Annotated in this window: 39 protein-coding genes (1 of these 39 running past the window's edge); 12 read left to right on the top strand and 27 right to left on the bottom strand. The window is 65.5% G+C overall.

The window, feature by feature from the left end; translation table 11 throughout:
* Nucleotides 1–87 precede the first annotated feature (87 nt).
* The gene (locus GNZ21_RS06035; RefSeq protein ID WP_188503365.1) at nucleotides 88–636 is read right to left on the bottom strand and encodes a hypothetical protein; all 549 of its coding nucleotides are present in this window, start codon (nucleotides 634–636) and stop codon (nucleotides 88–90) included.
* A gap of 71 nt (nucleotides 637–707) precedes the next feature.
* Between GNZ21_RS06035 and GNZ21_RS06030 the strand changes: the two genes are divergently transcribed.
* A complete protein-coding gene (locus GNZ21_RS06030; protein WP_157322353.1) occupies nucleotides 708–1,043 on the top strand; it encodes a hypothetical protein in 336 nt (111 codons plus the stop codon).
* Nucleotides 1,044–1,124: 81 nt separating this feature from the next.
* Here the strand turns inward: GNZ21_RS06030 and GNZ21_RS06025 are convergent, their stop codons facing one another.
* The 4 genes from GNZ21_RS06025 to GNZ21_RS06010 all read right to left on the bottom strand — a co-directional run bounded on the left by GNZ21_RS06025 (nucleotide 1,125) and on the right by GNZ21_RS06010 (nucleotide 5,511).
* Nucleotides 1,125–2,627, bottom strand: coding sequence for an MFS transporter (locus tag GNZ21_RS06025; protein ID WP_157322351.1), 1,503 nt, complete (start codon nucleotides 2,625–2,627; stop codon nucleotides 1,125–1,127).
* A gap of 71 nt (nucleotides 2,628–2,698) precedes the next feature.
* Nucleotides 2,699–3,334, bottom strand: a complete 636-nt coding sequence (locus GNZ21_RS06020; protein WP_157322349.1) for a hypothetical protein — start codon at nucleotides 3,332–3,334, stop codon at nucleotides 2,699–2,701.
* Between the two features lie 93 nt (nucleotides 3,335–3,427).
* Nucleotides 3,428–4,711 carry an ABC transporter permease gene (locus GNZ21_RS06015; RefSeq protein WP_157322346.1) on the bottom strand — a complete coding sequence of 428 codons (1,284 nt, stop codon included), beginning with the start codon at nucleotides 4,709–4,711 and terminating at the stop codon, nucleotides 3,428–3,430.
* Nucleotides 4,708–5,511: an ABC transporter ATP-binding protein gene (locus tag GNZ21_RS06010; protein ID WP_157322344.1), complete on the bottom strand. Its 804-nt coding sequence runs from the start codon at nucleotides 5,509–5,511 to the stop codon at nucleotides 4,708–4,710. The genes GNZ21_RS06015 and GNZ21_RS06010 overlap by 4 nt, the downstream gene beginning before the upstream one ends.
* Nucleotides 5,512–5,684: 173 nt before the next feature.
* Here GNZ21_RS06010 and GNZ21_RS06005 point away from each other — a divergent pair, with 173 nt between their 5' ends.
* On the top strand, nucleotides 5,685–6,752 hold the full coding sequence (locus GNZ21_RS06005; protein WP_157322339.1) for an ABC transporter ATP-binding protein: 1,068 nt from the start codon (nucleotides 5,685–5,687) through the stop codon (nucleotides 6,750–6,752).
* A complete protein-coding gene (locus tag GNZ21_RS06000; protein ID WP_157322329.1) occupies nucleotides 6,745–8,526 on the top strand; it encodes an ABC transporter permease in 1,782 nt (593 codons plus the stop codon). Before GNZ21_RS06005 ends, GNZ21_RS06000 begins: the two co-directional genes overlap by 8 nt.
* Nucleotides 8,527–8,597: 71 nt before the next feature.
* On the opposite strand, the gene GNZ21_RS05995 is transcribed toward GNZ21_RS06000, so the two are convergent.
* The gene (locus GNZ21_RS05995; protein ID WP_157322321.1) at nucleotides 8,598–9,731 is read right to left on the bottom strand and encodes a serine hydrolase; all 1,134 of its coding nucleotides are present in this window, start codon (nucleotides 9,729–9,731) and stop codon (nucleotides 8,598–8,600) included.
* Nucleotides 9,732–9,864: 133 nt separating this feature from the next.
* On the opposite strand from GNZ21_RS05995, the gene glyA reads away from it, so the two are divergent.
* The 5 genes from glyA (at nucleotide 9,865) to GNZ21_RS05970 (ending at nucleotide 15,593) form a co-directional block, all read left to right on the top strand.
* A complete protein-coding gene (gene glyA, locus GNZ21_RS05990; protein WP_157322319.1) occupies nucleotides 9,865–11,136 on the top strand; it encodes a serine hydroxymethyltransferase in 1,272 nt (423 codons plus the stop codon).
* A gap of 11 nt (nucleotides 11,137–11,147) precedes the next feature.
* Nucleotides 11,148–12,080, top strand: coding sequence for a bifunctional methylenetetrahydrofolate dehydrogenase/methenyltetrahydrofolate cyclohydrolase (locus tag GNZ21_RS05985; RefSeq protein WP_157322317.1), 933 nt, complete (start codon nucleotides 11,148–11,150; stop codon nucleotides 12,078–12,080).
* Nucleotides 12,081–12,159: 79 nt separating this feature from the next.
* Nucleotides 12,160–13,218: an LLM class flavin-dependent oxidoreductase gene (locus GNZ21_RS05980; RefSeq protein ID WP_157322314.1), complete on the top strand. Its 1,059-nt coding sequence runs from the start codon at nucleotides 12,160–12,162 to the stop codon at nucleotides 13,216–13,218.
* A gap of 21 nt (nucleotides 13,219–13,239) precedes the next feature.
* Entirely contained in the window at nucleotides 13,240–14,157 is a 918-nt protein-coding gene (locus tag GNZ21_RS05975) for a hypothetical protein (RefSeq protein ID WP_157322312.1), read from the top strand.
* Nucleotides 14,158–14,180: 23 nt separating this feature from the next.
* On the top strand, nucleotides 14,181–15,593 hold the full coding sequence (locus GNZ21_RS05970) for a serine hydrolase (protein WP_157322310.1): 1,413 nt from the start codon (nucleotides 14,181–14,183) through the stop codon (nucleotides 15,591–15,593).
* A 75-nt stretch (nucleotides 15,594–15,668) separates the two neighbouring features.
* Here GNZ21_RS05970 and GNZ21_RS05965 read toward each other — a convergent pair whose 3' ends face one another.
* The 14 genes from GNZ21_RS05965 to GNZ21_RS05900 form a co-directional block, all read right to left on the bottom strand.
* Nucleotides 15,669–16,013: a hypothetical protein gene (locus GNZ21_RS05965; protein WP_157322308.1), complete on the bottom strand. Its 345-nt coding sequence runs from the start codon at nucleotides 16,011–16,013 to the stop codon at nucleotides 15,669–15,671.
* A gap of 155 nt (nucleotides 16,014–16,168) precedes the next feature.
* A complete protein-coding gene (locus GNZ21_RS05960) occupies nucleotides 16,169–16,369 on the bottom strand; it encodes a hypothetical protein (RefSeq protein ID WP_157322305.1) in 201 nt (66 codons plus the stop codon).
* Nucleotides 16,370–16,703: 334 nt separating this feature from the next.
* The gene (gene katG / locus GNZ21_RS05955; protein ID WP_157322303.1) at nucleotides 16,704–18,971 is read right to left on the bottom strand and encodes a catalase/peroxidase HPI; all 2,268 of its coding nucleotides are present in this window, start codon (nucleotides 18,969–18,971) and stop codon (nucleotides 16,704–16,706) included.
* Nucleotides 18,972–19,026: 55 nt separating this feature from the next.
* Nucleotides 19,027–19,500 (bottom strand): Fur family transcriptional regulator, encoded by a 474-nt coding sequence (locus GNZ21_RS05950; protein WP_157322300.1) that lies wholly within the window; start codon nucleotides 19,498–19,500, stop codon nucleotides 19,027–19,029.
* Nucleotides 19,501–19,588: 88 nt separating this feature from the next.
* Entirely contained in the window at nucleotides 19,589–20,626 is a 1,038-nt protein-coding gene (locus tag GNZ21_RS05945; RefSeq protein ID WP_157322299.1) for a hypothetical protein, read from the bottom strand.
* Nucleotides 20,619–21,485 carry a hypothetical protein gene (locus GNZ21_RS05940; protein ID WP_157322298.1) on the bottom strand — a complete coding sequence of 289 codons (867 nt, stop codon included), beginning with the start codon at nucleotides 21,483–21,485 and terminating at the stop codon, nucleotides 20,619–20,621. Before GNZ21_RS05940 ends, GNZ21_RS05945 begins: the two co-directional genes overlap by 8 nt.
* An 80-nt stretch (nucleotides 21,486–21,565) precedes the next feature.
* Entirely contained in the window at nucleotides 21,566–23,254 is a 1,689-nt protein-coding gene (locus GNZ21_RS05935; protein WP_157322297.1) for an alpha-amylase family protein, read from the bottom strand.
* On the bottom strand, nucleotides 23,254–24,237 hold the full coding sequence (locus tag GNZ21_RS05930; protein WP_157322296.1) for a TIGR03885 family FMN-dependent LLM class oxidoreductase: 984 nt from the start codon (nucleotides 24,235–24,237) through the stop codon (nucleotides 23,254–23,256). Before GNZ21_RS05930 ends, GNZ21_RS05935 begins: the two co-directional genes overlap by 1 nt.
* 93 nt (nucleotides 24,238–24,330) lie before the next feature.
* On the bottom strand, nucleotides 24,331–26,547 hold the full coding sequence (locus GNZ21_RS05925; RefSeq protein ID WP_157322295.1) for an NADP-dependent isocitrate dehydrogenase: 2,217 nt from the start codon (nucleotides 26,545–26,547) through the stop codon (nucleotides 24,331–24,333).
* Nucleotides 26,548–26,639: 92 nt separating this feature from the next.
* Nucleotides 26,640–27,974: a magnesium transporter gene (gene mgtE, locus GNZ21_RS05920; protein WP_157322293.1), complete on the bottom strand. Its 1,335-nt coding sequence runs from the start codon at nucleotides 27,972–27,974 to the stop codon at nucleotides 26,640–26,642.
* A 2-nt stretch (nucleotides 27,975–27,976) separates the two neighbouring features.
* Complete coding sequence (purH, locus tag GNZ21_RS05915) at nucleotides 27,977–29,611, bottom strand: bifunctional phosphoribosylaminoimidazolecarboxamide formyltransferase/IMP cyclohydrolase (RefSeq protein WP_157322291.1); 1,635 nt, start codon at nucleotides 29,609–29,611, stop codon at nucleotides 27,977–27,979.
* Between the two features lie 92 nt (nucleotides 29,612–29,703).
* A complete protein-coding gene (locus GNZ21_RS05910; RefSeq protein ID WP_157322289.1) occupies nucleotides 29,704–30,528 on the bottom strand; it encodes an aldo/keto reductase in 825 nt (274 codons plus the stop codon).
* Nucleotides 30,529–30,579: 51 nt separating this feature from the next.
* Complete coding sequence (locus tag GNZ21_RS05905) at nucleotides 30,580–31,260, bottom strand: response regulator transcription factor (RefSeq protein ID WP_157322287.1); 681 nt, start codon at nucleotides 31,258–31,260, stop codon at nucleotides 30,580–30,582.
* Between the two features lie 24 nt (nucleotides 31,261–31,284).
* Nucleotides 31,285–32,547, bottom strand: a complete 1,263-nt coding sequence (locus GNZ21_RS05900) for a sensor histidine kinase (protein ID WP_373868350.1) — start codon at nucleotides 32,545–32,547, stop codon at nucleotides 31,285–31,287.
* A 167-nt stretch (nucleotides 32,548–32,714) separates the two neighbouring features.
* Between GNZ21_RS05900 and phoU the strand changes: the two genes are divergently transcribed.
* The gene (gene phoU, locus GNZ21_RS05895; RefSeq protein ID WP_157322285.1) at nucleotides 32,715–33,371 is read left to right on the top strand and encodes a phosphate signaling complex protein PhoU; all 657 of its coding nucleotides are present in this window, start codon (nucleotides 32,715–32,717) and stop codon (nucleotides 33,369–33,371) included.
* Between the two features lie 101 nt (nucleotides 33,372–33,472).
* Here the strand turns inward: phoU and GNZ21_RS05890 are convergent, their stop codons facing one another.
* From GNZ21_RS05890 to GNZ21_RS05880, 3 genes are all read right to left on the bottom strand, one after another.
* Nucleotides 33,473–34,435 (bottom strand): PDDEXK family nuclease, encoded by a 963-nt coding sequence (locus tag GNZ21_RS05890; RefSeq protein WP_157322283.1) that lies wholly within the window; start codon nucleotides 34,433–34,435, stop codon nucleotides 33,473–33,475.
* 215 nt (nucleotides 34,436–34,650) lie between these two features.
* Nucleotides 34,651–35,397: a phosphoglyceromutase gene (locus GNZ21_RS05885; protein WP_157322379.1), complete on the bottom strand. Its 747-nt coding sequence runs from the start codon at nucleotides 35,395–35,397 to the stop codon at nucleotides 34,651–34,653.
* A gap of 114 nt (nucleotides 35,398–35,511) precedes the next feature.
* Complete coding sequence (locus GNZ21_RS05880; RefSeq protein ID WP_157322281.1) at nucleotides 35,512–35,826, bottom strand: DUF2516 family protein; 315 nt, start codon at nucleotides 35,824–35,826, stop codon at nucleotides 35,512–35,514.
* A gap of 54 nt (nucleotides 35,827–35,880) precedes the next feature.
* On the opposite strand from GNZ21_RS05880, the gene tmk reads away from it, so the two are divergent.
* On the top strand, nucleotides 35,881–36,525 hold the full coding sequence (tmk, locus tag GNZ21_RS05875; protein ID WP_188503366.1) for a dTMP kinase: 645 nt from the start codon (nucleotides 35,881–35,883) through the stop codon (nucleotides 36,523–36,525).
* Here the strand turns inward: tmk and GNZ21_RS05870 are convergent.
* Genes GNZ21_RS05870 through GNZ21_RS05860 form a run of 3 tightly spaced genes read right to left on the bottom strand, consistent with a single transcriptional unit; the run spans nucleotide 36,515 to nucleotide 39,987 of the window.
* Nucleotides 36,515–37,453 (bottom strand): DUF368 domain-containing protein, encoded by a 939-nt coding sequence (locus GNZ21_RS05870; RefSeq protein WP_188503367.1) that lies wholly within the window; start codon nucleotides 37,451–37,453, stop codon nucleotides 36,515–36,517. The genes tmk and GNZ21_RS05870 overlap by 11 nt on opposite strands.
* Before the next feature lie 9 nt (nucleotides 37,454–37,462).
* On the bottom strand, nucleotides 37,463–39,193 hold the full coding sequence (locus tag GNZ21_RS05865; RefSeq protein ID WP_157322277.1) for a 5-oxoprolinase subunit B/C family protein: 1,731 nt from the start codon (nucleotides 39,191–39,193) through the stop codon (nucleotides 37,463–37,465).
* Entirely contained in the window at nucleotides 39,193–39,987 is a 795-nt protein-coding gene (locus GNZ21_RS05860; RefSeq protein ID WP_157322276.1) for a LamB/YcsF family protein, read from the bottom strand. Before GNZ21_RS05860 ends, GNZ21_RS05865 begins: the two co-directional genes overlap by 1 nt.
* Nucleotides 39,988–40,001: 14 nt before the next feature.
* On the opposite strand from GNZ21_RS05860, the gene GNZ21_RS05855 reads away from it, so the two are divergent.
* The gene (locus tag GNZ21_RS05855) at nucleotides 40,002–41,264 is read left to right on the top strand and encodes an MFS transporter (protein WP_157322275.1); all 1,263 of its coding nucleotides are present in this window, start codon (nucleotides 40,002–40,004) and stop codon (nucleotides 41,262–41,264) included.
* On the opposite strand, the gene GNZ21_RS05850 is transcribed toward GNZ21_RS05855, so the two are convergent.
* A complete protein-coding gene (locus GNZ21_RS05850) occupies nucleotides 41,261–42,718 on the bottom strand; it encodes a helix-turn-helix domain-containing protein (protein WP_157322274.1) in 1,458 nt (485 codons plus the stop codon). The two genes, GNZ21_RS05855 and GNZ21_RS05850, sit on opposite strands and share 4 nt — an antisense overlap.
* 165 nt (nucleotides 42,719–42,883) lie before the next feature.
* Between GNZ21_RS05850 and GNZ21_RS05845 the strand changes: the two genes are divergently transcribed.
* On the top strand, nucleotides 42,884–43,882 hold the 5' portion of the coding sequence (locus GNZ21_RS05845) for a quaternary amine ABC transporter ATP-binding protein (protein WP_373868351.1). Its footprint extends 189 nt past the window's final position; the window shows 999 of its 1,188 coding nt (coding positions 1–999); the start codon lies at nucleotides 42,884–42,886; its stop codon lies off the right edge, out of view.

Here is a 43,882-nt window from a genome sequence, read left to right as displayed (position 1 = left end):
GGGGGCACTTACATCCCGATCAGCCTACCCGGTCCCGTTGGCACTCAAATGGATACCCCTTTTGTGCAAAGCCCTACACATACTTACTCAACGGACCACGTCACCCTTGATTGTGCCGCCCTCGCCTTCGCCGTCGTCCTTCTTCTTCCGGCCAACGTGCTCGGCGAGCATATCCCGGCCGTTGTGGACGGTGATCTCAATGGTCTCCAGGGCTCGTTCGACCATCTCGGTATCAGCCTCGGCGCCTTTTGCCAGCTCCTGAGTAACCACCCGGGTCTGGACCTGGACGATCTTGAACGAGTGGTCCAGCTTGAGGTTGCGGGTATGGGTGTCCTCGTCCACCACGGCGGTGCCGCCCGAGGCGGTGGAACGCTGAGCTGCGGCATCAGCCCGGGCGGAGTCCACCGCGGCGCCGAGCTTGCGAGCGCCACGGCGGAAGGTGAGGACCAGGACCGCGGCCAGCAGCAGCCAGCCGCCGGCGATCACCACCAGGATCCAGCCGATGATCTCGTTCTGGTTGGCGGCGAAGATCAGTGCAACCAGCAGCACCGTGATCATCACCGCGAAGGCGATCCCGGTGCCGCGGCGGCCGGCGTTCTGCAGGGCCTGCTGCGGAGAAGGAAGGGATTGAGTCACAGTTGACCATTCTTTCAGACCCTGCGCATAGGATCGAACCGTCCACCGCACCGCACCAGAAGGAGCCAGTAGTGACCGACCTGCCGCAGACCACCGCCCCCGCCGCCCAGCGCACCACCTGGATGCGCCGCTACACGCTGGATCCGGCACTGGCCGATGGGTTCGTGGAGTTCCTCACCAAACAGGTGATCCCCGCCCGGGAGGGGCGCGGGTTCACTGTGGAGTCGATCTGGCTTGATGAGGATAAGTCCCAGCTGACCTGGTTTGTCTCCCGGGCTGGAACTGCTGAGGAGTTCGCCGCCGCCGAGCGGGAATGGGAGGAGTCCCAGGAGCGGGCCGAGATCTTCGCCGGCACTCCCAAGTACGTCACCGCCAAGGATCTGCGGGAAGTCACCCAGCTCCGCTGAGCCACCGCACACGAGCTTGAGCACCGCTGTTTTCGGGGCAAACGGGTCCGGCACTGCCTGATACGCCGAAATCCGCGCAGCTCACCGAGTGCGCTTGGCGGCGCGGGCGGCGCCCACGGCTGCGAGCACACTGGTGGACATGGCAGCGGCAATCAGCAGCGCGGAGATCACCATCGCCTGCTGGTGGCCATGGTCCTGAGCCACCAGGAAGTAGACGCCGGTGGCCACCGCCATGCCCATGGCGGTGAAGATCCGCTGCACCGTCTGCTGGACCCCGCCGGAGGCCCCGGCCATCTGTTCGGGCACGTCCTGCATGGACAGGGTCTGCGCAGATGGGATCAGCAGCGCCTGGGAGAACCCGCTGACCCCGATGGCCACCGCAATCCACCACAGCGAACCGTAGTCGGATCCCATCAAGTGCACGGCGCCAGCCAGCATCAGTACTGCAAGCACCGCCGTGCATGAACCCAGTACCAGCATCCGGGTCCCCCACCGTGGTACCCGTTTGCCTACTCCAGAGGCCAGCAGAAGCACCATCAGCCCGCTGGGCAGGCTGACGATTCCGGCAGTAAGCGCGCTGTGCCCCAGTCCGTCCTGCAAGTAGATGGGAATCACCGCCCACATAGCCGGCATACCCAGGAAATAGAGCACCAGGATTGCTGAGTTCCAGGTGTAGCTGGGCAATGTGAAGAGCCTGAGGTCCACCATGGGGTCCTCGGGACGACGCCGCCCCAATCGCCGCTCCCAGAGCACCCACCCAGCGGCCAGCAGCACCCCGGCAGCGGCTGCCACGACGCCCCATCCGCCGCGCAGCTGGATGAACGGCAGCATGATCAGCACGATGGCTGCGGTCAGCAGCAGCACACCAATCGGGTCCAGCTGCCGTAGGTTTCCGGAGGCGCGGGCGCGGGGTGCCCTCCGACGCGGCAGCCAGAGCACCCCGAGCACCACCCCGAGCAGACCGATGGGCACATTGATGCCGAAGACCAGTCGCCAGGAATACTCCTCCGGGGCCAGCTCCACCAGCAGGCCGCCCACCAAGGGCCCTAGGGCCACCCCGAGCCCGATCACCGTGGCCATCAGCCCGTAGGCCTGTCCGCGTGCCGCACCGGTGAACAGCTGCTGGATGACACCGATGATCCGCGGCAGCAGCATAGAAGAGGCCAGGCCCATCAGCACCCGGGCCACTATCAGCAGCTCAGGGCTGGGGGCCAGGGCCGCGGCCGCGGAGGTCAGGCCGAAGAACCCAGTACCGGCCAGGAACATGCCGCGGCGGCCCCATAGGTCTCCGGCCCGTCCGGCGGGGACCAGGCCCATGCCGAAGGCCAGGGCGTAGCCGGTCAGGATCCACTGCAGGTCGGACTCGGAGGCACCGATGCCCGCCACGATCACCGGGGCGGCCACGATCACCGAGGAGATGCTCAGCAGGGCGGCGAAGAGCGGCAGCAGCAGCGCGAACATCACCCGGCGTGTTGGTTGCCCCGGCGCGCGCATTCCGGGCTCGGCTTCTGGCTGAGTTCCGTCCACCGTCCCGCCTGAACTCGGCTCGGCCGCTTCGCTGCGGGCCGCATCGCTGCTGGTCACTTAAGGCACTCTATACCGAAAAGGGGGGTCCGTTGCCTGATGCAACGAACCCCCCTTTTACCAGTTCAGGATCAGGCGCTCCGGTTGAACTGCTGCAGGTACTGCACGTTCTCGTCGTTGAAGGCCAGCACCAGCCAGTACACGGTGACGGCCAGCCAGGCCACGGTGACCACCAGAGTGACCAGACCGAACACGGTGGCCAAGGCTCCGAGGTTGAAGAGCAGGGTCCCAGCGGTGAGCAGGATGCCGATGATGGCCATCACGATGCCCAGCACACGGGCCCAGTTCTTATTGTTCTTAAGCCCGAAGTAGACCAGCAGGTAGAGCCCGATGGCGATCACCAGCGGCACCAGGATGATAGCCCAGGCGACAGCCATGCTGACGGAGAGCACCTCATCGACGCTCATCCCGCCGAGGTCCTGGTTGGCCAGCTGCTCGCGGGCAACCTCCTCGGCCTCGCCGGTGAACATCGGCACCAGGGAAATGATCGCGCTGAGCACGTAGAGCCCAAAGGAGAGCAGGGTGAACTGCTTGAGCTTGCCGTACTTCGCCGGCTCCTGCACAGGGCCGCCGTAGGCGTTGGGGTTATAGGCATCGGTGCCGTATTTGCCGCCCGGGGTGGCGGGATAGGGGTTGGCCGCGGCGTCGTTGTGTCCCTCTGCGGGGCTGCCCCACTGGGGGCTGCCGTCATTCGGTGGGGTGCTCATGGTGCTCCTTCGTCCTCTCTCTTCTGGGTTCGGGTGCTCGTCACTAGATTCCCAGCGAAGGCTGGACGTTCGCTGTGCGCTGCCCTGAGCATCTTATTCATAGCGGAGAGCCTCGATCGGATCCTTCTTCGCCGCCCGGGCGGCCGGCAGCGTGCCGGCCAGGAAGGCGATGAGCACGATCAGCAGGAAGATCCCTCCGATGGCCAGGGGGTTCAGCCCGAAGAGGCTGAGCTCAGCGAAGCCGCCCAGCGGCCCGTCCTCCGCGGTGAGGAATGCGTCGGCTACGAATCCCGTGGCCAGGCCCAGGCCGATGCCCAGCAGGGAGCCCATCACCCCGATCAGCACTGCCTCCATGGAGAAGAGTCCGAACACTTTGCCGCTGGACATGCCCAGGGCCTTCATCAGCCCGATCTCTCGAGTGCGCTCCTGCACGCTCATCAGCAGGGTGTTGACGATGCCGAAGCTGGCCGCCAGCAGGGCGATCAGGGCGAACCCGGAGAGGATCCAGGTGATCGCATCGATCAGCGTCTCGAACATGCCGATCTGGTCCTCCAAGGTCATCGGCCAGAAGCCCTCATCGGTCAGCGCAGCCTTGACGGCCTCCTCGTTCTCCTCAAGGTTCTCCACCTCTGCAGCAGCCATGATGTAGCCCTCGGAGACCTGACCCTCGTAACCCTCAAGGTTGATCTCGGCCACTTCCTCGGCCAATGCTACGGAGGGGATGGGCTGGAAGCCCACACCGGCCAGCGTCCCGTGCAGCACACCGCTGATCTCCACCTCGATCTCGGTGAGCTGACCCACGGCATTCGGCGCGGCGATGGTCAGGCTCTCCCCAACCAGATCCTCGGGATCATCAGTGTCGTAGATGCTTGCCCAGTCCTCGGGCACTGCGATCTCCATGGCACCGCGGTCGGGGGTGGCACCGGCGGCCACCTCGGCCAGGGCATCGTTGAGCGCAAAGTCGAACTGTGCCTGGTACTGCCCGCCCTCGGCGGTCTCCACGTACTCGATCTGGGCGGCCACCTCGGCACTGACGCTGGTGATGTGCTCAGTGTTCTCGATGGTCTCAATGTCCTCGGCAGTAAGCATGCCAGTGCCGAAGCCGGAGTCCATATTCGCGGCTGCATCCGGATCGTACTCCGGTGGGCCGTCCTGGTCAGTGGCGTCGGCCTCTATCTGGGGTACCACGTAGATGACGTCATCCTCACCGAACCCGCCGAAGATCCGGTCCACGGTCTGGTTGATCCCGGCACCCAACCCGGAGGTCAGGGTCAGGGCGAAGGCGCCGATGAATATCGCAATGACGGTGAGGAAAGTGCGCATCTTGGAGCGCAGAGTGTTGCTGAAAGCTGTTTTGGTGACATCGAGTGACCTCATCGGGCACCGCCCTTTCCGAACTTCATAAGACGACGACGAGTGGCTGGCTTCGGCTGCGACGGCTCACCGGAGGCGGCAGGAGCCTGGGCAGCCGTGGGAGGGGCCGTGCTTGCTCCGGTCTGCTCCTCCACGATCTGGCCGTCCTGCATGATCAGGCGGCGCTGGCACTTGGCTGCCAGGTCCTCATCATGGGTGACCACCACCAGGGTGATCCCGTGGTCGCGGTGCAGCCCGAAGAGGATGTCCTCCACCGTCTCGGAGGTGGCGGTGTCCAGGTTACCGGTGGGCTCATCGGCAAAGAGCACCTCGGGATTGTTGATCAGGGCCCGGGCGATGCACACCCGCTGCTTCTGTCCCCCGGAGAGGTCGGTGGCCTTGTTCTTGGCCTTATCGGCCATCTCCAGCTGCTCCAGGGCGGCCATGCCGCGCTCATTGCGCTCGGATTTGGAGACCCCGGCGATCTTCAGCGGCAGGGTGACATTCTCCAGCACCGTCTGGTTGGGGTTGAGGAAGAACTGCTGGAACACAAACCCGAAAGTGGCGTTGCGCAGTCCGGAGACCACCTTGGGCTTGAGTTTGGTGACCGGCTTGCCGTCTAGGGCCACCACACCGGAGGTGGGTTCATCCAGCAGCGCCAGCAGATGCATCAGGGTGGACTTTCCGGAGCCGGACTTACCCACGATCGCCACGGATTCACCGCGGTTTATCTCAAAGGTCAGCCCCTTGAGCGCGTGGAAGGCCGCGGGACCGCGGCCGTAGACCTTGACCAGGTTCTCCGTCTCTAAAACGGGGGTGCTCATATCTCCCTCTTTCGTGGAATCGGATGATGTTCTCAGTCTTACGGATGATGGGCGCAGGCACATCGCTCCTAAGGATGAATCCGGAGAGGTTCAGGGATGAACCAGGGTCACCCTTAGGGTGATTTCATTAGTTTGCTAGCAACATAGCTAGTTGTAGGTGTAAACTGTTCGGCATGCCCATTACGACTGCACTGGCCTCCAGTGCGCCCTCCGAGACTGTCTCAGCCGCAGCTATCCATGCCCAGGATCTGGTCAAGAAGTACGGCGACTTCACCGCGGTGGACGGCATCAGCTTCAGTGTGACCCGTGGCGAGTCTTTCGGCCTGCTGGGCCCCAACGGGGCCGGCAAATCCACCACTATGCGGATGATTGCCGCAGTAGCCTCGCGGACCTCCGGGCAGATGCTGGTGGCCGGCCTGGACCCTGAGCAGCAGGGACCGGAGGTCCGGGCCAGACTCGGCGTGATCCCGCAGCAGGACAACTTGGACGAGGAACTCACCGTCCGGGAGAACATCATTATGTACGGCCGCTACTTCGGCCTGCCGCGGCGCTACCTGCTGGCCAAGGCTGATGAGCTGCTGACCTTCGCCCAGCTGGAGCATAAGGCCAACTCCAGGGTGGAGGACCTCTCCGGGGGCATGAAGCGGCGGCTGACCATCGCCCGCGCACTGGTCAATGAGCCGGAGGTACTGCTGCTGGACGAACCCACCACTGGGCTGGACCCGCAGGCCCGGCACGTGCTCTGGGACCGGTTGTTCCGGCTCAAGGAGTCCGGCACCACGCTAGTGCTGACCACCCACCATATGGACGAGGCCGAGCAGCTCTGCGACCGGCTGGTGGTGGTCGACCACGGCACCATCATGGCCGAGGGCTCCCCGGCCGGGCTGATCCGCGAGCACTCCACCCGCGAGGTGCTGGAGCTGCGCTTCGGCATGGACCGCAACGCGGAGCAGGCCAAAACCCTCGAGGAGCTGCTGACCAACACCGGCCGTGACATGGCCCGCACGGACCCTTACGGCTCCGCACGGGTCCCTGATGTCGCGGTTCCCACCGGCACTGGGGAAGTGGGCTTCAGCCATATTGAGGTACTGCCTGACCGGCTGCTGGTCTACGCCGAGCAGGCCGAAGCAGCCATGGAGAAGATCCATGCCGCCGGCCACCGGCCGATGACCTCGCTGGTCCGCCGCTCCTCCCTGGAGGATGTCTTCCTGAGACTGACAGGACGATCCCTCATTGACTAGTACACAGACGACGACGCCGCGGCCCTCCCCGGCCGCCGATAAAGGGGCGCTGGTGGCGCGCACCAAACGGTGGGGCGCGTTCTACCAAGCAGAGGCCACACTGCGCTCGATGCGCGCCTACGGCGGGGTGATCCTGTTCTCCTCCACCTTCCAGCCGATCATGTACGTCCTGGCCATGGGGCTGGGACTGGGCGTGCTGGTGGGCGCGGAGACCGACTTCTCCGCCTACGGTGCCGAGAGCTACCTGATGTACATCGCCCCGGCCATCCTGGCCTCCACAGTGGCGATGACCGCCGGCATTGAGTTCACCTTCCCGGTCATGGAGGGCTTCAAGTGGCGGCGCAAATACTACGGAGCTCAAGCCACCTCGCTGACTCCGCAGCAGATTGCACTGGGCCATATCCTCGGGGTGAGCTGCCGGTTCGCGGTGCATGCCCTGATCTTTACCGCAGTGCTCTTTGCCTTCGGAGCATTGAGCTCGCCAACAGCGGTGCTGATGCTCTTTGCCGCCGTGCTGGGCGGACTGGCCATTGGTCTGCCGATCATGGCCTATATCTCCACTCTGCGCGATGAGAAGGGTCATGCTGCCATCATCCAGCGGTTCGTGATCATGCCGCTGTTCCTGTTCTCCGGGACCTTCTACCCGCTGACCAACCTCCCGCAGTTCCTGCAGGTCATCGGCTGGATCTCACCGATCTGGCATGCCAACGAGCTGGGCCGGGTAGTCGCGTTCGGCCAGCCCACCCCGCTGTGGCTGCTGCTGGTGCATATCGGCTACCTGTGCACTGTGGTGGTCATCGCCTGGCTTGCGGTGCGGCGGGTCTTCATCCGCAGGCTGGGCTATGACGAGTGGCGGGGCCGCGTCCCGGGGCTGAAGGCTGATAAGCGCAGGCAAAGCAAACAGGACGCACGGGAGTCAGCAGCCGGCAGCTACCAGCGCAGCGAGGGTGTGCCCCTGGTGAACTTCCGCCGCGGGCTGGGCGCCAACTACTACTCCGGCAATATCCGCGCGGTGTTCACCCGCGGACTCTCCGCGATTCGGAACAACCGGGGCATCATCTTCATCTCTGGTTTCCTGGAGCCGGTGCTGTTCCTGACCAGCTTCGGGCTCGGAGTCTCCCCCATGATCTCAGGGATCGAGGCTGAGCAGGCGGGTCTGGCCGGTCAGGACACGATCAGCTACGCGGCGTTCATCGCCCCGGCCCTGCTGGCGGTCTCGGCGATGAACGGCGCGGTGTTCGACTCCACCTGGAACGTATTCTTCAAGCTGAAGATCACCAAGCTGTACCAGACCATGATGCAGACTTCGTTGGGACCGGTGGATGTGGCCATCGGCGAGATCTGCTTGGCCCTGTTCCGCGGCGGTATTTATGCACTCGGGTTCCTGGGTGTGCTGATGGCGGCAGGACTGGTCAGCCCGCTCTCGGCGGTGCTGATGTGGATCACTGCGATGTTCATCGCTCTTGGCTTCGCCTGCATAGGAATGGCCCTCACCAGCTTCATGAAGCGATTCCAGCAGATGGACTGGATGATGATGGTACTGGTCCCGATGTTCCTGTTCTCCGCCACGCTGTTCCCCATCGATGTCTACCCCACCGGGGTCCAGTGGGTGATTCAGGCGCTGCCGCTGTGGCACGGGGTGGAGCTGATGCGCGATATTGCGTTCTGGAACTTCAGCAGCCTGACCCTGGTGCACATCAGCTACTTCCTGGTGATGGTGATCGCCGGCGGCACTCTGGCCGCTTATCGCATGAAAGCCCTCTTCCTGCGCTGAGCTGGTCCCGACCGGCTGCAGCGGCGCCGGCTTTCGCGCCTGAAGTCGGCCGGATCACCAAGCTCCCGACCTCACCCACTGTCCTCGTTCTCCTGGCGTTGGGTGTCGGTGCCGGTGATCAGGGCGTCCAGGCCCAGGGAGCGCAGCTCGGCGCGGTGCTCGGCGATGTTCTCCGTGTCCTCGGTGCGCAGCAGCAGGACCACCGTCCGCTCGGCACCCTCGGGTCCCATAGCGTGCCAGGTAGCGGTTGCCACCCCGGGGAGTCCGCCGCCCTTGAAGGAGAGCCAGTCCCACCAGGGATCCTCCACCGGCTCAGGCAGGCCCGGACTCGTTGTCAGCACCGCGCGCAGCTCGGGGTGGTCCTGCTCGCGGGCTGCCAGCGCCTGGTGCAGCTGGGCAATGTCCTGCGCGGAGGCGTACCAGTCGATGCCGAAGTCCAGATCCTCTCCGGTGGGATCCAGTGGATCCAGCTCCAGCGGCCGCTCAGCCACCTCCTCCAGGACCTCGCGGCGCTCCGCCTCCTGGAGCTGCTCCCAGCCCGCACCGAGCTCGGGATAGCCCCAGCGCAGCTGAAACATCTCCCGGGTGCTGAGGAACGGCTGCAGCAGCTGAGGCTCGTGGTGCCCGTAGTCGGCCGCCGCCTGCTCCACCCTCGCGCGTCCCAGCAGGTCCAGGAGCATATCGGTGCCAGTATTGTCACTGATTGAGATGGTGCGGATCGCCACATCGTGCACACTGGTGGTGTAGCCCTCAGCCTGGTCCTGCAGCGTCCCAGCAGGCAGACTGCGGTGCTCCTCGGCAAGGGTCATGGTGTCCTGCCATCCCACCTCGCCGGAGTCCACGGCATCCACCAGGGCAGCCAGCACATAGAGCTTGGCCACTGAGGCCAGCGGCGCAGCCTCCTGACGTCCCAGCTGCAGCAGCGCCTGCTCATCCTCCAACACCAGTGCCTCCACCTCTCCGGGCAGGGCTTCCAGCCGCTGGGCGATCTCCTCGAAGCCCGCTGCCGGTTCCAGGATGTCCTCCTCGGCACCCTCTGCCGCGGCGTCGTCGTTCTGGGTTCCCCCGTCCAGCGGACCGGAGTCTGCCGAATCCCCCTCCAGGGGCAGGAACTGGTTCCCTCGCTGGGGGCCGTCCTCTGCACAGGAGGTCAGGACAAGCAGAGTCAGCGCAGCAGCGGCAGGAAGCCGGCGGGAGTCGGTCACAACCGATGAGACTAACGCCTCTGGACGCCGCTGTGCCAGGGTGCCCGGCATGGCCACTGACGACCGCCTACTGGGGGATAGACTGCACTGAGGCATATCTGATGACATCAGCACCGCACCACAGGAGGCTCTCTTGACCGATATCAATGCTCTTCCGCTGTCCGAGGTGGATCCAGAGATCGCCCAGGCGGTGGCTGATGAACTTGGCCGCCAGCGGGGCACCCTGGAGATGATCGCCAGTGAGAACTTTGTGCCGCGGGCAGTGCTTGAGGCCCAAGGCTCGGTGCTGACCAACAAGTACGCTGAGGGCTACCCCGGCCGGCGCTACTACGGCGGCTGCGAGTTTGTGGATGTCGCCGAGAACCTGGCCATCGAGCGGGCCAAAGCGCTCTTCGGCGCAGACCACGCAAACGTGCAGCCCCATGCCGGGGCGCAGGCGAATGTGGCGGTGATGACCGCTTTCCTCAAGCCCGGGGACAAGCTGATGGGCCTCTCGCTGGCCCACGGCGGTCACCTGACCCACGGCATGAAGCTGAACCACTCGGGCAAGTTCTATGAGATCGCCGCCTACGGGGTGGACCCGGAGACCGGGGTGATCGATATGGACCAGGTCCGCGAGCAGGCTCTCGCGGAGAAGCCGCAGATGATTGTGGCCGGGTGGTCCGCCTATCCCCGGCAGCTGGACTTCGCCGCCTTCCGGGAGATTGCCGATGAGGTCGGAGCTATCTTCTGGGTGGATATGGCACACTTCGCCGGGCTGGTGGCGGCGGGCCTGCACCCCAACCCGGTGCCCTACGCCGATGTGGTGACCTCCACTGTGCACAAGACCTTGGCCGGTCCGCGCTCAGGGATCATCCTGTGCAAGGAGGAGCATAAGAAGAAGATCAATTCTGCGGTCTTCCCCGGCCAGCAGGGCGGCCCCCTGATGCATGTGATTGCGGCCAAGGCGGTGGCGTTCAAGATCGCCGCCGGTGAGGACTTCAGGCTCAAGCAGCAGCGCACAGTGGAGGGCGCCAAGATTCTGGCAGAGCGCCTGGTGGCCGCCGACGTCGCCGAGGCCGGAGTCTCGGTGCTGACCGGGGGCACAGATGTGCACCTGGTGCTGGTGGATCTGCGCAACTCCGAACTGGACGGCAAACAGGCCGAGGACCTGCTGCACGAGGTGGGCATCACGGTCAACCGCAATGCGGTCCCCGATGATCCGCGCCCGCCCATGGTCACCTCGGGGCTGCGCATCGGCACCCCTGCCCTGGCCTCCCGAGGCTTCGGTGAGGCCGAGTTCCGCGAGGTGGCCGACATCATCGCGGAGGCGCTCAAGCCCGGTGCCGATACCGAGTCGCTGAAGACCCGGGTGGCCACCCTGGCTGAAGGCTTCCCGCTGTACGAGGGTCTCGAGAGCTGGTGAGCCGGAGCCTCATGCCTGCACAGAACGATACTGCTCAGCACAGCACCACACAGCACAGCACCGCACAGATCCTTGACGGCCGGGCCACGGCCAAGGCCATCAAAACCGATCTCGCCGAACGAGTGGCAGCCCTGCGCTCCCGGGGAATCACGCCTGGCCTGGGCACTGTGCTGGTGGGCTCGGATCCGGCCAGCCAGTCCTATGTGGCCGGCAAGCACCGGGACTGCAAGCAGGTGGGTATCGAGTCCATCCAGGTGGAGCTGCCCGAGGACGTCTCAGAGGAAGAGCTGCTGGCTGAGCTGCAGCGGCTCAACAACGACGACGCCTGCACCGGCTATATCGTCCAGCTCCCGCTGCCTGCCCACCTGGACCAGCAGAAGGTGTTGGAGGCCATCGACCCGGACAAGGATGCCGACGGTCTGCACCCGATGAACCTGGGGCGGCTGGTGGCAGGGGTCAATGAGGAGCTGACCTCTCCCCTACCCTGCACCCCCAAAGGCTGCGTGGACCTGCTGGCCCACTACGGGATCGATCTGAAGGGCAAGCATGTGGTGGTGGTGGGCCGCGGAGTGACCATCGGCCGCCCCATCGGCCTGCTGCTGACCCGGCGTGCGGTCAACGCCACAGTGACTCTCTGCCATACCGGCACTGAGGATCTGGCCCGGCACCTGGGTGAGGCAGACGTCGTCGTGGGTGCAGCCGGTGTCAAGCACATGATCGACCCGGCGGATCTGAAGGACGGAGTGATCGCCCTCGATGTGGGAGTGACCCGGGAGCCGAACCCGGAACGGCCCGGCAAGTTCATCACCTATGGGGACTTCGGCCCCGGTATCGAGGCCAAGGCCAGCTGGTACTCCCCGAACCCGGGAGGGGTGGGCCCGATGACCCGGGTCGAGCTGCTGCAGAATGTTGTGCTCAGCGCCGAGCGGGCAGCCGCGGACTGAGACACCCCGTGGACCAGGGCACCCAGCCGGACAGGTCACAGGGCGGAATGCCGTGGCCAGCGCACAGGTTGTGGTGAGCATGAGCGAGAAGAAGATCGGATTCCTCAGCTTCGGCCACTGGACTCCCTCCCCGCACTCCCGGACCCGGTCGGCCAGGGACACACTGCTCCAGAGCATCGAATTGGCAGTGGCTGCTGAAGAGCTGGGGGTGGACGGGGCCTACTTCCGGGTGCACCATTTTGCCCGGCAGCTGGCCAGCCCCTTCCCGCTGCTGGCTGCCATCGGCGCTAAGACGCAGCGGATTGAGATCGGTACCGGAGTCATTGATATGCGGTACGAGAACCCCGGCTATTTCACCGAGGACGCCGGGGCGGCCGACCTGATTGCCGGGGGGCGACTGCAGCTGGGCATCTCCCGGGGTTCCCCAGAGCAGGTGATCGAGGGCTACCGGTACTTCGGCTACCACCCTGCTGAAGGTGAGAGCGATGCGGAGATGGGCCGCAGACATGCTGAGGTCGCCCTGCAGATGCTCCAGGGGCAGGGCTTCGCCGAACCGAATCCACGGCCGATGTTCCCCAATCCGCCAGGGTTGCTGCGGCTGGAGCCGTATGCGGAGGGACTGCGCCAGCGGATCTGGTGGGGTGCTGGCTCAAATGCCACGGCCCGCTGGGCTGCGCAGAAGGGCATGAACCTGATGAGCTCCACCCTGAAGGATGATGAGTCGGGCCAGCCGCTGCATATCCAGCAGGCCGAGCAGATCCGGATCTTCAGGGAGGAGTGGGCCCGTCAGAACGAGGCAGGGCACGGCCACGGGTTCGAACCCAGGGTTTCAGTGTCCCGCTCCATCATTCCGGTGGTCTCCGACCAGGACCGTGCCTACTTCCTGGGACAGCGGGACTCCTCGGACACCTTCGGCATGATTGATGAGAAAACCCGTGCCGTCTTCGGCCGTTCCTACACCGCCGAGCCCGATGAGCTGGTTGAGGAGCTGGCCAAGGACACCGCGATTCAGGAGGCTGACACCGTACTGGTGACCGTGCCCAACCAGCTCGGGGTCGACTACAACGCCCATCTCCTAGAATCCATTGTGGAGCATGTGGCAAAGCCCCTGGGCTGGAAGACACCTGAAGCCGCCTGAACCTACGAGAGGACTCTCATCATGACCATCACAGCCGGCTCTCTGGCCAAGGCAACCGGCCTTAGTCTGGCTGCCCTGCTGGCACTGACTGCCTGCGGCAGCGATAGCGGCGATCCGGCCCCGCCTGCTGAGGGTCTCGGTGAGGTCTCCGAGCCCGAGGAGGACGCCGCCCAGGAAGAGGACGGAGCTCAGGAAGACGACCAGGGCCAGGACCCTGAGCCGTCCGAGGAGGATGACCAGCCCGAGGCCTCCGGGGAGGTTCCCGCCATGGAGGACATCTACCAGGACATGATGGGCGCAATGCGCGCCCAGGACAGCGTCACGATGCAGGGCACTGGCTCCGGGATGGGCATGGCAGATGCCCTGGGCCCGGGGTTCGAGGATATGGAGGATGAGGCCACCTTCATCCTGGAGGGCGCCCTCGGCGCGCAGCGAACTCTGTGGACCATGGACTTGGGTGGCCACAACGTCCAGATGCTGATCCTCGAGGACGCCGGATTCGTCTCCGGCGACTTCTTCAGCCGCGTCTTTGAGGCCCAGGCGGAGTCCATGGGGATGAGCTTTGACACGTCCCGGTATGACGCCGACTATGGCGATGCGTGGATCGAATCGGATGACTTTATGGACCCAGGGTTGCATATCGATTCCCTGCTCGACGAGATCGACGTGGATCTGACCACCGGCCCGCCGCTCCCCGAGGGGGAGCTCACCGAGTACGAGGGCCAGGAGGTGTGGATCTATGCAGAGGACGGTATCGAGATTGCCGTTCTGGCCGATGAGACCGAGCCGCTGTTGGCCTATCTGATCGGTGAGGAGGGTGGTGAACGCTTCGAGATGCAGTTCACCGACTGGTCAGGCACTGATGTGCCTGAAGGGCCGGAGGGCGAGGTCATCTCCGATTCCGAGATGGAACAGATCCTCGCCGAGTATCTCAGCTGAGGCGCTGGGACATCATCCTGGACATGAGTGATTCAGCAGCCCGCAGTCTCAGCATTGCCGCACTGACCTCTGCCACCGCGCTCTCGCTCCTGCTTTCTGCCTGCGCTGGGCAGGATCAGGAGGAGTCCGGGGAGCCGGAGACCGTGGAGACCTCCGCCGAGGACCCGGATGAGGAGGCAGCTGAGGACGCCGCCGAGGAGCCGGTGCCGGCAGAGCTTCCTGACACTGCGGCAGGGCAGACCGCCGAGTATGTGCTTGAGGTGATCAACGCGGAGCAGGATTCCACCGCCGAGGACTGGCAGGGCCGGCTCAGCGACTCTTTCCGGCAAGAGCTGGATGAGGCGGACGTGGCTGAGTTCATCAACCAACAGCTTCGACCCGGCTCCCCCTGGACAGCCACCGGCCACCAGGGCTCGGAGACACTCTCCAGCACCCGCATCGAGGGGGCGCAGGGTGCCCTTGACCTGCAGCTGGAGGTCAACTCGGAGCAGGAGCTGCTCCAGCTGTTGTTCCTGCCCGCACAGGAGCCGCCGGAGCCGGCAGACTCCCTTGAGGAGATTGAGGAGCGTCTTCCGGAACTTCCAGGTGAGGCTCGGCTGCTGGTGCTCGAGGACGGTGAGCAGCTGTTGCGGGTGGGGGATGCTGAGCCCGCCGCCATGGGCTCAGTCTTCAAACTCTGGGTGCTGGCAGCAGTGGTGGAGGCCGTGCAGGAGGGTGAGGTCACCTGGGATGAGACCCTGACCCTGGAGGAGGAGCATCTGGTGCCCTCCTCCCTGCGGCTGGCAGATGCTCAGCCCGGTGATGAGATCACCGTGGAGCAGGCCGCCCAGGGGATGATTGAGGTCAGCGACAATACCGCCACTGATCTGCTCATCGACCTGGTGGGCAGGCAGGCGGTAGAGGAGATCGTTGTTGCCGCCGAGCACCATGACCCGAGCCTGATGTCTCCATTCCTGACCACCCGCGAACTGTTCTATCTGCGTTGGGCCGATCCTGAACTCGGCGCAGAGTTCTCGGCCGCTAATCCGCAGCAGCGCGCACTGCTTTTGGAGGACATCCCTGGCGGGGAGTTGGAGCTCTCAGAGACAGATCTGGTGCCTGATGACGGCGCGGAGCGCGGCCTGGAGTGGTTCGGCACCGGGGAGGACATCGCAGCGGTGCACGAGCTGCTGGAGGCCCAGGCAGCTGAGCACCCGCAGCTGCGCCAGATCCTCGGGGCCAATCCCGGGATCCAGCCGGAACGTCAGTGGTGGGATGAGCTGGCCTTCAAGGGCGGGGCATCCCCCGGGGTGCTGGCCGGATCCTGGCGGGCAGCTGATGAAGCCGGGACCGCCCGCACTGTGGTGCTGCAGATCATGGGTGACCCGGAGCAGATAGCGCTGCACGAGGCGGAATACTGGGTTCTGGCCCAGAGCGCGCTCGAGTTGACGCACTGAGCCTACACAGGGGAAATCCCCGGCAGGACTTCTTCTCCTGCCGGGGATTCCGCGTGCTTTCAGGCCTGCCTCAGCTCAGAGGTCGCCCTCCTGGTCCTCATCCTCTTCGACGCCGCCGTTGCCGGCATCCTCGCCATCCTGGTCGTCCATGCCATCGTCGAGGTTGAGGTCATCATCCTCATCCTCACCGACCCCGGGGGCACTGTCATCGGCTTCACCGTTGTCCTCGGGTTCGGTGCCGGCATCATCCTCCGGACCACCGTTCTCCTCCGGAGTGTTGTCATCAACAACATCGCCGTTGCCGTTGTCCTCCGGCTCAGCGTTGTCATCGCAGGCAGTGGCGCCGAAGAGCGCCAGGCTGCCCACGCCGAGGATTCCGGCTGCGGTGCGGAGCTTGCTGGTGGTGGTGATGTCTGTCATCGGAAGTGACCTCCTAATGTGGTCAGTTCTGAGATAGGTGATGTTCAGTCTGTATGGAGTTCTGCTGCTTCATTGGGGAACCCCCTCCCGGCGGTGCCGAAAGGGGGTTCGTAAAAGCTGAGCGCCTGAGGCGCTCCGGCTTGGGGGCTGAGGGATCAGCCTTCGCCCTCAGTGTCCTCCTCCATCGGATCCTCCTCAGCGGGATCCTCCTCGGGGGCCGGCTCTTCGACGCCGCCGTTGTCGGCCGGGTCCTCAGTGTCGCCACCGTCATCGCAGGCGGTGATGCCCACGAGAGCAATGGATCCGATGCCGAGAATCCCTGCGATGGAGCGAAGCTTGTTATCGGTAGCAGCCATAGCTAGTTACCTCCGTAAACACTGCATCTGGTCTGATGCTGGGCGGGCTTTCCGCCATGCACCTGGTCTGTGAAGCACATCCCGAGGTGAACTGTCTCCATCATGACCACAACGCTGCAGCGAAGAAAAGCCCAAACAGGAGGTTTTGGGAGAACTATGGGAGGACTCTAAGGCACCGCCCAGGTAACCCGCATCACAGGCTCGATTCGCTCAGCCTCTTTCCAGGTCTAGAAGGTGATGCAGAGAGGCTGAGGCCCCCAGCGGGAACTCCGCTGGGGGCCTCAGGTCGCGGTGTGAACGCCGTGGCGGTATGCCGGGAGACGCTCAGCTCCGATCAGGCATTTGCGGTCTTTCCGGCCGGCTTGCGCAGGTCGAAGCGGTCCAGCTCGGTGACCTTGTACCAGGCGGCGACGAAGTCCTTGACGAACTTCTCCTGGGCGTCGTCGGAGGCGTAGACCTCAGCGAGCGCCCGCAGCTCGGAGTTTGAGCCGAAGACCAGGTCCACCCGGGTGCCGCGTCCGAAGGTCTCCCCAGTGGCGTCCAGGGTGGCCTCGAAGGCGTGCTGACCCTTGTCGAGGGCCTTCCAGGTCTTGCCGAGATCGAGCAGGTTGACGAAGAAGTCGTTGCTCAGCACACCTACCCGGTCGGTGAAGACCCCGTACTGAGAGCCGTCCCAGTTGGTGCCCAGCACCCTCATGCCGCCCAGCAGCACGGTCATCTCCGGAGCGGAGAGGGAGAGCAGGTTGGCCTTGTCGATCAGGGCGTGCTCGGCGGGCAGGGAGTTGTCCGGCCCCACGTAGTTGCGGAAGCCATCGGTGACCGGCTCCAGGTAGGCGAAGGAGTTCTCATCGGTCTGTTCCTGGGTGGCATCGGTGCGGCCCGGGTGGAAGGGCACCTCGATGCTCACCCCGGCATCGGCGGCTGCCTTCTCCACCGCGGCGTTTCCGGCCAGCACGATCAGGTCAGCCAGGCTGACCTTCTTGCCGACGTTGGAGGAGTCGAAGCGCTCCTTGATGGTCTCCAGGACGCCGAGTACCTTGGCCAGCTGCTCAGGGTTGTTGACCTCCCAGTCCTTCTGCGGGGCCAGCCGGATGCGGGCGCCGTTGGCGCCGCCGCGCTTATCCGGATGCCGGAAGGTGGAGGCCGAGGCCCAGGCAGTGGAGACCAGCTCCGAGACGCTGAGCCCCGAGTCGAGCACCTGCTGCTTCAGGGCGGCAACATCGGCGGCGTCGATCAGCTCGTGGTCCACCGCAGGAAGTGGATCCTGCCAGATGAGGTCCTCTTCGGGGACCTCTGGGCCCAGGTAGCGGGCCTTGGGGCCCATATCACGGTGGGTGAGCTTGAACCATGCCCGGGAGAAGGCCTCCTGGAAAGCCTCCGGGTTCTGGTGGAAGCGCCGGGAGATCTTGTCATACTCCGGGTCGAAGCGCAGCGAGAGGTCGGTGGTGAGCATACGCGGTTCGCGCTTGCCCTCGCCGTGGGCCTCCGGGACCAGGCCGTCTCCCTCCCCATTGGTGGGCCGCCACTGCCAGGCCCCGCCGGGGCCCTTGTAGACCTCCCACTCGTAGGCGTAGAGGATGTGGAAGAACTCGTTGTCCCAGCGGGTGGGGTGGTAGGTCCAGGTGACCTCCAAGCCGGAGGTGATCTGGTCGTCGCCCTTTCCGGTGCCGTTGGAGTTGCGCCAGCCCAGGCCCTGCTCCTCCAGTCCGGCGCCCTCGGGGTCGGGGCCCACATGGTCGTCCGTGTTGGCTCCGTGTGCCTTGCCGAAGGTATGACCGCCGGCAATCAGGGCCACTGTCTCCTCATCGTTCATGCCCATCCGCGCGAAGGTCACTCGAATATCGTGGGCAGCCTTGACCGGGTCAGGTTCGCCCTCGGGGCCCTCCGGGTTGACGTAGATCAGGCCCAGGTGGGTAGCACCCAGCGGCTTGTTGAGATCCCGCTCGTCACCCTCTGCGAAGCGCTTCTCGCTGCCCAGCCACTCTTCCTCTGCACCCCAGTACACATCGTCCTCGGGCTCCCAGACATCGGCGCGGCCACCGGCGAAGCCGAAGGTCTTGAAGCCCATGGACTCCAGAGCCACGTTGCCGGAGAGGATCATCAGGTCGGCCCAGGAGAGCTGGCGGCCGTACTTCTTCTTGATCGGCCACAGAATGCGCCGGGCTTTGTCCAGACCGACGTTGTCGGGCCAGGAGTTCAGGGGGGCGAAGCGCTGCTGGCAGGTACCGCCGCCGCCGCGGCCGTCCACTGCGCGGTAGGTGCCGGCGGAGTGCCAGGCCATCCGGATGATCAGCGGGCCGTAGTGCCCGAAGTCAGCCGGCCACCAGTCCTGGGAGGTGGTAAGGGTCTCCTCGATGTCCTTCTTCACCTGGGCCAGGTCCAACTTGAGGAACTCTGCGGCGTAGTCGAAGTCATCGTTGCTGTAGGGATCGATGGTGGGGGTGTTCTTGGCCAGAATCTTCAGGTTGAGCTGATGCGGCCACCAGTACCGGTTGCCGCCGCCCATGGTGGGGTGCGGAGGGCCGGCCGGCTTCTCAGCGGTGGGCGCGGTCCCGGTGCCTTCATTGTGCACCACGGGGCAGCCGTTGGGATTCTCGGTCATCAGGTTCCTCTCTTGGGTGGATCAGGACTCATCAGGTGGACAGGGTCAGGAGTGCTCAGGAGTCTGGCAGCGGCTGGGGCGCAGCTGAGGCGGGTTCAGCGCCGGCTTGGGCCGCGCAATCGCGGCAGATGCCACGGAAGACCACGTCTGCCACCTCCACCTCCATGCCCAGACCGGCAGGGGCTTCCAGGCAGGGGGCGGCCCCGTGCACGCAGTCAACATCCTCGATCCGGCCGCAGCGGGTGCAGATGGCATGGTGGTGGTTGTCCTGGGTGCGCGTCTCGTAGCGGGCCGCGGAACCGGGCGGGTCAAAGCGGCGCAGCAGCTGGTGCGCCGTGAGATCGTGCAGCACGGTGTAGACCGACTGCACGGTGATCTCAGGGAGCCGGCGGGCTACCTCGGCGTGGATAGCCTCAGCAGGCTGGTGCGGGCGCTCCGCCACAGCATCGAGCACGGCCAGGCGCTGCCGGGTCACGCGCAGTCCGCAGTCCCGGAGCGTCTCGGGCCAGGGGTGCTGCGCAGTGGTCATGACAACTATCTTGCCGCAAATTATGAGTAATTCACAATTACCCTGCGTCGCGGCGGCAGACCACCGTCAGCGGCTGTCCGGCCCCGTCCTACATAAGGGACTCACCGATGGAGTTCAGCTCCTCATCAGTGATGGTCTCATCTTCTTCGGGCTCCTCTTCGGCCAGGTCCTCGGACTCGTTCCAGTCGGTGAAGCTGATCTCCATCTGGACCTCGTCAACATCCATGCTGATGCTGTGCAGCAGGGGCTGGTCCGCATCGGCAAGGATCACAAACTCCACAAACTCCTCGCCGTCCTGCTGCAGGTAGACCCAGACCTCCTGGCCATCGCGGTTCTCAGCCTCGCCCTGGATTCCCAGCTCTCCCAAGGAGTTCAACCCGGCAGTGCCCAGCATCTCGGAACGGAGGTCCTCCACGAACTGCTGCGGTGTCTCGATCTCTCCACCCCGGGTGAGGGTCATATCGATCCAGGTGCCCTCGTCCTGCAGGGCGGTCTCCAGCTCATCAGCATCGGGCCCGGCTGCATCATCAGGCTGCAGGGCGCGGTACTCGGCAATGAAGGAGGCCACCGACTGGTAGACGGTCTCTCCGTTGTCGTAGAGCAGATACTCCGAGAGGCCCTCGAGCTCCCAGACCGAACCGTCGCCCGCCATGTCTCCACCCACTGTGATCTGGATCGGCTCCCCGACAGGCTGTTCTGCCTCCGGGTCCGATTCCTCGGTCTCCTCTGCGGTGAGATCCTCCTCCTCGGCGTTCTCCAGGTCCTCCAGACCGAAGAGCTCGGCGGGCACATCTGCGGTGATGGTCACCGAATCCTGGCTGGCGGAGTTCTCCCAGAGCTCCTCCTCAATATCTGCCAGCTCGGGGGCATCTCCGGCGGCGGCGTCGTCGTCCGCTTCATCCGGGTCCGGCTCCTCATCGTCCTCATCAGCGATCTCCCCCGGGGTATCGCCCTGGTCCTCAGCGCCGTCGGGGTCCACATTCTCCTGTGCGGTGTCATCAGGATTCTCATCGCCAACAGTGGTCTGCTCCGGATCGTCCCCGCAGGCGGTCAGCGCCAGCACTGCGACGCCGAAGATCCCGGTGCTCCGCCAGAGCCTGGCCTTTGCGGCAGTGGTCCTAGTCATCGGTGTCATCCTCCGTGTCCTCGTCATTGTCCAAGTCCAGATCCTCAGGGTTCCAGCCCTGCTCTGCCGCGATGGCCAGAACGATCTCGTCCAAGGTGATCACGTTCTCCGGCACCTCCGGAGCCGGGGAAGCATTCCACTCGGTGAACTCGAAGTGTGAATCCTCATCAGTGATGGACAACAGATAGGGTTCACCCTCGGCCGCCACGATAAATTCGCTGGCTCCGCCGTCGGCAGTGTAGATCCATACCTCCTGGCCGTCGCGCTGCCCAGACTCGGCCTGCATGGCATCTACATCTTCCCCGGTCAGCTCGTTCTGCCAGGTGGTGATGAACTCTTCGGCAGAGAACACCGCCCCTTCGGCGTCTTCAAACAGCACCCAGGAGTCACCGATGGTCTCCTCCATGAACTCTTGATCCACCAACTCGGCGACCTCATCATCGAGCTCGCTGACCAGCAGCGCGGCAAAGTCCTCCCCGTGGAAGTACTCCTGCCCGTCCACGGCACGCTGGGTGAAGCTGGAGCCGCCGGAGGAGAAGCTCATCTCCGAGTCGGTGCCGTCCAGGGCTCCGGAGATGGCCAGCCGGCCGGTGGTGTCATCGTCAAGGCCCTCGAACTGCTCGTCCAGCTCGGCGTCCCCAGCTTCTACATCGCCGGTGATCGTCACGGACTCGGCGGCCAGCATCGAGGTGAAGACCTCCTCACGGATCTCGCCGAAGGCCGGGATCTCCTCGGCCTGCGGCGAATCGCGGTCGGGGTCCGGTTGGGCCGGGGTTTCTCCGGTGTAGTCAAAGGGATTGCCGCAGGCGGCCAGACTGAGAGCCGCAGCGGCGGCGATGGGGAAGGTTACTCGCCTCACTGTGTGCCTCCTAAGGAACATTCTCCCGAAATATAGTGGCCTAAACTGAACGCGCCCTTGAGCCACGCCGGATAGGCAGTTCACACCAGTCGGTGGTCACCCTCCCGCACTAGGCGCAGCCAGCGGTAGCCGTAGCCGTCCAGGGGCATCCGGGCGTCCCGGTCGGCACCGAGTTTGCAGGACTCCTCGCTGAGCAGGTCCATCAGCACAGTGCCCGGCTCCTGATCCTCCAGGACGAACTCGACCACCGCAGGTTCGGAGCCCAGGTTGTGCAGCAGCACCATTGTCTTGCCCTCCCAGCTGAGCTGGTGGGCCAGCACCTCCGGCACGCCGGTCTCGATGATCTGGCACTGTCCCCAGCCCAGCTCCGGGGACTCCCGGTAGCGCTTGGCCAGCCGGGTGATGTGGTGCAGCAGCGAGTCCTGGTCCCGGCGGGCATCCGCGGCATTGACGTGCTCCGGGCCGAATGCTCCTTGGGTCACCGCCCGGCCCAGGGCAGAGGGCTTGGCAGTGGAGAACCCGGCGTTCTTCCCGGAGGTCCACTGCATGGGGGTGCGTACCGCCTCCCGGCCGGGGACCTCCAGGTTCTCCCCCATACCGATCTCCTCCCCGTAGAACAGCACGGGGGTGCCGGGCAGGGCGAACAGCAGGGAGTAGGCCATCTTCAGCCGGCGGGGGTCCCCGGCGAACATCCCGGGCAGTCTGCGGCGCAGGCCTCGCCCGGCGAAGCGCATCTCCTCCTCCGGGGCGAAGGCATCGAGCACCTCATTGCGCTCCTGGTCGCTCAGCAGGTCCAGGGTCAGCTCATCGTGGTTGCGCAGGAAGTTCGCGTATTGGGGCTCTGCGCCCAGGGTGGGCCGGGAGCGCAGTGCCTCTGCCAGCGGCGCGGCCTGCTGCCGAGCCATGGCCAGGAAGAGTCGCTGGTTGGTGAAGAAGTCGAACTGCATGGTCAGCTGGTCGCCGTCCTCACCGCCGAAGAAGGCCAGCTGCTCCTCATGGGGGAGGTTGACCTCGCCGAGCATAATGGCTGAGCCCTGTCCGGAGGCCCGGCGCTGCAGGAAGCTGCGCAGCGTGCGCAGGTAGTCATGGGGCTCGGCGAACTCGTGCTCATCATGGCCCACCAGGGTCTCCTGGTTGATGGCGAAGGGCACGGCATCCACCCGGAACCCGTCTACGCCCAGCTGAAGCCAGAATCCCATCATCTTGGCGATCTCATCGCGCACCTGCCGGTTGGCCGTGTTGAGGTCCGGCTGGGTATGCAGGAAATGGTGCAGATACCACTCCTCGGTACGCTCGTCATACGTCCAGATCCCGTCCTCGACGTCGGGAAACATCGTCTGGTCAGAGGTGTCGCCGGGATCATCGGCACGCCACACGTAGTAGTCCCGGTAGGGGCTGTTCTTGGACCGGCGGGCCGCCTTGAACCAGGGATGCTGATCACTGGTGTGGTTGATCACCAGATCGGCGATCACCCGGATGCCGCGGTCATGGGCCACCCGGATCAGCTCCACCAGGTCGCCGTGGTCCCCGTAGCGGGAGTCCACTCCGTACATATCGGCGATATCGTAGCCGTTGTCCCTTCGCGGGGAGGGATAGAACGGCATCAGCCAGAGGCAGTTGACGCCGATCTCGGCCAGATAGTCGATCCGCTGGGTGATTCCGTGCAGATCCCCGGTGCCGTCGCCGTTGGAGTCCAGATAGGTCTCCACATCGATGCAGTAGATGATCGCGTTCTTGTACCAGAGGTCTGCAGTCTCAGTGATGCGCATCAGGCATCTCCTTTCAGTGCGGGCAGCACGTGTTCCCCGAATGCGTCCAGGAAGGGGGCCTGCTCCTGGCCCACGTGGTGCAGATAGATCGCTTCGAACTTCTCGCCGGCCTGAGCAGCCCACTCGGCATGGGCATCAAGGGACGACGACGTCCATACCGCCTCGGTCACCGTCTCGAAGCTCACCTCTGCCGCCGCGGCGTCAAAATGAGCCGGGGTGGGCAGGTCCTGGTCCAGCGGCGGGCCGAACACATTGGTGCGCCACTGGTCGTGGGCGATCTCGGCGGCTTTCTGGTCGGTCTCGGCCCAGCTGAGGTGGATCTGCAGCATAACCGTTCCCTTGCCGCCGGCCTCACGGTAGGCCTCAAGCACCTGATCCTGGGCGCCGCCGGGCTGGTTGAGGGTGATAAGGCCCTCGGCCCAGCGGGCTGCCCGCTGGGCGGACTCCGGGGTGACACAGGCCGCGTAGAGCGGAACTGTGTTCTCCGGGTGCTCATCGGTCTCCGGCCGGTCGTAGAGGTAGGCGTCCTCAACCGTCACCAGACCGTGGTGGTTGCTGACCCATTCACCACGGTGCAGCCGCCGGATGAGCTCTGCCGACTCCTCTAAGCGCGCCCTGCGGGATTCCTGGTCCAGCCATTTTTCACCGGTGACATGCTCATTCATCGCCTGGCCCGCCCCCAGGGCTACCCAGTAGCGGCCCGGGAACATCTGACCCAGGGTGGCAGTGGCCTGGGCGGCCAGCGCGGGGTGGTAGCGCTGCCCGGGCGCGCAGACTGAGCCGATGGGGAAGCTGGTGCTGGCCAGGGCCGCGCCGAGCCAGGAGAAGGTGAACCCGGAGTGGCCCTGCCGCTGGGACCAGGGGAAGAAGTGGTCCGAGCTCATCGCAGCATCGAAGCCGGCGGCCTCAGCCTGCTGGACATCCCGCAGCAGCTGGGCCGGTGAGATCTGTTCCTGCGATGCGTGGAATCCGTAGATAGTCATAAACAATCACCCAGATAAGTAGTCAGTACATACTCCCTTGTCAGAGAGCTTACCGACACTTACCTGGGTGATCGCTGAGTGCAGCTTATCGGCTTACTTGAGCCCGTCGATGATCTCGTTGAGAGTTGCGGAGGGCCGCATCACTTTGAAGGCCTTGGCCTCATCAGGACGGTAGTAGCCGCCGATATCGGCCGGGCTTCCCTGTACGCTGCTGAGCTCGGAGAGGATCTGCTCCTCCTTCTCGACCAGGGCATCTGCCACCGGCTTGAAGGTGTCAGCCAGGGCGGCGTCGTCGTTCTGTGCTGCCAACTCCTGGGCCCAGTACTGGGCCAGGTAGAAGTGGCTGCCGCGGTTGTCGATGGTGCCCAGTTTGCGGCCGGGGCTGCGGTTCTCCATCAGGAAGGTGGTGGTGGCCTTGTCCAGGGCGGCGGCCAGCACCTTGGCCTTGGGGGCATCAGCCTGCTCGGCGTACTTCTGCAGGGAGGGCACCAGGGCGAAGAACTCGCCCAGGGAGTCCCAGCGCAGGTAGTTCTCCTCGGTGAGCTGCTGGACGTGCTTGGGCGCGGAGCCCCCGGCGCCGGTCTCGAACAGGCCGCCGCCGGCCATCAGGGGCACGATGGAGAGCATCTTTGCGGAGGTGCCCAGTTCCAGAATGGGGAAGAGATCGGTGAGATAGTCGCGCAACACATTGCCGGTGACGCTGATGGTGTTCTCGCCGCGGCGGATCCGCTCCAGGGAGTACTTGGTGGCGGCCACCGGATCCAGGATCTCGATGGTCAGGCCTTCAGTGTCATGCTCAGCCAGGTAGGTCTTGACCTTAGAGATCAGGTTGGCATCGTGGGCGCGGTTCACGTCCAGCCAGAACACGGCCGGCCAGCCGGTCTCCCGGGCCCGGTTGACTGCTAGCTTGACCCAGTCGGCGATGGGAGCGTCCTTGGTCTGGCAGGCCCGCCAGATATCGCCGGGCTCCACCTGGTGTTCGATGAGCACATCACCGGCAGCGTTGACCACCTGGACGGTGCCGGCAGTCTCGATCTCGAAGGTCTTGTCATGGGAGCCGTACTCCTCGGCTTTCTGCGCCATCAGCCCCACATTGGGCACAGTGCCCATCGTGGTGGGATCGTAGGCGCCGTTGGCCTTGCAGTCCTCGATGACGGCCTGGTAGACCCCGGCGTAGCTGGAGTCCGGGATAACGGCCAGAGTGTCATCGGTCTCGCCGGTGGGGCCCCAGACCTTGCCGCCGTTGCGGATCATGGCCGGCATGGAGGCGTCCACGATCACATCGGAGGGCACATGCAGGTTGGTGATGCCCTTGCGGTCGTCGACCATGGAGATCCGGGGGCCAGCCTCCAGGGCTTTCTGGTATTCGGCCTTGATGGCGGCACCGGTCTCGCCGAGCTTCTCGGCACCGCTGAGGATGGAGGCCAGTCCGTCATTGGCGGAAAGCCCCGCGGCGGCCAACTCATCACCGTACTTCTCGAAGATGCTGGGCACGAAAGCCTTGACGATATGGCCGAAGATGATCGGGTCGGAGACCTTCATCATGGTGGCCTTCAGGTGAGCGGAGAAGAGCACGTCCTGCTCTTTGGCTTTGGCCACCTGCTCTGCGAGAAATGCATCCAGGGCCTTGGCGGAGATGAAGGTGCCGTCTACCACTTCACCGGCCTGCACGGCCAGGCCCTCCTTTAGCGGAGTCGCGGTGCCGTCTGCGCCGACGTGCTGGATGGTGAGGGTGTCGGCGGAGTCGATGACCACTGACTGCTCATTGGAGGCAAAGTCCTTCTCGCCCATCGTGGCGACCTCGGTCTTGGAGTCAGCGCTCCACTGGCCCATGCGGTGCGGGTTGGAGCGCACATACTCCTTGATGGAGGCCGGGGCCCGGCGGTCGGAGTTGCCCTCGCGCAGCACCGGGTTGACGGCGGAGCCCTTGACCTTGTCGTAGCGGGCCCGGATGTCCTTCTCCTCGTCGGTCTGGGGGGACTCCGGGTAGTCAGGGAGCCGATAGCCGGCGGCCTGCAGCTCGGCCACGGCGGCTTTGAGCTGGGGGACGGAGGCAGAGATATTGGGCAGCTTGATGATATTGGCCTCAGGGGTCTTGGCCAGCTCGCCCAGCTCAGCCAACGCGTCAGCCTCGGCCTTGTCCTCGCCGACATAGTCGGGGAACTGGGAGATGATGCGCCCGGCCAGCGAGATGTCTCGAGTCTCGATCTCCACACCGGCGGTGGAGGCGAAGGCTTCCACGATCGGCTTCAGCGAGTAGGTGGCCAGCATGGGTGCTTCGTCGGTGTTGGTGTAGATGATCTTTGCCATAGAGCGGCAGCTCCCTCGAGGTCGGAACGTGCAGACGTATCAGGTTCAATCTATCAATGTTGTCCGTTCCAGCGCGCGCCGGCGGAGCCGGCTCACAGCCCCAGAACCGCCATGGCGATCATGAAGTACACGATGAGTCCGGTGGCGTCCACAAAGGTGGTGATGAACGGGTTGGCGAACACGGCCGGATCAGCTCCCAGCTTCTTGGCCAGCAGCGGCATCAGCCCGCCCGTGGAAGCCGCCAGGGTGCAGATTGACAGCAGCGTGAGGCCGATCACCGCACTGGTCTCCCAGTCATAGGCCAGCCCAGCCACCACGAAGCCCAGTACGCCCAGAGTCGCCCCCAGAGTAATGCCCACGCGTGCCTCTGACCACAGCACTTTGAAGGCGTCGCGGGTGGTGACATCGCCCAATGCCAGCGCTCGGGTGATGGTGGTGGCCGCCTGGTTGCCCACATTGCCCCCGGTGCCGATCAGCAGCGGCACGAACAGCGCGAGCACCACTGCCTGCTCCAGGGTCTCCTCGAAGGTGTCGAGCACCTGCACAGTCAGGGTGGCGCCCAGGGCCAGCACGAACAGCCAGACGATGCGTGAGCGCATGATCTGCAGCACCGGAGTGGACAGGTAGGGCCGGTGCAGCGGCTCGGCACCGCCGTGGCGGGCCGCGTCCTCGCTCTCGGCGCGCTCCAAGATGTCTAGGGCGTCGTCGACGGTGAAGATACCCACCACCCGGTGCTCCTTATCTGTGACCGGCATTGCAAGGTGCTTGCGGTCGGCGCAGCGGCGGGCGGCATCCTCGGCCTCGTGGTCAGCATCTACGGAGTCGGCCTCCGACATGATCGAGCTGATGACGGTCTCCTCCCCGGTGACCATCAGCTGGCGCAGACTCACCACCCCTTTGAGCAGCCGGGCCCGATCCACCACCGGCAGGGTGTACACGGTCTCGGCATCTGCCCCGACCCGCCGGATCTTCTCAAGGGCCTGTTTGACGCTCCAGTGCTCGGGGATGGCCACGAACTCCGGGGACATCTGACGCCCGATGGTGCCGTCCGGGTAACCCAGCACGATATTGGTCAGGCTGCGCTCACGCGGGTCCAGATGGCGCATCATCTTCCGGGCCACCGAGGCCGGCATCTCATCCATCAGCCGGACCCGGTCATCGGGGTCCAGGGACTCGAAGAAGTGGGCTACATCGCCGTCCTTGAGGCCCTCGATGATCTCGTGCTGCAGCGACTGGTCCAGCATGTCGAAGACCTCGACGGCGGTGTCCTTGGGCAGCAGCCGGAATGTCACGGCACGGTCCTTGACCCCCAGGCGCTCCAGGAAGTCGACGATATCCCCGGTGTTGAGCTGGTCCAGGGCGATGCGCAGATCCCGCAGCCGCTCATCGCGGATGAGGCCTTCGAGCTCCCCGATCTGCTCGGCCATGATCAGTGGAAGAAGTGCCGGGCGCCGGTGAGGTACATGGTCAAGCCGGCCTCCTCGGCGGCAGCGACAACTTCAGCATCGCGCTGGGAGCCGCCGGGCTGAACCACGGCCGTGACCCCCGCGGCGATGAGCGACTGCAACCCATCAGCGAAGGGGAAGAACGCGTCTGAGGCGGCTACTGAACCCTGGGCTCGCTCCACCCCCTCGCCGCCGAGTGTATTGGCCCGCTGCACCGCGAGCCGGCAGGAGTCCAGACGGTTGACCTGGCCCATGCCGATGCCCACAGTGGCCTGGTTCTTGGCCAACAGAATCGCATTCGACTTCACCGATCGGATCGCCCGCCAGGCGAAAGCCAGGTCCTCAAGCTGGGCGTTGTCCGCGGCGGGGCCGGCGGCCAGCTCCCACCGGGCGGGATCGTCACCGGCGGCCTGGAAGGTGTCAGCGGCCTGGAGCAGCATCCCACCGGAGATCTGCTTGTACTCCACCGCGTCCCTGCTGTGCTCGGCGGTGAGCTGGATCAGCCGGATGTTCTTCTTCCGCCTGAGGATCTCCAGGGCCTCGGCCTCGAAGGAGGGGGCCACCACCACTTCGGTGAAGATCCCTGCCACAGTTTCAGCCATCTCAGCGGTGATTTCACGGTTGGCCGCGATCACCCCGCCGAAGGCGGAGAGCGGATCGCAGGCGTGGGCGGCACGATGCGCCTCGGTGATGGTCTCGCCCACCGCGACGCCGCAGGGGTTGGCGTGTTTGATGATCGCTACCGCCGGCGCCTCGAAGTCATAGGCGGTGCGCACGGCGGCATCAGCGTCAACATAATTGTTGTAGCTCATCTCCTTGCCGTGCAGCACAGTGGCCTGCGCCAGCCCGGGGGCGCCGTCGTGCTCGGCATAGAGGGCTGCCGGCTGGTGGGAGTTCTCCCCGTAGCGCAGCGTGGCGACCCGCTCCAGGGCGAGTCCAGCGAACGGCGGGAACTCGACCTTCCGGCCCTGACCCAGTGTGGCCGGGGCGGGGATGTCAGCAGCATCGAGATCGTCGTTGAACTCCGCGGCGGTCCAGCGGGCCACCGCCGTGTCATAGGCGGCGGTGTGTGCGAAGGCCAGGGCGGCGAGGCGTTTGCGGGCGGCCAGACTGAACCCGCTCCCCTGGGCTGCGGCCACTGCTTCTCCGTAGCGCAGCGGGTCAACCACCACGGCCACCGAGGCGTGGTTCTTTGCGGCAGCACGCACCATGGAGGGCCCGCCTATATCGATCTTCTCCACAATCTCAGCCTCTGAGGCCCCGGAGGCCACCGTGTCCACAAAGGGATAGAGGTTGACCACCACCAGATCAAAGCCGGCGATGCCCTGGGCCTGGAGGGTCTTGACATGTTCCGGGTTCTGCCGGTCTGCCAGGATCCCGCCGTGAATCCTGGGGTGCAGGGTCTTGACCCGCCCGTCGAGCATCTCGGGGAACTCGGTGACCTGCTCCACCGGGGTGACTGGGATGCCGGATTCGGCAATGCGGTCCGCGGTGGAGCCGGTGGAGACGATCTCCACGCCCGCGGCGTGCAGCCCCGCGGCAAGATCGGCCAGTCCAGTCTTGTCGAATACGGAGATGAGCGCCCGCCTGATCGGCTGGAATCCTTGCGTGCTGGTCATATCTGCTCCTTCACACCTCTCCGTTCTGGGCCAGAGGCAAGTCTACCGGTCGCACTGGCGCCGGACTGCGTCAAAGATCTGCTGACCGGGCGCTATTTGCCGAACTCATTGGGATGGGGGCTGCGCCGGCCGGCCTCGCCCTTGTCCAGGGCAGTGATCGCAGCGAGGTCCTCGGCCGGGAGCTCAAAACCGGCCAGGTCCCGATTAGCCCGGATACGTTCCGGGTTATCGGATTTGGGGATTACGACGTCGCCCCGCTGCAGATGCCAGCCCAGGATCACCTGGGCGGCGGTGCGCCCGTGCTTCTCGGCCAGCTGGGTGATCACCGGATCGCTGAGCTCCGCGCCCTTGCCCAGCGGGCTCCATGCCGCCACCACAATGCCCCGTTCCCGGCAGAAGGCGCGCAGCTCATCGTTGGCGAAATAAGGATGAACCTCGATCTGGTTGACCGCGGGCGTGACCCCGGTGGCCTCAATGACCCGCTCCAGGTGCTCCGGCTGGAAGTTGGAGACACCCACCGCGCGGGCACGGCCGCTGTCCTGGAGCTCAAGCATCGCTTTCCAGGTCTCCACATAGTCGGTCTCCAGGAAGGGCAGCGGCCAGTGGATCAGGAACAGGTCCACATAGTCGAAGCCGAGCCGGTTCAGAGACTCCTCGAAGGTGCGGTGTACGTCAGCCGGGGCATGGTGCCCATTGTTGAGCTTGGTGGTGACGAAGACCTCCTCGCGCGGCACGCCCGAGGCACGGACCCCTTCGCCTACACCGGCTTCGTTGCCGTACATCTGAGCGGTGTCGATATGCCGGTAGCCGGCGCGCAGCGCCTCGGCCACCGAACTGGCGGCATCGGCGGCCTGGGAGGTTCCGAAGCCTATCTGGGGGATCTGGGCACCTGAGTTCAGCGGCAGCGTCGTCGTCATAGTCCTGATCCTACGCCTCGAGCCTGTTGCCGTCCGGACCTGCACTGGATGCTAAGCATCAAACTTATAGCCGAGTCCTCTGACGGTGACCAGCAACCGGGGCTTGGCCGGATCGGCCTCGATCTTGGAGCGCAGCCGCTTGACGTGGACATCCAGAGTTTTGGTGTCGCCCACATAGTCAGAGCCCCACACCCGGTCAATGATCTGGCCGCGGGTCAGCACTCTGCCGGCATTGCGGATGAGGATCTCCAGCAGCTCGAACTCCTTCAGCGGCAGGTTCACGCTGCGCCCGGCCACCTCCACGATATGCCGCTCGATGTCCATCCTCACCGGCCCGGCAACGATAGTGGAGGAGTCATCCAGCTCAGTGTCCACATGTCGGCGCAGCACAGCCCGGACTCGGGCCAACAGCTCCCGTGAAGAGTAGGGCTTGGTCACGTAGTCGTCGGCACCGAGCTCCAGTCCCACGACCTTGTCGATCTCGGAGTCCTTAGCAGTGAGCATGATCACCGGCACCGCCGAGCGCAGCCGGATCTGGCGGCAGACCTCGGTGCCGGGCTGGCCGGGCAGCATCAGGTCCAGCAGCACCAGATCGGCGCCTTCTCTGTCAAAGACTTCGATGGCTTCAGTGCCGTCCTCGGCCACGACCACGTCGTAGCCCTCCTTCTGCAGGGTGTAGGACAGTGCCTCGGAGAATGAAGCCTCGTCTTCGACAATGAGAATCCTGGTCAAGTTCACTCCTCTTCTTAGTGCCGCCTATTCGGCCGGCGGCTGCTTCTTCGCGGTGTAGGTGCTGGAGCCCTGGGAGGCTTCCCCGGGCTCGCGGCTGAACGTTCCGGCGAGATCGCCGACTGCGGCGTCGTCGTCCTCACCCAGCCCGCTGAGACTGTCCAGTCCCTCCTCAAGCTCAGGCAGGCGCACAGTGAAGGTGGAGCCGCGCCCGGGCTGGGACCACAGGGCCACCTCGCCGCCGTGATTGCCGATGACGTGTTTGACGATGCTCAGCCCGAGGCCGGTGCCGCCGGTGGAGCGGGCGCGGGCGGCGTCGACCCGGTAGAACCGTTCAAAGATGCGTTCCTGGTTCTCCGGTGCAATGCCGATGCCCTGATCGGTGATGGTGACCTGGGCGATGCCGTCGCGAGAGGAGAGACCGATGCCCACCCGGGTCTCCTCGGGCGAATAGCGCACGGCATTGTCGATGAGGTTCCGAAAGGCCATAGTGAGCTGGTCCGGGTCCCCGTGCACCCGCCGGGGCAGGGTCCCGCCCACCCGCAGCTCGATCTGCTTGGCCTCGGCCGGCAGCCTGGAACGGTCCACGGCATCGGCGAGCACCTCGTTGAGGTCCACCGGGACCCCGGCGTGCACCACGTTCTTACCCTGGACCCGGGAGAGCTCAATGATGTCCTGGACCAGTACGGCCAGCCGGTTGGACTCCTTGTGCAGCCGCTTGGAGAAGCGTTGGACCGCATCGGGGTCGTCAGCGGCGTCCTCGATGGTCTCGGCCAGCAGGCTGATCGCTCCGACCGGGGTCTTCAGCTCGTGGGAGACATTGGCCACGAAGTCGTTGCGGACCGCCTCGGTGCGGGAGACCTCGGTGCGGTCATCGGCCAGCACCAGGATGTATTCATCGCCCAAAGGGGCCACCCGCAGGCTGACCACAATGGAGGTTTCGCCCTGCAGCCCCCGCGGCAGCTCCAGCTGCTCCTCAATGATCACTCCGTCGCCGCGGACCCTGGCGGTCAGGCCCAGCACCTCCTGGTGGACCACAGTGTGGCCGCGCACCAAGCCGAAGGCATAGGCGGCCGGATTGGCCCGCAGCACCCCGTCCACGGTGTCCACCACAATGTAGGCCAGTCCCAACGAGGCCAGCACCTCAGTGGCACCCTCCGGCATAGCCGGTTCGTCCACATCGATGCCCTCGGCCCGCTGGCGCTCGCTGACTCGGAAGGCATGCATGCCCACCACGCCTATGGCGAGGCCGACGACGCCGGCGAGCACAGCGATCAGCAGGGAATCCACAGTCCACCAGCTTAGGCGGAAAATTCACCAGGACGTTGCCCCGGAGTGGCCCTATGGTCAACAGTTCACGGTCTGTTCACCTTCTGGTTGCCTTGTTGGCGGGGCGTCGTTCATCCGGCGGGGCGAAGATGATGGCGCACTCGCATGAGGAAAGGACCTATCACACTATGCGCAAGCTCTTCCAGGAAGAACTCCACAATCTGGGCGACCAGCTCAGTGATATCGCCGTTCTGGTGGCCGAAGCCATGGAGAAGGCCTACCGCTCGTTCGAGACGGCGGATGTGCAGTTGGCCGAGGAAGTCATCGCTGCCGATGCCCGCATCGATGCCAAGCAGAACGACCTGGATGAGAAGGCGATCGAGCTGCTGGCTCTGCAGGGCCCGGTGGCCTCGGATCTGCGACTGATCGTGGGTGCGCTGCGGATGTCCACCTCTCTGGAGCGGATGGGCGATCTTGCCCGGCACATCGCCCAGCTGACCCGGCTGCGCTACCCGGATACGGTGGCCCCTGCCCCGCTGGTGGAGGTCTACCGCGAGATGGCTGAGAAAGATGTGGCCATCGCCAAGAAGCTGGTGGAGCTGATGGTGACCCGCCAGCTGGATCTGGTGCCTCAGATCAACGCACTTAACGAGCAGATCAATGATCTGCATGCCGGGATATTCATCACCATCGCCCGCCCCGAGTGGGATGCCTCCGCGGCCACCACTGCCGATGTGACCCTGGCCAGCCGCTACTTTGAGCGCTTCGGGGACCACGGGGTCTCAGTGGCCCGGAAGATCCAGTACCTGGTCACCGGGGAGTGGGAAGCCGCGCCCACCGCCTGAGCTGGGTCGCAGAACCCGTCTTCCAGAATTACGTAGAGAAACTGTGGGAACTCAGCCGCTTTCGGCCTCAGTTCCCACAGTTTCTCTACAGGATTTTTCACTCACCCGTTGAGCAGCCGGTACAGCCTCCGGGTCACCGCGCGGAACCCCTCCTGATAATCCACGCAGTTCATCAGGATCACTCTCCACCCGGCGGCCTCAAACGCCGCATTGCGCCGCTGATCCCGGGCCTGCTGCGCAGCGGTGTAGTGGTGGGCACCCTCGTACTGCAGTACGATCTTCGCCTTCCGATAGCCGGCGTCCCCCACAGGTGAGTACCTGTCCTGCGGATGCAGCCTTATCTGAAGCTCAGGCTCGGGCAGTCCGGCATGGACGATCGCCAGTCGCATATACGTCTCTGCCGGAGAATCGGACCCCACGCGGACCATGTCCTGTGCCTTCCGGGCACGCAGAACTCCGGTTCGGAACCTCCCGGCTCTGGCCCCTGCCCCCAGGTCCTCAACTGTGCACCACGGCTGGTCCCGCCCTTCAAACCGCGCTCGAGGGATCCGAACGAGCTGATCCCCCACCACAACAAGTTCGGGCACATGCAGATACCGGCCCAGCTCAGCGAACAGCTCTGCCGGCGGCGTGACCGGCACCCCCTGAAACAGATGGGAGCAGTCAGGCACCTGCTGCCTGCGGTGCAGAATCACCTGGGGGTCCTCTGCACCGCCGTGCGAGGGCCCGCTTCCGGCGAGGTACACCGTGTCCTCATCGTGGAAACGTTGAGGGATGGGAAGCCCATAGAGCCTCGCCGCGCTGATGTGACTGACCCGAACCTTGCCCGTGCGGCGGCACAGCGCGTGCAGCATCGCCGGGGCATGCAGCTCAGCTGCGCCTTCGACGGTGGAATCGCCGGGCGGTGCGGACAATCGCCGGGGAAGATGCTGATAGATCCCCCGCGCGATTCTCCTGATGTCCCGAGCCCTGAGTCTGAGATCGGAGACGCCGAGGGCCACGGCCTCACCTCGGGTGAACACTTGTCCGATCAGTTCAGCGGGGAGCGGCGAGGGCGGTCTCATGCCTCCAGTCTTGCCGGACCTCCACAGTCGCGCCGGAGAATTCCACAACCCTGTGGATAACTCGGAGGATCGTGGTGACAGCGCTCCTGGACTGAGGCCGTGCCCAAACCTGCAGCGCCGGCAACCGGCAGATGACGGAGCAAAACTGTGGGTACCCGGCCGTTCTCGACCTCAGTTTCCACAGTTTCGCTACATGATTCGGAGCAGGGCGCCGTCTACTTCTTCCCCTGGTTGGCCACGGCCTGGATCGCCTCTGCCGCAGCCTCGGGGTCGAGGTACTGACCCCCGGGGTTGAGCGGGGCAAAGTTCTCATCCAGCTGGTAGTGCAGCGGGATGCCGGTGGGGATGTTCAGCCCAGCGATGTCCTCGTCAGAAATCCCGTCCAGGTGCTTGACCAGGGCGCGCAGAGAGTTGCCGTGGGCGGCCAGCAGCACAGTCTTGCCCGCCGTGAGATCGCCGATCACCTCGGACTCGTAGTAGGGGATGAACCGCTCCACCACGTCCTTGAGGCACTCAGTCCTGGGGGCGGCGTCGCCCAGGTCGGCGTAGCGCGGGTCACCGGCCTGGCTGTAGGGATCCTCCGCATCGATCTCCGGGGGCGGGGTGTCGTAGGAGCGCCGCCAGATCATGAACTGCTCCTCGCCGTACTGGTCCCGGATCTGAGTCTTGTCCTTGCCCTGCAGTGCGCCGTAGTGACGTTCGTTCAGCCGCCAGTCACGCTTGACCGGGATCCACAACCGCTCGGCGGCCTCCAGGGAGAGGTGCGCAGTGGAAATGGCCCGCTGCAGCAGTGAGGTGTGCACCACATCGGGAAGCAAGTTGTGCTCCTTGAGCAGTTCACCGCCGCGGGCAGCCTCGGCCCGGCCGGTCTCGGTCAGCGGCACATCCACCCAGCCGGTGAACAGATTCTTCTGGTTCCAGTCGCTCTGGCCGTGCCGCAGCAGGATCAGGTCATAGCTCATTGCCGGTGCTCCCATGTGGTTGAGGTTGTGAGGTCACGACGCCGTTGTCTCCGGTCACCACTCTATCGGGATTCGGCTGCCCGCCGGGCCTACTCAACCCTGCGCGAGAGGTTGTTACTGGCTGCTGACCGCCGGGTCCACATCCGCTAGGTACACCGAGGCCATGCAGGCGCCGATCACCGGGAAGAGCAGGCTGAATGCCCCAGGTGGGGAGAGATGGGAGAACAGGCCTAGCACGCTCAGGGCCAGCGCGGCGCCGGTCATGCCCAGCCAGAAGCCCTTGGTCCGCTTGCCCTGGACGAAGAACATGTCTGAGCTCTTGGGCAGGCAGCGCAGCAGCGCGAGGAGGGCCAGGATCACGCAGACCACAATGAATGCCAGCTGAATGTAGTAGTCGGCGAGGAACGCGAGGACCCAGAGCTGTGACATGCCCCAATGCTATCGCAGCCGCGGCCGGCGCGTGCTGCCGATAGGCTGTGGTCCGTGACTGAGGAGAGCAAAGGCCTGTTTGTGGTCTTCGAGGGCGGCGAGGGCGCGGGCAAGACCACGCAGCTTCGGCTGCTGGAGGAATGGCTGAGCGGCACCGGCACCCCGGTGCTGCGTACCCGCGAACCGGGGGGCACCGAGATCGGAGAGCGGATCCGGACCCTATTGCTGGAGCACGGTCAGGGCGAGGTGGATGCGCGGACTGAGGCCCTGCTGTTCGCTGCTTCCCGTGCCGCACATGTGACGCAGAAGATTGCCCCTGCCCTGGAGGCGGGAACAGTGGTGCTCTGCGACCGGTACATCGATTCCTCGCTCGCCTACCAGGGGGCCGGCCGCGGACTGGGCGTCGCGGAGGTGGCCGAGATCAACGCCTGGGCCACCCAGGGCCTGCAGCCTGATGTCACGGTGCTGTTGGACCTGGACCCTACGCTCTCGGCTCAGCGGCGCGCCGGCCGCGACGGCGGGGCAGCCGGGGACCGGATTGAGTCAGCGGATATTGCCTTCCACGCTGCACTGCGTCAGGCATTCCTGGATCGGGCGGCAGGCGCCCCGGAGCGCTACCTGGTACTGGATGCCAGGCAGTCAGTGGCGGCGGTCCACACTGAGATCCGCAGCCATATCGAAGCCCGGCTCAGGCGGTAGTGCGGCGGCCCAGCCGCCAGTCCACCAGAAGCAGGAGGGCGACGACGCCCGCCCCGGCAGCTGCCAACCCAGCCGCAGGTGCCAGCAGCTCATCCGGTGCCAGCAGTCCGCGGTCCTCAGTCTGCCAGGGCCAGAGGGTGCGCAGCGCCCCGAGCATCACCCCGGCCAGCACCACCATGGTCACGGTGTGGTGGTAGTCAAGGAGCCATTTGAGCCCTTTGACGATGCTCACCAGCCCGATCATCATCCCGGCGAAGAACACCGCCAGGTAGCTGAGGTCCAGGTCCCGGGCGGCGGCGATGGTGGACTGATAGAGCCCGAAGGTCAGCAGCAGGAAGGACCCGGAGAGTCCGGGCAGCAGCAGTGCGGAGACAGCTACTGCCGCCGCTGGCAGCACGATCCACCAGCGCGGCTCCACCTGCCCGGGGGGCAGGGAGACCAGCACGAATGTCACTGCGGCAGCCACAAGTCCGGTGAGCCAGTGCCTTGCGGCCAGACGCCCTCCGGCAGAGCCGCGGGCCATCCGGAACGGCACTGCCAAGGAGACCAGCACCATGCCGAAGAAGGCGGCGCGGGTCAGCTCGGGATGACTCTCCACCCAGCCGCCGATGAACTGCACTGCGGTGAACAGGCCCAGCAGCATTCCGAGAATCACCGGGATCACCACCGACCAGTGCACCAGTGACATCTGGGTGCGGAAGCTCTGCGCCCGGTCTGGGCCGGTGATCAGGCTGCGGACCGCGGAGACGATGGCCGAGGCGGAGTCGATGAGCTGGCCGTAGATGCCCACCACCAGGGCCACGGTGCCGCCGGAGACCCCCGGTACGGTCTCTACGATGCCGATCAGTCCGCCGCGAATCACATTGCCGCCGATGGATGTCCGCCGGTACTGCTGCTGGGCCGGGGTGTGGTCGTTCTTGTCCTTCACGGGGGAAGCCTACAGGGCGTCGAGGGTAAGGGGATCCACGGCACGGAAGCGGAGTTCGGTCCCGGGGGGCAGTTGGGCGGCCAGGCCGAGGTCTTCACTGACGACGACGCCGATCACCGGGTAGCCGCCGGTCACCGGGTGGTCTGCCAGGAACACCACCGGCTGGCCTGAGGGCGGGACCTGGATGGCCCCGCGCACCACCGGCTCGCTGGGCAGCTCCCCCTCCTGAGTGCGCATTATAGGAGGCTCCGTGACGGTCCCCGAACTGCTGCCAGCAGCGACCCCGGGGGCGGCGGCCGAATCCTGCCCGCCGCCGGGACCAGTACAGCGCAGTCCGATCCGGTTCGAGTCTGCAGAGACCTCCCAGGTCAGCGACTGCAGGGCTTCCAGCCCCGGATTTCCGTGCTTGGCGGCGAACCATTCATCCCGCGGGCCCGGGACGAACCGCAGGGTGGCCGGGACCCCGGGCTCCGGGAGCGCAGTTCGAGCAACATCGGCGATTCCTACGAATCCTGAAGGGGCTCCGACCAGGGCGAAGCGCTGACCGGCGGAGACCGGCTTCGGTCCGAGACCGGAGAGCAGATCTGTGGCCGCGCTGCCCAGCACTGCCGGCGCCGCCACTCCCCCGGAAACGGCCACATAGTTGCGCAGTCCACGGCTCGGGGTGCTCAGTCGCAGCCGCTCCCCGGCGTAGATCAGGAAGGGCGCCCGCAGCGGGACCTCCCGGGTCTGTTCGGGCTGGCCGGTGCTGCCGGAAGCCATATTGGAGGTCGCCGGCGCTGCCGGGGTAATGATCGTCAGGCTGGTTTCGGCGCCGGTGACGGACAGTATCGAGGTCTGCTGCACCGCCAGTTCGAGTCCACCGTAGAGGGTCTCGAAGCCGACTGCCTCCTCCGGGTTGCCGACCAATTGGTTGGCCTGGCGCAGGGCCTGCAGATCGGCCGCCCCAGAGCGCGGGACGCCGAGCTCGCCGTGGCCGGGCCTGCCCAGATCCTGCAGCAGAGTCTGCGGACCAGGTGTCAGCACTTCCAGCACCACATCGCTGGCTGGTACTGCAGGCAGGCCTGTCTGTGTCCCAGAGCTCACGGTGATCCGTTCGGGGACCGGACGGTAGCGCACCGTGTCCCCTGGGCGGATCAGGGCCGGCTCGGCTCGGTTGATGTCCCAGAGAGGGGCGTCAGTAGTGCCGATCAGCTGCCAGCCTCCCGGGCTGCTGCGCGGGTAGGCGGCGGAAAACTCCCCGGCCAGCCCCACTGCCCCTGCCGGCACTTCGGTGCGAGGGGTCTGCAGCCGCGGTACGGCGGCGGCGAGATCAGATTTTCGCAGCCGGCGCTTTGCCACCAGTTGCTCCGGCAGACAGTAGGTGAATCCGGGGGCGAAGCCGCCGAAGGCGCCCATCCAGCGGGTGCTGCTGTGCCAGTCGATGAGTCCCTGGACGCTGCGTCCCAGATGCTGGGCGGCGGTCTCGAGGTCCGCACCGTCGTAGTGGACACGGAGCTCCACCTCCCGGCCCTCCTCCGGAGCCCCGGGTCGGAGCCGGATACGGCGCAGCTGCCGCTGGGCCTCCTGGGCCTGCAGCCGGGTACGGAAGCTCAGCAGAACAGTCCTGGCTGCGGGGATCGCCTCAAGCTGCCCAGTCAGCGGTTTAGCTGACAGGTGGCGGTGAAAGGCCAGCACTTCGGCAGCAGAGCCGAACTCGGCCAGCAGGGCCCGCTGGCCCACGCGGAGCAGGGTTTCCATCAGACGAAGCTCTCGACGACGACCCCAGCGCCGGAGAGTGCCCCGCGCACCGCCTCTGCTATGGCCACCGCACCGGGGGTATCCCCGTGCAGGCAGATGCTCTGGGCCTGGATCTGCAGGCTGGTGCCGTCGGCAGCGATGATGGTGCCCTCCTCTGCATAACGCTGGACTGTCTCGGCCACCGCAGGGATATCGGTGACCACGGCACCTGGTGCGCGCCGGGAGACCAGCGTACCGTCCGGTTGGTAGGCCCGGTCAGCAAAGATCTCCTGCGGGGTGGGAAGACCCCGTTCCGCGGCCAGCCGGTGAGCCAGAGCGCCGGGGGCCAGCAGCAGCGGCAGCGCCCGGCCGGTGGCTTCAGCAAAGGCGGTGAGCGCCTCCACCACAGCCCGTGCGTGGCCCGGGTGGCTGTGGCATGCGTGGTAGAGGGCACCATGGGGCTTGAGGTAGCGGACCCCGGTTCCGGCAGCGGCGGCAATGCCGTCCAGGGCGCAGAGCTGATACAACACATCGGCGGTGAGCTCCTCGGCCGCCGCGTCCACAAATCTGCGGCCGAATCCGGCCAGGTCCCGATAGGCGGGGTGGGCACCCACCGTCACGGAGGCCTCGGCGGCGGCCTGGGTGGTCCGTCGCAGCGTCACAGGGTCACCGGCGTGGAAGCCACAGGCGATATTGGCGCTGGAGACCAGGCTCAGCATGGCGGTGTCCTGGCCCATCTGCCAGGATCCGAAACTCTCGCCGAGGTCGGCGTTGAGGTCAATGCTGGGCTGGGCGGCCACGGTGAGCCCCTTCATGAAAGAATCAGTGTGTGAGTCAGGATGCCAAGGATCAGGATACGAAAGAAAAACTGTTCAGCTGGAACTTCGCGCTGGCGATCCTCATCAACCTCTGCATCACCACCGTCTTCTTCATCCTGGTCACCGCGATGGCCGTCTATGCGGCCACTGAGTTCGGTGCCGGCGAGACGGCGGCGGGCTTCGCCGCCAGCGCCTTTGTGGTGGGTGCCCTCGGCGCCCGGTTCTTCGCCGGCAAGTACGTCAACACCCTGGGCCGCAAACCTATTCTGGTGATCTGCCTGCTGATCTTCACCCTGGCCGGGGTGGCCTATCCGGTCATCGACTCCTACGGCTGGCTGATCGCACTGCGCCTGTTCCACGGCATCGCACTGGGCTTCGGCCAGACTGCCCTGACCTCAGCGGTCTTCGACATCATCCCCCGCTCCCGGCGCGGGGAGGGCTCCGGCTACTATCTGCTGGCCAACTCGCTGCCACCGGCCCTGGGCCCACTGGCAGCCATCCAGCTCACGGCGGTCTACGGCTACACCGGAATGTTCACGGCGGTCTCGCTGATCTCGGCCCTGTCCTTCCTCTTCGCCTGCCTCATCCGCACCCCGGAGGTGAAGCAGCCCGGAACTCCGCTGCGGGAGCGGCTGCGGCTGGGCCCCTCTGATGTGATTGAGCCCCGGGTCTTCCCGATCGCCGTGGTGGCGATGCTGCTGGGCCTCACCTTCGCCTCGGTGATGACTTTCCTCAACGGCTACGCCCAGTCCCTGGGGATGACGGACGCAGCCAGCATCTACTTTGTGGTCTATGCGGCCACCATGCTGGTGGCCCGGCTGTTCATGGGCCGGATTCAGGACCGTTATGGAGACAATGTGGTGATCATGCCGGCCCTGGGCGGGTTCATCGTCTCAATGGGCCTGCTGGCCTGGTCTCCCCATCAGGGCGTGATGATCGCTGCCGGGGTGCTGGCCGGGTTCGGGTTCGGGGCCCTGCTGCCGGCGATCCAGGCGGTCATCGCCTCCAAGCTGCGCACCCATCGGATCAGCATCGGGATCTCCACCTTCTTCATCATGATGGATATGGGTTTCGGCTTCGCCCCGCTGGCCCTGGGACCGGTGGTGGAGGCCTTCGGCTACCACGTGATGTACGCCGGCTGCGCGGCTGTGGTGGTGCTCACCCTGGGTCTGTACTGGCTGGTGCACGGGAAGTTCTCGGTACGGCAGGGGGTGGCGCGGCGTCGTACCCGTGGCTGGGTCAACGATGCCACCGGAGTGCTGCCCCGGGTCTAGGAATGGCGCTGCAGGAACTGATAGACCTCAGTGGTGTCCACCCCAGGGAAGGCGCCCTGCGGCATTGCGGCCAGCAGGTGGGTATTGGCCCGGGTGGCCGGCCAGGCTGCGCCGGCCCATAGCTCGGCCAACTCGGGCGGGGGCGTGCGGCAGCAGCTGGGGTCATCCGGGCAGCCGGAGGACGAGCGGGCCTGCGTGTCCTTGCCGCGGAACCACTTGGCGTGCTCGAAAGGCACTCCGATGGACAGCGAGTACATCCCCGAGGAGTGCCCTTCGGTGCGGGCGGTGCACCAGTAGGTCCCGGCCGGAGTGTCGGTGTACTGGTTGAAGGAGCGGAACTTGTCCTCTACCTCGAAGACCTCCCGTGAAGTCCAGCGCCGGCAGACGGTCTGCCCCTCAATGGCCCCAGTGTGGTCGGTGGGGAAGCTCACGCCGTCGTTCTCATAGGCTTTGTGAATGATGCCGGACTCGTGCACCTTCTGGAAGTGGCAGGTGATGCCCAGGTGCTCAGTGGCCAGATTGGTGAACCGGTGGGCGGCGGACTCGTAGCTGACGGCGAAGGCGTCGCGGAGATCCTCGATGGCCAGCTGCTTGGCGCCCTTGGCCTCGGTCAGATGCTCCACCGCAGTGCGCTCAGGCATCAGCAGTGCTGCAGCGAAGTAGTTGGTGTAGACCCGCTGGCTGAGGAACTCGGAGTAGTCCCGCGGCTCAGTGTGGCCCAGCACATGGTGGCCCAGGGCTTGCAGCAGCACCGAGCGGGCGTCCCAGTCCCGGGAACGGCCCTGGGTGAGGTAGATGATGCGGTTTTTCCGGTCGGTGACCGAGCGGGTGGAGTTGGGCAGATTGGGCACGAACCGGATGGAGAAGCCCAGATGTTCGGCGATCCGAGCGGCGATATGATGCCCCAGAGGCCCGGAGCTGTAGCCCACGCTCTCCAGAAGCTCAGCGGCCTGAGCCTCGATCTCCGGATAGTAGTTGTTGCGCGCGCGCATCTCCTCGCGCAGCTCGGTATTGGCTCGGCGGGCCTCCTCCGGGGTGGCGGCCTGCTCCTCGAGGCGCCGGGCGACCTCACGCTGCAGGGCCACCAGGGACTCCAGCACATCCATGGGCAGCCGGTTGGAGATCCGCACGGTGGGCAGCCCCAGAGCCGCGTAGAGCGGGCCACGCTGGGTCTTCTCCAGCTCAATCTCCAGGGCCGCGCGCTTGGAGGGGGGTTCGGCCCCAAGCAGGTCCTCGGTGCTGACACCCAGGACCCGTGCCAGCTGGTGAAGCTGTGAGAGTTTGGGCTCGCGCCGTCCGTTCTCCAGCAGGGACAGCTGGCTGGGTGCAGTGCCCACGGCCTCTCCCAGATCATCCAGGGTCATGCCCTGCTTCTTGCGCAGGTGCCGCACCCGGCGGCCCAGGGCAATCAGGTCCAGGGCGGCGTCGTCCCCTGTGAGCTCCGGTGCGCGCATGGGCCAAGTGTAGGCCAGATCCGCTCCCGGAGGCCCGGGTAAAGGAGTGACCCATATCACACAAAGTGAGTTTGATAGCTTGGCAGATGAGATCACACGCATGAGGAGTCCATAGACTTGCCAGAAAATACGAATAGATCCGACGCTGCGGTCAGTGTGCGGAATGTGTACAAAGCATTCGGCAGACGGCCCGAAACCATTGTGCGCAGGCTCAAGGAGGGAGCCAGCCGCGAGGACGTCAAGCCCCTGGGCACAGCTGCCGTCATCGACGCCAGCTTTGAGGTGGCCCCCGGGGAGATCTTTGTGGTGATGGGCCTTTCCGGCTCCGGGAAGTCCACGCTGATCCGCACCCTCAACGGCATCCAGCCGCCCACCGACGGGACGGTGGAGATCTTCGGCGAGGACATCACTGCCGCGGGCCCCCGGCAGCTGCGCCGCATCCGCCGGGAGAAGATGGCGATGGTCTTCCAGCACTTTGCGCTGATGCCGCACCGCACAGTAGGCCAGAACGCCGCCTACGCACTGGAGGTGCGCGGGATCAACCGGGCCGAGCGGGAGCGCCGGGCCGAGGAGGCGCTGCGCCTGGTGGGTCTGGGCGGCTACGGGCATATGCGCCCGCATGAGCTCTCCGGCGGGATGCAGCAGCGGGTGGGCCTGGCCCGCGCACTGGCCGCCGAGACCGAGCTGATGCTCATGGACGAGGCCTTCAGCGCCCTGGACCCGCTGATCCGTAAGGAGATGCAGGACCAGCTGCTGGAGCTGCAGCAGGAACTGGGCAAGACCATCGTCTTCATCACCCACGACCTCAACGAGGCGATGCGTCTGGGCAACCGGATCGCCGTGATGCGCGACGGCCGGATTGTGCAGAACGGCACCACCGAGCAGATCCTCAACGACCCTGCCAACGACTACGTGGCCCAGTTCATCCAGGACGTGGACCGCACCCGGGTGCTCACCGCAGGAGACGTCAAGGAGCCGCCGGTCGCCCTGCTGGGGGCCGAGCAGGGCCCCCGCGCCGCCCACCGGCTGATGCGTGAGCACCAGACCACCGCGCTGTGCGTGGTGGACCAGTCCAAGCAGCTGCTGGGTGTGATCTACGAGCACGACGCCGCCGAAGGGGTCGCTATCGGCAGGGACACCCTGGACGGCCTCATCCGGCCCATG

Origin of the sequence: Nesterenkonia alkaliphila, assembly GCF_009758175.1 — a bacterium.
Taxonomy (GTDB): Bacteria; Actinomycetota; Actinomycetes; order Actinomycetales; family Micrococcaceae; genus Nesterenkonia; species Nesterenkonia alkaliphila.
The sequence above is the reverse complement of the archived record's forward strand: the minus strand, read 5'-3'. Positions and strand labels throughout refer to the sequence as shown.

Bases quoted from the DNA above. Each gene is read 5' to 3' on its own strand.
- GNZ21_RS06020 (WP_157322349.1), bottom strand. From the start codon at position 3,334: ATGAGCACCCCACCGAATGACGGCAGCCCCCAGTGGGGCAGCCCCGCA.
- GNZ21_RS06015 (WP_157322346.1), bottom strand. From the start codon at position 4,711: ATGAGGTCACTCGATGTCACCAAAACAGCTTTCAGCAACACTCTGCGC.
- GNZ21_RS06010 (WP_157322344.1), bottom strand. From the start codon at position 5,511: ATGAGCACCCCCGTTTTAGAGACGGAGAACCTGGTCAAGGTCTACGGC.
- GNZ21_RS06005 (WP_157322339.1), top strand. From the start codon at position 5,685: ATGCCCATTACGACTGCACTGGCCTCCAGTGCGCCCTCCGAGACTGTC.
- GNZ21_RS05985 (WP_157322317.1), top strand. From the start codon at position 11,148: ATGCCTGCACAGAACGATACTGCTCAGCACAGCACCACACAGCACAGC.
- GNZ21_RS05980 (WP_157322314.1), top strand. From the start codon at position 12,160: ATGAGCGAGAAGAAGATCGGATTCCTCAGCTTCGGCCACTGGACTCCC.
- GNZ21_RS05975 (WP_157322312.1), top strand. From the start codon at position 13,240: ATGACCATCACAGCCGGCTCTCTGGCCAAGGCAACCGGCCTTAGTCTG.
- GNZ21_RS05970 (WP_157322310.1), top strand. From the start codon at position 14,181: ATGAGTGATTCAGCAGCCCGCAGTCTCAGCATTGCCGCACTGACCTCT.
- GNZ21_RS05965 (WP_157322308.1), bottom strand. From the start codon at position 16,013: ATGACAGACATCACCACCACCAGCAAGCTCCGCACCGCAGCCGGAATC.
- GNZ21_RS05960 (WP_157322305.1), bottom strand. From the start codon at position 16,369: ATGGCTGCTACCGATAACAAGCTTCGCTCCATCGCAGGGATTCTCGGC.
- katG (WP_157322303.1), bottom strand. From the start codon at position 18,971: ATGACCGAGAATCCCAACGGCTGCCCCGTGGTGCACAATGAAGGCACC.
- GNZ21_RS05950 (WP_157322300.1), bottom strand. From the start codon at position 19,500: ATGACCACTGCGCAGCACCCCTGGCCCGAGACGCTCCGGGACTGCGGA.
- GNZ21_RS05945 (WP_157322299.1), bottom strand. From the start codon at position 20,626: ATGACTAGGACCACTGCCGCAAAGGCCAGGCTCTGGCGGAGCACCGGG.
- GNZ21_RS05935 (WP_157322297.1), bottom strand. From the start codon at position 23,254: ATGCGCATCACTGAGACTGCAGACCTCTGGTACAAGAACGCGATCATC.
- GNZ21_RS05930 (WP_157322296.1), bottom strand. From the start codon at position 24,237: ATGACTATCTACGGATTCCACGCATCGCAGGAACAGATCTCACCGGCC.
- GNZ21_RS05925 (WP_157322295.1), bottom strand. From the start codon at position 26,547: ATGGCAAAGATCATCTACACCAACACCGACGAAGCACCCATGCTGGCC.
- mgtE (WP_157322293.1), bottom strand. From the start codon at position 27,974: ATGGCCGAGCAGATCGGGGAGCTCGAAGGCCTCATCCGCGATGAGCGG.
- purH (WP_157322291.1), bottom strand. From the start codon at position 29,611: ATGACCAGCACGCAAGGATTCCAGCCGATCAGGCGGGCGCTCATCTCC.
- GNZ21_RS05910 (WP_157322289.1), bottom strand. From the start codon at position 30,528: ATGACGACGACGCTGCCGCTGAACTCAGGTGCCCAGATCCCCCAGATA.
- phoU (WP_157322285.1), top strand. From the start codon at position 32,715: ATGCGCAAGCTCTTCCAGGAAGAACTCCACAATCTGGGCGACCAGCTC.
- GNZ21_RS05890 (WP_157322283.1), bottom strand. From the start codon at position 34,435: ATGAGACCGCCCTCGCCGCTCCCCGCTGAACTGATCGGACAAGTGTTC.
- GNZ21_RS05885 (WP_157322379.1), bottom strand. From the start codon at position 35,397: ATGAGCTATGACCTGATCCTGCTGCGGCACGGCCAGAGCGACTGGAAC.
- GNZ21_RS05880 (WP_157322281.1), bottom strand. From the start codon at position 35,826: ATGTCACAGCTCTGGGTCCTCGCGTTCCTCGCCGACTACTACATTCAG.
- GNZ21_RS05865 (WP_157322277.1), bottom strand. From the start codon at position 39,193: ATGGAAACCCTGCTCCGCGTGGGCCAGCGGGCCCTGCTGGCCGAGTTC.
- GNZ21_RS05860 (WP_157322276.1), bottom strand. From the start codon at position 39,987: ATGAAGGGGCTCACCGTGGCCGCCCAGCCCAGCATTGACCTCAACGCC.
- GNZ21_RS05850 (WP_157322274.1), bottom strand. From the start codon at position 42,718: ATGCGCGCACCGGAGCTCACAGGGGACGACGCCGCCCTGGACCTGATT.